General features: G+C 39.1%; 45 protein-coding genes and 1 pseudogene (1 of these 46 running past the window's edge). 28 read left to right on the top strand and 18 right to left on the bottom strand.

The genetic code is table 11. The features are described 5' to 3' along the window. The 4 genes from MMU07_RS17700 to MMU07_RS17685 all read left to right on the top strand — a co-directional run. A protein-coding gene (locus MMU07_RS17700) for a GNAT family N-acetyltransferase (RefSeq protein ID WP_241127885.1) crosses the window boundary here: on the top strand, positions 1-1,017 show its 3' portion. It extends 492 nt beyond the left edge of the window; 1,017 of the gene's 1,509 nt are visible here — the last part of the coding sequence; its start codon lies beyond the left edge, outside the window; its stop codon occupies positions 1,015-1,017. A gap of 263 nt (positions 1,018-1,280) precedes the next feature. Beyond that, the gene (locus MMU07_RS17695; RefSeq protein ID WP_241127883.1) at positions 1,281-2,129 is read left to right on the top strand and encodes a polysaccharide deacetylase family protein; all 849 of its coding nucleotides are present in this window, start codon (positions 1,281-1,283) and stop codon (positions 2,127-2,129) included. Positions 2,130-2,537: 408 nt separating this feature from the next. After that, positions 2,538-4,223 carry a GNAT family N-acetyltransferase gene (locus tag MMU07_RS17690; RefSeq protein ID WP_241127881.1) on the top strand — a complete coding sequence of 562 codons (1,686 nt, stop codon included), beginning with the start codon at positions 2,538-2,540 and terminating at the stop codon, positions 4,221-4,223. Between the two features lie 108 nt (positions 4,224-4,331). Next, positions 4,332-5,540 carry an ATP-grasp domain-containing protein gene (locus MMU07_RS17685; RefSeq protein WP_241127878.1) on the top strand — a complete coding sequence of 403 codons (1,209 nt, stop codon included), beginning with the start codon at positions 4,332-4,334 and terminating at the stop codon, positions 5,538-5,540. A gap of 560 nt (positions 5,541-6,100) precedes the next feature. On the opposite strand, the gene MMU07_RS17680 is transcribed toward MMU07_RS17685, so the two are convergent. After that, positions 6,101-7,495, bottom strand: a complete 1,395-nt coding sequence (locus MMU07_RS17680; protein WP_241127876.1) for an exopolysaccharide biosynthesis polyprenyl glycosylphosphotransferase — start codon at positions 7,493-7,495, stop codon at positions 6,101-6,103. 1,219 nt (positions 7,496-8,714) lie between these two features. Between MMU07_RS17680 and MMU07_RS17675 the strand changes: the two genes are divergently transcribed. Both MMU07_RS17675 and MMU07_RS17670 read left to right on the top strand, forming a co-directional pair. After that, positions 8,715-10,058 (top strand): MptA/MptB family glycosyltransferase, encoded by a 1,344-nt coding sequence (locus MMU07_RS17675; RefSeq protein ID WP_472843681.1) that lies wholly within the window; start codon positions 8,715-8,717, stop codon positions 10,056-10,058. 405 nt (positions 10,059-10,463) lie between these two features. Then, positions 10,464-12,104 carry an Ig-like domain-containing protein gene (locus MMU07_RS17670; RefSeq protein WP_241127863.1) on the top strand — a complete coding sequence of 547 codons (1,641 nt, stop codon included), beginning with the start codon at positions 10,464-10,466 and terminating at the stop codon, positions 12,102-12,104. Between the two features lie 361 nt (positions 12,105-12,465). On the opposite strand, the gene MMU07_RS17665 is transcribed toward MMU07_RS17670, so the two are convergent. Beyond that, complete coding sequence (locus MMU07_RS17665) at positions 12,466-12,843, bottom strand: LytR/AlgR family response regulator transcription factor (protein ID WP_241127861.1); 378 nt, start codon at positions 12,841-12,843, stop codon at positions 12,466-12,468. A gap of 917 nt (positions 12,844-13,760) precedes the next feature. On the opposite strand from MMU07_RS17665, the gene MMU07_RS17660 reads away from it, so the two are divergent. Together MMU07_RS17660 and MMU07_RS17655 are read left to right on the top strand one after the other, a co-directional pair. Then, the gene (locus MMU07_RS17660) at positions 13,761-15,314 is read left to right on the top strand and encodes an Ig-like domain-containing protein (protein WP_241127898.1); all 1,554 of its coding nucleotides are present in this window, start codon (positions 13,761-13,763) and stop codon (positions 15,312-15,314) included. A gap of 118 nt (positions 15,315-15,432) precedes the next feature. Beyond that, the gene (locus MMU07_RS17655) at positions 15,433-16,170 is read left to right on the top strand and encodes a hypothetical protein (protein WP_241127859.1); all 738 of its coding nucleotides are present in this window, start codon (positions 15,433-15,435) and stop codon (positions 16,168-16,170) included. A 3-nt stretch (positions 16,171-16,173) separates the two neighbouring features. On the opposite strand, the gene MMU07_RS17650 is transcribed toward MMU07_RS17655, so the two are convergent. From MMU07_RS17650 to MMU07_RS17640, 3 genes are all read right to left on the bottom strand, one after another. Then, on the bottom strand, positions 16,174-17,388 hold the full coding sequence (locus tag MMU07_RS17650) for an arginine deiminase (protein WP_241127858.1): 1,215 nt from the start codon (positions 17,386-17,388) through the stop codon (positions 16,174-16,176). 197 nt (positions 17,389-17,585) lie between these two features. Next, positions 17,586-19,304, bottom strand: coding sequence for a lysine--tRNA ligase (lysS, locus tag MMU07_RS17645; RefSeq protein ID WP_241127856.1), 1,719 nt, complete (start codon positions 19,302-19,304; stop codon positions 17,586-17,588). Between the two features lie 42 nt (positions 19,305-19,346). After that, positions 19,347-20,534: a proline dehydrogenase family protein gene (locus MMU07_RS17640; protein WP_241127854.1), complete on the bottom strand. Its 1,188-nt coding sequence runs from the start codon at positions 20,532-20,534 to the stop codon at positions 19,347-19,349. A 481-nt stretch (positions 20,535-21,015) separates the two neighbouring features. Between MMU07_RS17640 and MMU07_RS17635 the strand changes: the two genes are divergently transcribed. The 13 genes from MMU07_RS17635 (at position 21,016) to MMU07_RS17575 (ending at position 31,788) form a co-directional block, all read left to right on the top strand. Then, positions 21,016-22,113 carry a chorismate mutase gene (locus MMU07_RS17635; RefSeq protein ID WP_241127852.1) on the top strand — a complete coding sequence of 366 codons (1,098 nt, stop codon included), beginning with the start codon at positions 21,016-21,018 and terminating at the stop codon, positions 22,111-22,113. A 103-nt stretch (positions 22,114-22,216) separates the two neighbouring features. Next, complete coding sequence (gene aroB / locus MMU07_RS17630) at positions 22,217-23,275, top strand: 3-dehydroquinate synthase (protein WP_241127850.1); 1,059 nt, start codon at positions 22,217-22,219, stop codon at positions 23,273-23,275. Beyond that, positions 23,272-24,519, top strand: coding sequence for a 3-phosphoshikimate 1-carboxyvinyltransferase (locus MMU07_RS17625; protein ID WP_241127848.1), 1,248 nt, complete (start codon positions 23,272-23,274; stop codon positions 24,517-24,519). Before aroB ends, MMU07_RS17625 begins: the two co-directional genes overlap by 4 nt. A 64-nt stretch (positions 24,520-24,583) precedes the next feature. Continuing rightward, complete coding sequence (locus tag MMU07_RS17620) at positions 24,584-24,952, top strand: DMT family protein (RefSeq protein WP_241127846.1); 369 nt, start codon at positions 24,584-24,586, stop codon at positions 24,950-24,952. A 12-nt stretch (positions 24,953-24,964) separates the two neighbouring features. Next, the gene (locus MMU07_RS17615; RefSeq protein WP_241127845.1) at positions 24,965-25,204 is read left to right on the top strand and encodes a hypothetical protein; all 240 of its coding nucleotides are present in this window, start codon (positions 24,965-24,967) and stop codon (positions 25,202-25,204) included. Next, positions 25,189-25,596: a type II toxin-antitoxin system VapC family toxin gene (locus MMU07_RS17610; RefSeq protein ID WP_241127843.1), complete on the top strand. Its 408-nt coding sequence runs from the start codon at positions 25,189-25,191 to the stop codon at positions 25,594-25,596. The genes MMU07_RS17615 and MMU07_RS17610 overlap by 16 nt, the downstream gene beginning before the upstream one ends. A 9-nt stretch (positions 25,597-25,605) precedes the next feature. Further along, positions 25,606-26,421, top strand: coding sequence for a prephenate dehydratase (locus tag MMU07_RS17605; protein ID WP_241127841.1), 816 nt, complete (start codon positions 25,606-25,608; stop codon positions 26,419-26,421). A 1-nt stretch (position 26,422) separates the two neighbouring features. Beyond that, the gene (locus MMU07_RS17600) at positions 26,423-27,568 is read left to right on the top strand and encodes a pyridoxal phosphate-dependent aminotransferase (protein ID WP_241127839.1); all 1,146 of its coding nucleotides are present in this window, start codon (positions 26,423-26,425) and stop codon (positions 27,566-27,568) included. Between the two features lie 28 nt (positions 27,569-27,596). Continuing rightward, entirely contained in the window at positions 27,597-28,445 is an 849-nt protein-coding gene (locus MMU07_RS17595) for a prephenate dehydrogenase (protein ID WP_241127836.1), read from the top strand. Between the two features lie 90 nt (positions 28,446-28,535). Continuing rightward, positions 28,536-28,763, top strand: coding sequence for a hypothetical protein (locus tag MMU07_RS17590; RefSeq protein ID WP_241127834.1), 228 nt, complete (start codon positions 28,536-28,538; stop codon positions 28,761-28,763). Beyond that, positions 28,748-29,047 (top strand): type II toxin-antitoxin system RelE/ParE family toxin, encoded by a 300-nt coding sequence (locus tag MMU07_RS17585; RefSeq protein WP_241127833.1) that lies wholly within the window; start codon positions 28,748-28,750, stop codon positions 29,045-29,047. The genes MMU07_RS17590 and MMU07_RS17585 overlap by 16 nt, the downstream gene beginning before the upstream one ends. A 58-nt stretch (positions 29,048-29,105) precedes the next feature. After that, the gene (locus MMU07_RS17580) at positions 29,106-29,816 is read left to right on the top strand and encodes an SIMPL domain-containing protein (RefSeq protein ID WP_241127830.1); all 711 of its coding nucleotides are present in this window, start codon (positions 29,106-29,108) and stop codon (positions 29,814-29,816) included. A 157-nt stretch (positions 29,817-29,973) separates the two neighbouring features. Beyond that, positions 29,974-31,788, top strand: coding sequence for a purple acid phosphatase family protein (locus MMU07_RS17575; RefSeq protein ID WP_241127829.1), 1,815 nt, complete (start codon positions 29,974-29,976; stop codon positions 31,786-31,788). A gap of 138 nt (positions 31,789-31,926) precedes the next feature. Here the strand turns inward: MMU07_RS17575 and MMU07_RS17570 are convergent, their stop codons facing one another. From MMU07_RS17570 to MMU07_RS17555, 4 genes are all read right to left on the bottom strand, one after another. Then, positions 31,927-32,505 (bottom strand): helix-turn-helix domain-containing protein, encoded by a 579-nt coding sequence (locus MMU07_RS17570; RefSeq protein WP_241127827.1) that lies wholly within the window; start codon positions 32,503-32,505, stop codon positions 31,927-31,929. A 38-nt stretch (positions 32,506-32,543) separates the two neighbouring features. Beyond that, the gene (locus MMU07_RS17565; RefSeq protein ID WP_241127825.1) at positions 32,544-33,668 is read right to left on the bottom strand and encodes a TIGR03364 family FAD-dependent oxidoreductase; all 1,125 of its coding nucleotides are present in this window, start codon (positions 33,666-33,668) and stop codon (positions 32,544-32,546) included. A 3-nt stretch (positions 33,669-33,671) separates the two neighbouring features. Further along, positions 33,672-34,994 carry a DUF5690 family protein gene (locus MMU07_RS17560; protein WP_241127823.1) on the bottom strand — a complete coding sequence of 441 codons (1,323 nt, stop codon included), beginning with the start codon at positions 34,992-34,994 and terminating at the stop codon, positions 33,672-33,674. A 77-nt stretch (positions 34,995-35,071) separates the two neighbouring features. Continuing rightward, positions 35,072-35,767, bottom strand: a complete 696-nt coding sequence (locus MMU07_RS17555; RefSeq protein ID WP_241127820.1) for an HAD hydrolase-like protein — start codon at positions 35,765-35,767, stop codon at positions 35,072-35,074. 430 nt (positions 35,768-36,197) lie between these two features. Between MMU07_RS17555 and MMU07_RS17550 the strand changes: the two genes are divergently transcribed. Continuing rightward, the gene (locus MMU07_RS17550) at positions 36,198-36,767 is read left to right on the top strand and encodes an HD domain-containing protein (protein WP_241127818.1); all 570 of its coding nucleotides are present in this window, start codon (positions 36,198-36,200) and stop codon (positions 36,765-36,767) included. 1 nt (position 36,768) lies between these two features. On the opposite strand, the gene MMU07_RS17545 is transcribed toward MMU07_RS17550, so the two are convergent. The 6 genes from MMU07_RS17545 to MMU07_RS17520 form a co-directional block, all read right to left on the bottom strand. Further along, a complete protein-coding gene (locus tag MMU07_RS17545; protein ID WP_241127816.1) occupies positions 36,769-38,421 on the bottom strand; it encodes a metallophosphoesterase family protein in 1,653 nt (550 codons plus the stop codon). Beyond that, positions 38,418-39,509 (bottom strand): phosphoglyceromutase, encoded by a 1,092-nt coding sequence (locus MMU07_RS17540; RefSeq protein ID WP_241127814.1) that lies wholly within the window; start codon positions 39,507-39,509, stop codon positions 38,418-38,420. Before MMU07_RS17540 ends, MMU07_RS17545 begins: the two co-directional genes overlap by 4 nt. Continuing rightward, entirely contained in the window at positions 39,506-42,055 is a 2,550-nt protein-coding gene (locus tag MMU07_RS17535; RefSeq protein ID WP_241127812.1) for a phosphocholine-specific phospholipase C, read from the bottom strand. Before MMU07_RS17535 ends, MMU07_RS17540 begins: the two co-directional genes overlap by 4 nt. Before the next feature lie 69 nt (positions 42,056-42,124). Next, entirely contained in the window at positions 42,125-43,681 is a 1,557-nt protein-coding gene (locus MMU07_RS17530; RefSeq protein ID WP_241127810.1) for a SusD/RagB family nutrient-binding outer membrane lipoprotein, read from the bottom strand. A 28-nt stretch (positions 43,682-43,709) separates the two neighbouring features. After that, a complete protein-coding gene (locus tag MMU07_RS17525; RefSeq protein WP_241127808.1) occupies positions 43,710-46,928 on the bottom strand; it encodes a SusC/RagA family TonB-linked outer membrane protein in 3,219 nt (1,072 codons plus the stop codon). 655 nt (positions 46,929-47,583) lie between these two features. Continuing rightward, entirely contained in the window at positions 47,584-48,912 is a 1,329-nt protein-coding gene (locus tag MMU07_RS17520; RefSeq protein ID WP_241127806.1) for a DEAD/DEAH box helicase, read from the bottom strand. Between the two features lie 277 nt (positions 48,913-49,189). On the opposite strand from MMU07_RS17520, the gene MMU07_RS17515 reads away from it, so the two are divergent. The 5 genes and pseudogenes from MMU07_RS17515 (at position 49,190) to MMU07_RS17495 (ending at position 52,916) form a co-directional block, all read left to right on the top strand. Then, complete coding sequence (locus tag MMU07_RS17515) at positions 49,190-49,726, top strand: dihydrofolate reductase family protein (RefSeq protein WP_241127803.1); 537 nt, start codon at positions 49,190-49,192, stop codon at positions 49,724-49,726. A 150-nt stretch (positions 49,727-49,876) separates the two neighbouring features. After that, the gene (locus tag MMU07_RS17510; protein ID WP_241127801.1) at positions 49,877-50,986 is read left to right on the top strand and encodes a Gfo/Idh/MocA family protein; all 1,110 of its coding nucleotides are present in this window, start codon (positions 49,877-49,879) and stop codon (positions 50,984-50,986) included. Between the two features lie 149 nt (positions 50,987-51,135). Beyond that, complete coding sequence (locus MMU07_RS17505; protein ID WP_241127800.1) at positions 51,136-51,858, top strand: hypothetical protein; 723 nt, start codon at positions 51,136-51,138, stop codon at positions 51,856-51,858. 430 nt (positions 51,859-52,288) lie between these two features. Continuing rightward, positions 52,289-52,588 (top strand): nucleotidyltransferase family protein, encoded by a 300-nt coding sequence (locus tag MMU07_RS17500; protein WP_241127798.1) that lies wholly within the window; start codon positions 52,289-52,291, stop codon positions 52,586-52,588. Further along, a pseudogene (locus MMU07_RS17495) lies at positions 52,581-52,916 on the top strand (HepT-like ribonuclease domain-containing protein). The gene MMU07_RS17500 and the pseudogene MMU07_RS17495 overlap by 8 nt, the downstream one beginning before the upstream one ends. Before the next feature lie 35 nt (positions 52,917-52,951). On the opposite strand, the gene MMU07_RS17490 reads toward MMU07_RS17495, so the two are convergent. After that, positions 52,952-53,215, bottom strand: coding sequence for a hypothetical protein (locus tag MMU07_RS17490; RefSeq protein WP_241127796.1), 264 nt, complete (start codon positions 53,213-53,215; stop codon positions 52,952-52,954). A 220-nt stretch (positions 53,216-53,435) separates the two neighbouring features. On the opposite strand from MMU07_RS17490, the gene MMU07_RS17485 reads away from it, so the two are divergent. Then, the gene (locus tag MMU07_RS17485) at positions 53,436-56,381 is read left to right on the top strand and encodes an FAD-binding and (Fe-S)-binding domain-containing protein (RefSeq protein ID WP_241127794.1); all 2,946 of its coding nucleotides are present in this window, start codon (positions 53,436-53,438) and stop codon (positions 56,379-56,381) included. Between the two features lie 136 nt (positions 56,382-56,517). Here the strand turns inward: MMU07_RS17485 and MMU07_RS17480 are convergent, their stop codons facing one another. Both MMU07_RS17480 and MMU07_RS17475 read right to left on the bottom strand, forming a co-directional pair. Further along, the gene (locus MMU07_RS17480) at positions 56,518-56,844 is read right to left on the bottom strand and encodes a hypothetical protein (protein WP_241127792.1); all 327 of its coding nucleotides are present in this window, start codon (positions 56,842-56,844) and stop codon (positions 56,518-56,520) included. Next, the gene (locus MMU07_RS17475) at positions 56,834-57,148 is read right to left on the bottom strand and encodes a hypothetical protein (protein WP_241127790.1); all 315 of its coding nucleotides are present in this window, start codon (positions 57,146-57,148) and stop codon (positions 56,834-56,836) included. The genes MMU07_RS17480 and MMU07_RS17475 overlap by 11 nt, the downstream gene beginning before the upstream one ends. Positions 57,149-57,671: the final 523 nt, after the last annotated feature.

Genomic DNA, 57,671 nt, shown 5'->3' with positions numbered 1-57,671 from the left:
GTTTTAGAGAAATTCCAAAATCCTGTTTTAGATTTCAAAGTAGAGGGCTATGAAAAAATATTTGGAAAAAGACATTTCAAATCAAAAATAAACCGGCTCAACCGTGCAGGAAATGTAAAGTTTGAGAAGATAACGGATTTCAGGGTTTTGGAGAAGATTTTCCCTCAAATCGCCCAATATTACAGCATTCGACAAGGTGCTGCTTTCAACAAAATCCCATTTTCTTCCGGAATTCAAGATTGGAAAGTGTTTTTGGAATGGCTCAAAAATGACACCTTACACGTTACCGGACTATGGTTGGACGAGGTTTTGATAGGTGCCGTCATGATCATAAATGATTTTGGAAAGACTGCGCATTTGGCAGGATTGATCACCTATTCTCCGCGCCATGCCAAATTATCCCCCGGCTTGGTTCATTTATATTTGGTTTCTCAATTATTAAAGGAAGAATCCTATCATCATTTGAAATTATCTCCGGGATATGATGCGTACAAAGACCGTTTTTCAAACAGGCAAGAAGAAATTTATGAACTTTTAATTAGTAGAAACCAATTCCAAATCATCAAAAGGAAATTGAGAGGTTGGTTTAGAAAAATTCTATTGAATAGAGGAATAAGACCCAATGATTTTGAGGTTTTGTTAAGTAAAACAAAATCTAAATGGATAAATCGTTTTTGGGCTTTTCCCAAAAAATTCAAAAAAAGAAAAACAGGTGACCTTCTTTCAAGGTTAGATTCTTTGTCAGCAAAAACAGAAGATTCCTGTATTGATTTTAACAATGAGGCTCTAGATGCCTTATTATTAGTAGATGATAAGACTTTTGATGTAAGCCGGTGGGAGTTTTTGGATGATGCGCTTAAAAGATTGGAAGAAAATGAAAAATTTATATCCCATATAGTGAAAGGTAAACTACAAGTTTGTATTTGGTACAAGGATGGGGAATTAACAAGTCAAGACCTCACTATAAAGAATTTAGAAAAAAAGATAACAAAAATTTTCCTGTCCCCTAACTTTTAATTTGGTTCAAGTTAAAGTTGGTTAGTTGGTTTGAGAATAATTATTTTGCTCCTGTTCACCCTTTAAAGGATCAATTTTCAGTTTTTGACTGAAATTGTCAATTGAATAAATAATTTTTTAGGAATAATAAAAATTATTTTAGATTTGAGGGTTAGTTGTCTTTTTTATTCAAAAGTTTTTCATCTTTTTTGTCAACCCAATCAAAGATTATGAAATTGCCCAATACCGTAATCAATTTCCATGTCATTCAAAACACAGAATGGATGGAGGATATCCTGAAAATGTTAACTCGTCATTATACAATGGTGAGTGTCGAACAGTTGGAAAATTATTATTTCAATGGTTTAGAGCTCAAAAATGCCTGCCATATAACAGTTGATGATGGTGATATTAGTGTATACACGCATCTATTTCCTTTGGTAAAGAAATATAAGATCCCAATTTCCATCTATGTTTCTCCAACTGCTGTAATCTCAGGTAAAAATTTTTGGTTTCAGGAAATAATGGGCTATGACCTAGAATTGTTCCTGAAATATTATAATTTACTTTACCAAACCAACCACGTATTTATAAATAAACATCAGGTTTTTGGTCTGATTAAATCCTTGTCATTAAAAGAGATTCAAACCTTGATAGATGGTTTTAAAAAGGAAAACAAAATCAAAGACAAGCCTAGAAGATGCCTTGACGTCAATCAGTTATTGGAATTACATGAGTCAGGACTTGTAGCTATTGGCGCTCATACAATCAATCACCCGATTCTCAGGAATGAATCCTACGAAACTGTCAAAGATGAAGTTTTACGGTCGGTGATTGAACTTGAAAATTTGTTGAAATCAAAAGTTAAATTTTTTGCTTACCCAAATGGATTTCCTGGAATAGATTTTGGCGAAAGGGAGATGCGTATATTGGAGGAGTGTAATATAAGACTTGCATTCTCTACACAAAGCAAAAACTTTTCTAACCAGGATCATCCTTTAAGTGTCCCACGTAGGGGAATTACAAAGGGAGGTCCAATTTTTGTCTTGACTAAACTTGTATTAGGTGATTATTGGGATAGACTTAGAAGAATTTTAAAAGGAAGGCAAGAGCCTGATTTTAGGGTAAAATAATCTTGTTTAATCATTGTGTAAATGATGTCTTTTATCATTAGATTTCCAAAGGTTATAAAAGATAGTCTTATCGGGAATAATCGATTGATTTCAAATTGATTTTACTAAATTGCATTAAAGACCGCTGCTTGCACAGTTTTAAAAAGTAAAGCCATTGAAGTTTAGCCCGTCTAGTTCATATGGTACTATTTCCAAGATTCATTAAAATTGAAAAAGACAAATGTTAGTATGGGCACGCAGCCTATTATGATTATCCCATTAAACTATCTTAAAAGCACTAAAATCAGCGAATTAATTGAACTCAACTGTTTTTTTTAAAGGCTTCAATTCTATTGGATGTTTGTATTATCTAAAAGAGCAAAATAGAACAGGACTAATAAATGGGATCTCTCTTAATTTTTAAAATAGATGTTAGAAAATAAAATCGCTGTTCTTCGGGGAAATAGAGCGACATCATTATTTGATAACCCACAATTTTCTGAATCTTGGGACAAACTTTTTGAATCCTGTCCTTGGGCTACAGTTTTCCAAAGCAGAGATTTTGTTACTTCTTGGTTATATCATTTTCAAAATTATACACCCTATTTCATTACTGATTGGGATGGCGCCTCACTTACGGGGTTGTTGCCACTTGTGGAGTTTAAGGGTGAATTTACCGCCCCGGGCATTGATTTAGCTGAATACCAAGTTTGGCTAGCCTTCCCAGAAGACAACGAAAAGTTTATCAAGGCTGCATTAAGCCTGTTTAACAAAACCTTTCCAAAGGGAATTTTGTACCTAAAATACATTCCTGATACCAAACAAATTGAATTAGTAGGTAAAGACAGTTATTTGGCACCTCGCAGTGTCTGGAAGGCCTATCAAAGGCCAATGATGGAGGCTGACAAGGATTGGTTGCAACAAGAACTCAAGAAAAAAAACAGAAAAGAAAAAATCAACAGACTCAAAAGACTGGGGGAGTTCGAGTTTGTTCACCTCACTGATTTTGATGATTTCAATTCGGCTATAGAAGGTATGGCGTTGCAGAGTGATTTTAGAAAAGCTGCTTTATATAACAATTCATCTTTCCATGATGAACCAAAAAGAAAGGAATTTTTACTAAGCTTATTCCGGATGGGATTATTGCATGTTAGTATCCTGCGTGTAGGTGAATTTACTATCGCTGCAAATGCCGGAATCATGAGTAAAGGTATGGTTCACCTTCAGGGGATCAATTCTCATTCACCATTTCATTCTAAGCATTCTCCCGGCATCCTTCATTTTTTAATGCTTGGGGTCGAATTGGCTGATTCCAATATTCCCTTTTTTGATTTGACTCCAGGTGGTGCCGAGGGATACAAAAGTTTGTTGGCCAATAGGCATGATTTGGCCTATGAATTTTGGTATGGTCCAAGGTTCTATATCCTTGTTAAGAAAAACAAGCTAAAGATAAAGGCGTTTCTTAAGTCAAAACTCCAAGGGAAGAAAATTTTAGAAATGGATTTGTCCGATCCTAATGTATTGATACAACAATTGAAGAATAATATTTCTTTTTGGGTCCGTACTTGTTTAAAATTTTTAAAAAAAGACAGAATCAATTTGGTAAAAAACCAAACCAAACAGCTTTATTTTTCTTGGAAGAAAGAATCCGGTTCGATTGAAGTTATTCAAGATTCTAAACCAGATTTCAACACGGGCGAAATTTCTAAAAACAAGATTTCTGACCTTTTTTTATGGGAGAATAATGGATCCATAATTTCAAGAATGGAGCTTTTCCAAGACTGCTTGGCCCGGATTGAAAATGGTCAGGAGATGTTTACGATTGTAAGTGATAATGTTCTAAACGGAATTTGTTGGTGTATTCCTGCAACCTCCATTAAAGGGAATGTGGCAAAAAGCCAAGAACAACCAGATCAAATGCCTCTCCGCTTGTCTTGTTCTTATTATGTTATTGGAAAAGAAAGTCTGGTGATAAATTGCGTAGGTAAAATAATTGCAAATACCAAATCCCAACAAGTGCCTTTCTCAGGTTTTACACTTGAGTTGGCAAAGGACCAAAAAGAGTTGGTTCAAAGAATTTTTAGTTTAAGTACGTGGATATTGGATAAGAATTGATTTTTTTCACCATCCTCAGATGGGATAGTATAGGCCTAAAAGCTTATTTAAAATTGCCGCATTGATAAGGTTGATCACAAATAATTATCCTATTTTTAGCAAACAATATTGCCTAAGTTAAGAAATTTCGGAATGGAAGTGCCAAATAAAACCTATTCTGTCCTGATTCCTGATGGGGAAGGGGATTTTGTTATTTTAGACAACATCTTAAACTGTGTTTCTCAAATAAAAAACATTCGACTTTATGTCATGTCTAGGAAAAAGGTTTTCCCAATAGGGACTTTTCGTTATTCGAAATACGTATATCGATTTTTTGATTTCCCCGAGACCAATAATGACTTAGACTGGATAGCTAACATAAATAAAATAACAGAGAACCATGCAATAGATGTAATAATGCCAATTTGGGAAATAGGTATCAAAGCTATTCTTGAAAACAAAAACCTGTTGCAACATCCTGAAAAATTGGTTCCATTGCCCTCGAGGCATGATTTTGCAATTGCTAGTAGTAAGGCTTTATTGGCAGATCATTTAAATCGTTTTGGTATTCCTGGACCAAAAACAGTCCCTATGTCCTTAAATCTCCTTGAAGACAAGGATAGTTTTATGCTAAGATTTCCTGTTTTGGCCAAACCTCTGAAATCTGGAGGAGGCAAAGGAATTGTCAAGTTTAAGGATTATGAATCATTAGCCACGTACTTTAAGATAAATGGGCTGAATGAAGCTTACATATTACAAGAGTATATCAAAGGAGAAGATTACGGATGCAATTTGCTCTGTCATAATGGAGAAATTTTAGCTTATACCATTCAGAAAGGTAACTTATGGGACCCTGCGAAGCCTTATTCTTTTCAAATAGGACTGGATTTTATTTACAATGAAAAATTGTATCAGAATGTTAAAAAACTGATGAAATCACTCAATTGGAGTGGGATTGCGGATTTAGATTTGCTATATGATGAGGAAAATGATGTGTTTAATATTGTGGAGATTAATCCTCGGTTTTGGGGTACTTTGACTGCTGCCCTTTTGGCAGGAATAAATTATCCCCATCTCTTGATTCTCATGACAATGAAGCAAAAAATTGAACCCCAAGTTTATCAACACATACCTTATGTTAATCTTAGAGGCCTTAAAATTCTCTGTAAGAAAAATCTCGCGTTTATCTTTAAAACTAGATTTATTTGGAATAATAGTCCTTTAAAATATAGGTTGTATGATCCAGTACCATTTATTTATGGTTATTATATAAAGACTAAGGATAATATTGTCGGTAAAATTCAGGTACTTTTATGGAAAAATAAAAAATATAGTTAATTATTCTTTATGTATGTACGCAATGATGCAAGTAGATTTGATATCTATTTAAATTCTGCGCTATGGACTTAAATTCACGCTTAATCGGTCTTCCGACTTCGTTCCGATAGCGGAATTCCGTCCCGATTGTATAAGAATATAGGGTTACTGGCAAAGTAGCATAGAACCATATTTTTTTTTATAAAATCCCAATTATATACACGTGTATCCGCATTTTTGCAGGTCACCGACAGATTTCGGAATCTTCTTATTTAAAACTGGACTCCATATGTTCGAGATGGGGAGGGATGACGACGAACCTGTACAGGCCCTGGGCTAAGATAATTGATTAAATGGATGGCTTTAATATTTGTATTGTAGGTCATCTCGGCTTTTGGCTAAGAAAAAAATAGCTGTAAAATTGATTAACCGATTTCTTTGAGCCGCAAAAAATCTTTATAATTTATCTCTATAGGTGCTTTCACGCGAATACTCATCATAGTTTGTTCGAAAATCTTCAAAACCAAAAAGGTTACCTATTACTAGATAACCTTTGGTAATTTTTGTATGCGCTTAGTGCATTAGAAAGCCTCTTCGTGTGTCTTTTTTCCAAAAACTGTCAGCCAAATAATTTTGATATCCAAAAATAAAGTCCATTTCTTCAGATATTCTAGGTCATGGGAAGTTCTTTGTTTCTTTTGTTCTTCAGTTTCCATAGGGCCTCTCCATCCATTTACTTGTGCCCAACCTGTAATTCCTGGCTTGTAGTAATGTCTGACCATGTATTTGTCTTCGGTTTCCTGCATTACCTGATTCAAAAATGTTCTGTGGGGACGTGGCCCCACCACACTCATCTCACCTGTCAGGACATTGATGAACTGTGGCAACTCATCAAGACTGTACTTTCTAAGGAATTTACCGATTTTGGTTATTCTAGGGTCATCTTTTACAGTAGATTGTGTACCGCCAACAACACTGTCGTTGCTCTTCATGGACCTGAATTTGTAAACTTTGAATGGCTTACCGCCTTTCCCTATCCTCACCGGAGTGTAGAATACTGCTCCCGGGGAATCAAGTTTGATTAATAATCCGATAAGAACGAATATGGGGGAAAGGAAAAGCAATACAGTGGAAGCAAATATAATATCAAATATGTTTTTCAAGAGGTTTGGAAACCAATTGTCCAAAGGTAACTGACGGATATTTACCAATTGAAGATCGCCAAATTGATAAGTCTTGAAGTTTTCACCAAAAATCCCTTGATAATCCGGTACAAATCGAATCCTTGTACCATGATAATCTGCGATTTCAATGATTGATTTTATTTTATCAAGCTCACTGTATGGCAAAGCAATGATGATTTCATCTGCAAAGTTATATTTCAGGTATTCCTTCAAGCTGTCTAAAGTGGCGACTACCCTCCCATTTTTTGAGTTTTTGGATACTTCCGGACTGCAATCAATAAAACCCTGAACGGCAAACCTCGCATAAGAGCTTGATTCTAAAAATCCCGCAACCTTATTTGCCAACTGACCTGAGCCCGCAATTAGGGTGGTACTCATTTTGGTTCTTCGTTCTTTGATAGGGGCTGAAAGCCTTATGACCAAAGAATTGGTTATGATCCCTAATGAAGGGATTCCTGCCAATATAGCGATCAATAAATTCCTTACGTCTTTTGGAAATGAAAATACCAAATATAAGATTCCGATTATGCCTGCCAGTATGAAATAAGTTTTGAGGTACTTACTTATTCTTGATTTCATAAAAGAATTTCCGGCCCAATCCACATAAAGCTTGTTTGAATAACCAATAATGAGCCATAGTGAAATTAACCCAAGCAAAAAGACAAGCTCCATTTTCTGGAAGGTCAGGTCATTTATTCTGTAAAAGTACAAGGAAACAAAGAACGCGACTGTCAAGCTGATTATGTCCCAAAAGACAAGAATGGGGATGTTTGATTTTTGATGATTTGTCATAGCCTTTAAAAATTTAATTATAAGATAGATATCGAGCGGTTTACTATTTTAAATAATTAACAGAGTGTTGTAATGTTATTTTAGGCTTTAGAACGGCAACAAATATACACAAAATTGTATTTCAATTCCGCAAATAACCTTTTAAATAAATATGTCCCTCAGGTTAATTTTTTTATATGATGAGCCAAATATAGAACCATAAAATTAAAAAAAAAACAAAATGCATAAAAAATTATTCGAAAAGCAAAAAAATGCATTGAAAAAATATTTTTTGAAGCTTAAGATTTTAAATGATTCGAAAAAAAATTTATAATGTTTTTTAAAATTTTGAATTTGGTAGGTGAAAATGTAATAAAATTTAATATTTCCATAATTAGTTACATTTTTTTGATACTTGAATTATGTAATAATTACCTGAAATGTGATTTTTAATTTTTCGGGTATTTCAAAGATTTTGATAAAAAGATAATGACCCTGTTTATGAATATTTAAGACCATAAGTTTACAATTCCATATTTTTGAGATGAATAGGGTGAAGCTCACAAAAAAGATTAATGAATATGTAAATCCGCAATTCTGCCACTAGGAAAATTTTGTTTCAATTCACTTAGACTTGGTTCGACAGGCTCACCAACCGCCGATCGGTGTCCGTAAGTTTTATTTCTAAAGGAGGTGGAAGGAAATTCGGTGCAGCCACATTTACTTCCACCTCCTCACAATAGCAGCAGATCCGGTGGCCGAGCGAAGTCGAGGCCGTTTTGTCTAAAAGAAATAGAGGCAAGAATGCGGATAATCAGATTAATGAATATTTCGGTTCTTTAAAATGAAATATAGGATTCTGAAAATTTCATTAATTGGGCGCTGAATTAGATTTAGTATACCTGGTACTTCAGAAATAACTTCCTAAAGCGACAAAAATTTTACCCGATCCCATTAAATCCTGTAAAACAGGAATAACAGTTCAATTTAATTGACTTTCCTCGTTGATTTTAATTGGCTTGTCATCTAAAAATGCATTTTGGAATTTTTAACCGTCCGTCTTATCTATATTCGTGAAGAAAGCATTCATTCATTAGGTTGAAAATAGGTTCTATATCCCACAGATAATTAACCAAATCCAAACAGGATTTTTGGGGATATCGGTGTAAAAGCCATCTTCAATAAGGCCCACAGGTTCATTGTGTATTTTACGGAGAATGATAACTTTACCTGGACTTCATTGAATATTCAAAATCCAATTCTATTGAAATTCCTTATTTCATTTTCTTCATATTTCATTATAATTTTCTTTTTGGGATATTTAATACCCAGAGAAGAATTCTGGTTAACTCTTGCCTTATTTGGCTTATGTTTTTTAGCTTATTGGATTATTTATTCAGAAAGTAAGGGAATGAATTTTTCCTTTAGAAAAGGAGTAATTCTTGCATTTGCTTTGAGGTTGGTTTTAATCCTTTCGGTCCCTGCCCTTTCTGATGATTTTTACAGGTACATTTTTGATGGGCATTTAATTGGTTTGGGTATAAACCCTTATTTAATGTATCCTTCTGAAACCTTGACAATATTAAAAAACCCTTCTGATTCCTACATGCATTTTCTTTTTGAAAAAATGAATTCCCCCAATTACTTTTCTATATACCCTCCCTTACATCAATTCTTCTTCTATGTCGCGTCCCTCAGCGGTGAAAAATTACTGAACAATATTCTTGTCCTTCGGGTATGCATTATCTTTTTTGACTTTTTGAATATGTACTTGTTATATAGAATACTTAAATTATGGGGACAGCCTATTTCAAAGTTATGGCTCTATGCTTTTAACCCTCTAGTGGTAATTGAACTTACCGGGAATCTACATTTTGAAGGTTTGGTACTGACAGGGATTTTATCTTTACTTTATTTCTGGATCAAAAATGAGACGGGATTGGCTAGTTTAGGTTGGTCATTTGCCATAGGAATTAAATTGACACCTTTGATGCTCGGACCATTATTGCTCAGGGCATGGAAAAAAGATAAAGCAATTCTATTTTTGTTTTTGTCTTGCACAGCCATAACACTCTTTTTATTTCCTCTATATTTTTCAGATGGATTTCAAAAATTCTGGCAAAGTTTTCGGCTTTTTCAAAGCAGTTTTGAATTCAATGCCTCGGTATATTATATGATAATCTGGCTTTCGGGATTTTTCATAGATTACAATCCCATTGCCTACGTCGGACCTGCCCTTAGTTTACTAGCATTAATCTCCATCGTTTTTTTCAGTCTAAGGTTTAAAGTAGAGAGTTTTGAGAAATTTGCCTTAGGAATAGTGTTTGTGTACCTCATTTACCTACTTTTCCAAAATGTGGTCCACCCTTGGTATATCATTCCTGCATTTGGTGTTAGCATTCTCACTAGGAGCAATGTTTTTTTGGTCTGGACAGGATTGGTTTTTTTATCTTATTATACCTATTCCAATAAAGACTTCGAAGAATGCATCGCTTTCCTGCTCGTAGAATATGGGATATTATTTATGTTTATTTCAAAAGAAATATATTTTGGAGCTTTGTCACATAAAATTAAAATGGAGTAAAAATTATATTTCAAAGCGTCTTTCTTAGAAAACTATGTTTCCCCTTGATTTTTAATCTTTTAAAGGAAGATGTTGTTGGTTTTTTTCTTGAATGAAAAAGCTGTCAAAATCCGTCCCTGTAAAAATTGATAAAAACTTCCCTGTTTTTTTAAAAGTCAATTGTAAATTATAATTTTTATTTTGTTATTTGTTTGAATATAAGAGCTTAAGTAAATCATACCTTGAATTTTACTTTAAGTGTTTTGGTCAAAAAACGACTTGTCTCATTTTGTTTTTTGGTTTCCTTTAGTTGAAAATTGTAGCCCTGTAATTTATTCGTTCAGCCCTTTACAATTACACTAACCCTTCGTCATTTTCATTTTGAAATGGGGATCAAAGGTGGAGATCAAAAAAATATTATCCTCTATGAGAATATCGACCGACAAAATTGTTTTATTTAATTTTTTAGAAAAAAAGATAGGGAAGGGGATAGTATTTGTTTTTTTAATTTTGCTGTCTTCTTGTGCCGGGAATCTTTTTGATGACGAGGATTTTAACAATGACATCAACATTTTATACCAAACTCTTTCTTCTAAGTATGGTAAAATAGGTGTTTCTGATGCAGCAAACAATGGGATTGAAGAATTCTATTTCCTTTTCCCTACTGTAGACAGGCAACCAAGGTTTAGTGGAAAGTTCAATGCTGATTTGTCGCCAATAGTAGAGATCAGCGATGACTTTGATTTCAAAACAGTTCACCAAAAATTTTCTTTGGAGGGAAGTGGGGAGAACAAAGTCAAAATTAATAAGCAAGGTGAATTTTATTTTGTTAATTGGATTACCCAGGAATCAAGACCCACCAAAGGGAAAATCTACAGAATCAGAATAAGAATAAATGACAAAATATTGGGGTTTGTAGATGTAGCTATCGTTTCAAACAATACTCAAATAGCGAACAGAGAGCTCCAAACCCTCAGAGTTAACGAGACTTTGCAGGTTGCCTTCAGGATTGAAGAAAAAGTATGTCCTGCAAAAATAGAGCTGACTCCAAAGGAAGCAACTGTAATGGTCTCAGGAAAACAACAATATTCGGCTGTGGTCTACAATTACTATGGAGAGATTCTTGAAAATCAAAAAATTAACTGGTCTATTTCAGATGGTGCCATTGCCTCCATTGACCAAAAAGGCCTGGTGATTGGAAAGAAATTTGGATTTTCGGAAGTCATAGCCACATCCAATGACGTATCGGCCACTGCATATATTTTCGTCCAAGAAAACGGGGACTCACCCCGGCCCGGTAAGGATATTGTTGTGTTCAATGATGTCAATCCCTTTTTTGATGAAGGGATCAAAAATCCCAACAACCAATTGATGGTTAAAAATCTAATCAATTTTACCACGCCGGGAATTAGGAATTTCAGTAAAAAAATCTGGTTTGATTGTGGCAGGTCTTCTGCCCATGAAAAAGAAAACCCCACCCCTTGTGGTTCATCTGTCAGGTACAATCCATTAAGAAATTTAATTTTAAACGAAGGGTTTGAATTGGAGGATGTTTCATCTGCTTCAGGCACGCTTATCGATATTCCTTCCGATGTCAAAGTTATATTTCTATGGCTTCCCACGGTGCATTTTCAACTTGCTGAAATCAATGCCCTCAAGAAATTTGCTGAAGAAGGAGGGAGGATCATTTTTATTGGAGAATGGGATGCTTTCTATGGAAAAGCAGGATTGGATGTAGAAAATAGTTTTTTGATAAATATGGGAGCTTTCATGCGAAATATAGGGAAGGCTGTTGATTGTGGATACAATACACTCCCCAAAACCTCTTTGAGAGCCCATCCGATTACCAGAGGGCTTGAAAACCTCACCATTGCCTGTGCATCAGTCATAGAACTGGGACCCAATGATTTTGCATTATTTTATGACAAATCCAACCGCTTAGTACTGGCAGGGGTAGCCCAAATTGAAACTCAACCAATTTCTAAATTGGCCTCTGAGACAAGCTTTGATGGGCAAAACTTGAAAATATATCCGAATACTAGCTCAAATAAATCTTCAGGTTTTTGAGTATTAGGGGGGTATTATTTTCTTGGATATAAAATTCTTTGTATTTAAGCAAATTCTCCTTCAGTCGGGAACCCTGCTTATGGAAGGCAATAAAGACCCCAACTTATCATCTGGCATGGATGTATTGTGCATTTCAGTCCGCAGACTAGGGGCAAAAAGAATAGCCACTCTATATGCAATTTTGGATAGAAACATTGTTTTTAAAACAAAAAATAAATAGAAAAACAAACGATTAGAAGGTATTCCAATGTCTTGATGAATCCTCTCTTTATTCTACAATCCTTTGAACCCATCACTTATTAATTTGAAAAATACATCTTTGGATTCCATTTTATTGATGGTTCATAAAAAGTTGACTGATTTAAATTTTGGGAACGTAATCAAATATTTCATGTAAAACATTCTCTCTATTTTGGGTAATCCTGATTTTCATCCCGTCAACCATTTCAATAATACCTCCATCGGTTTTCAAAACTTTTTTAATATAAATAGGATTGATTAAATGAGAGTGATGTATCCTTAGGAAGCCTTTTTTTAATAGGTTATCACAGATTTCTTTAAGGTTTCTCGATACGATATGTGTTTCGGTTTGTTTGGGATCCTTGTTATCAGGACAAATGATTTTGGAATAATTGCCATCGGCTTCACACCTTATAATCTCATGTATATTCAATATTTCGAACCCGTTTAAAATAGGAATGGCAATTTTCGAGGTCAAATTGTTTTTTATAGGATCCATGATTTGAATGGGATAAATAATTCTCAGAAAATCATTAAAATTTATTGTTTACTGATTCAAGTCTATATGTAAAAACATTGGAATTGCTAGGTTATGATTTTTATTTTGTATGTATGCTTTGATGGTACAATCCATATTAAAACTTGGATTGAAGTTCCATTGTAGTGGCTCTGCACGGCGGACAAGTGTGGGCTTTTGACCGTGGACTGATTATCTACAACTCAAAACTATAATATAAAGCAAGTGGCATAGTAGCTGATAATCATTATTTTAATTATGTATGTCTGCAATGATGCCTGTAGAAAGTATATCCATTTTTATTCTTGTCTGCGTCCTTAATTTCCCGATACATCCCTGCTCGAAGATGGGAGGAGGGCTTCCGACTTCGTCCCGATCTATAGTGATCCCTGCCTACAGGAAGGCGTCCCAATTAAAGAATATAGGGTTACTCGCAAAGAAGCGGATATCAATTATTTTTTATTACTATTTCCAAACAGAAGGCATTCAATTCTTTAAATTTTCATTAAAACAATTTATGATCTATATCATTTTTATAAATATATAAAATTGAAATGCTAAAAAAACTATTTGGAAAACATTTTTTTACTTTTAAATGATTGCTTTGAGTCAAATAATCTATAATTTCTTTTTTTAATTATATACTCAGAAGGGTTATTGGTACTCAAAAACAGGTCAACTGCACATCGAACCCTTGTCATAGAACTTGGGCGTAATAATTTTGAGTTGATATGTCTAATTTTAAAAACCTTTTTCAGTCTACGACCAAATTCTGTTAGGGTAAAGAAATTCAATTTTAACCTCTAATTTTTAATCAAATGGAAATCTATTTTAAAAACTTAAAATCAAATCAAGGGTGGACTCTCTTCAAAATTCAACTCTGGTTGTTTTTGTCTATCATGTTCGTGGCAGGGTCATGTTCGGAGGGCATGTTTACCGATGAGGATATCAATGACGACATCGCCATTTTATCCCAATCATTGTCTTCTACTTTTGGAAAAATTGGAATTTCGGATGCTGCCAATGGTGGTAATGTTGATGAGTTTTATTTTTTGGCACCTACAATCGGCCAAGACCCAAAATTCAATGGAAAGTTTAACCCAAATCTATCGCCAATAGTTGAAATCAGTGATGATTTTGAATTTAAGACTGTACTTCATGCATTTTCAAGGGAAGGATCAGGGTCAAATAAAATCATTTTAAATACTGTAGAAGAGTATTATGCAGCTGAATGGGATACATCAAAATCAAGGGCAGAAAAAGGAAAAATTTACCGGGTTAGGGTTCGAATAGGGGAAAAAGTTTTGGGTTTTGTTGATGTGGCGATAGTTTCCAAGGAAACCAAAAAATTGGATAACAATATCGTGCCATTGGTCGAAAAACAAACCTTAAGAGTTGTGTATATGCTTGAAGATAAAACATGCCCTGCCAGAATTGAAATTACACCAAAAGAAGCAACTATTTTGGTGGAAGGAGAGCAAAAATTTGAGGCAAAAGTGTATAATTTTTATGGCGAATTGCTGGAAAATTTAAAAGTTGAGTGGTTTGTTACAGAAGATGATGTGGCTTCAGTGGACGAGAATGGATTGGCAAAGGGTAAGAAATTTGGGTTGACTAAAGTCAGTGCAAAATCATTTGATGTGACAGGTTCTGCTGATTTGTTTGTGCAGGAATCTGTTGCCCCTAGACCTGGTAGAGATGTGGTTGTATTTAATGATGTAAATCATATCGATAATAATTCTTTAAATAACCCCAATAATATTCTACTTGTAAGAAACCTTATTAACTATACCACTATTGGAGAAAGGGCAAATGGTACAAGGGTTCTCTTTGATTGCGGTAGAAATTCAGGCTATCCACAGTCCTGTGATCAATCAGGAACGCATTCAAGGCTTCATGATGAAATCAGAAATTATGGGTTTGATCTTGACTTTATCAATTCTTCCAGCACTCCACTCACCGATATTCCAGCAGATGTAAAGATACTATTCTTGTGGCTCCCTAAAATTCAATTTTCTGTTGCCGAGATCAACTCCATGAAAGCTTTTGCTGAGGAAGGTGGAAGAATAATATTTATCGGAGAGTGGGACGGATTTTATACAAATGTGGGTTTGGCCGTAGAGAATCAATTTTTAATCAACATGGGAGCATTTATGAGAAATGTCGGTAATGCGGTGGACTGTGGATACAATATCCTACCAGCATCCTCATTAAGGCCACATCCGATTATGAGAGATATGACAAATGTGACGATCGCCTGTGCCTCTGTTATCGAACTTGGGCCAAATGATTTTGCACTTTATTATGATTCAGGAAATAGCCGTGTTTTGGCCGGTGTCGCACAAATTGATACTGCACCAATCACTGAATTGAAAACAAGTAGATTAGATCCTGGATTCTTAAATGCAAGAACAAACGCGGAACTAGATCCAAAAAAATCAACAGGTTATTAAAATTCTTGTTGCAAAAATTCAAGAGGGGGGCACAGTCCCCCTCTTTTTTTATGTTTAGTTTATTTATTTTTCCTCCGATGTTAATTTTTACCTTTGCAAAAAAAATGACAATAATCCCATGAAATTCAGTCTCTCAAATTTCTTTATCTATTCCTCAATTCTATTCGTATGCTGCTCTTCTTGTAATGAGAATAGAGCGGTCACGATAATCAAAAAATCAATAGCTACTCATGGAGGTGCTGATACATGGAATTCCTTGGAGTCTTTTTCATTAGAGAAAGAAACATGGCTTTTTTTTGAGGATGGCACCTTGGAAACCCATTCGATCCAAAACATCGAATTTAGAAAGCAGCCTTTTTTTGAAGCCTATATGTCTTGGGTTAAAGACAGTATTACCCATAAAATTATTTTTGACGGAGCTAGAACAAGATATTGGATGGGTGAGAATGAAATTCAAAATGAGGGTTTTTTGGCCAATAAAAAGAAGGATGTAGATGCTGCCTATTATGTATTGACAAAGCCATTTGATTTATTGCAACAAGGTAAAAACCTGAAATACCTAGGGATCACCAAATTGGCCGATGGGAGTGAAGTGGAGACTATCCAAGTCATAGACGGTGATCCTAAAGATCCTTCAGTAGATATTTGGTGGTATTTTTTTGACAGGGAATCCTTCAGGATTATAGGGTACAGGGTCAAGACAAATGACCATTTCAGCATGGTATACAATCAGGACTGGGATAATTCTACAGGGATTCTTTTCCCTCAAAAAAGAGAAAGCTACCGGGTGGATAGCCTAGGTAATCATTTGTACCTAAGAGCAAAATATGACTTTAGGGAATATTCTAAAGAATAAGTCTTATATTTTAGCCCTGCTCAATGGCATGGTCATACACCTTGGACCACCCAATCCTCTCGAAAGTTCTGAAGAAGGGATTTCTAAAACTTCAACCCCCATATTTCTAAGGGCCCGGTTTGTGTGGATATTTCTATTGTAAGAAATAACCCTTCTAGGACCTATCGCAAATACATTGGCACCGTCAAACCATTGTTCCCTCATCGAATAATCAGGTTTTCCGTCAGCTGTTGAAAGTATTTCAAGATGTGGAATCTCCTTTTCTAAAACAGTCAGTAGGGATTCGTTCAACACTTGTCTTTTGATGTGGATCTTATCATCTTTTATTTCTTTCAATGTATAAAGAGATGTTTGGAGGACAGCATTCAGGGCATCAGGATAAGTTAAGACCAGGTTTTCATCCAAAATGGTAAAAACAGTATCGAGATGCATATACTGACGTTTTTTGGGTAGATGAACTTCATAAACCCTCTCAACGCTTCCTTCTGCCAAAAGGGCCTTGGCCACATGGTAGATGGCTTTTTCATCAGTTCTTTCAGAATTCCCGATGGCTACTGCATGTTTGGAGAGTACGATCACATCCCCGCCTTCAATGCTTGGAGGCATATCATGGCCATTGATAGGATAAAGGCGGTTGACATGGTCTTTGAAATCCACGTGGTTTTCGAATATTGCCCGGAGGATATTGGCTTCCCTTTGTCTTCCCTCTTTTTTCATGCTTGAAAAAATAATTCCTCCAGGTGTGATGGCCATTGGATCTCTTTGGAAATACAGGTTGGGGCTTGGAGGAATCACAAAGGCGTAATCCAACAGTTCACCCACTGGCAAGTTGGGGATTTTCCGCTTGAGTTCATGGACTTTTATCCCAGCTGACAAAGCTGTGGCACATTCAGCAGTCGACAATCTATCTAAAATATGTTCTTTAAAATGCGTCAGGCCGGATTTGGTAAGGGCATCATGCATTAGATTTTCGAGGATAGGTCTATTGGAAAGAACCTGGATGAGTAATTCATGGAGCCTAAAAACCTGTGCTCCTGTAGTCTGTTTGATGAGGTCAGTAAAAAAATCATGCTCTTTCTGCATCGCTTCCAGATAAGGAACATCCTCGAATAAGAGCAAATCTTTATTATATGGAGTCAAGCGATCTATTTCCTTGCCCGGACGGTGCATTAAAACCGCTTTTAATGTTCCAAATTCTGAGTTGAGGCGTAAATTCATAATTTTAAATAAAAAGCTATTTCATTAATCATCTGTTAACAATTATATTTATTAAATAAATATAAATCAAAAAATACATTAATTATTTGATAATATAAAAATAGGGTATAGGGATATTTTTCACTTTCATTGATTTAGGAATAAGCTAAAAAAAATCCGGAATTTTTATCCGGATTTTGGTAAATCATCAAGTTAACTTAAGAAAGCCATTTTTCAACCTCTTCCTTTGAAGGATTTGGAACTTCAAGTTTCAATTTCTTCCTTCTGCCACAGACATCATTGAACAGTTTGTTAGCATCCATTTCCTTAAGCTGTTCAAGGGTCTGGATGTTCATGTCTCTGATTACAGGTAGTAACCCGATTGGGATTCCCAATTCCATAAAATCCTCGTCCGAAGCGATTTTCATTTTCTTTTCAGGCCTCATCTGAGGGAAGAAAAGGACTTCCTGAATGGTAGTCTTATTAGTCAATAACATTGTGAGTCTGTCGATTCCGATTCCCAATCCAGAGGTTGGAGGCATGCCATATTCCAATGCCCTGAGAAAATCCTCATCCATGGCCATGGCTTCATCGTCACCTCTTGCTGCCAATTTTAATTGATCCTCAAACCTTTCTCTTTGTACGATAGGATCGTTCAATTCCGAATAGGCATTGGCGATTTCTTTCCCATTGACAAAAAGCTCAAATCTTTCTACCAATCCTTCTTTGGATCTGTGTTTTTTTGCTAATGGGGTCATTTCGACTGGATAGTCTGTAATATAGGTGGGTTGGATCAAATTGGCTTCAACCTTTTCACCGAAGATTTCATCTATCAGCTTCCCTTTGCCCATACTGTTGTCTACCTGTATGCCAAGATCTAAGCAAACCAGTCTAAGGCCTGCTTCATCCATTTCGCTCACATCAATTCCTGCATATTCTTTGATTGAATCAAACATCGTCAACCTTCTGTAAGGCCTTGCAAAATCAATTTCCCTGTCCGCAACTTTCACTACAGTATTTCCATGGATAGAAAGGGTGACTTTTTCGATCAGGTCTTCAACCATTTCCATCATCCAGATATAGTCTTTGTATGCTACATAAATTTCCATGCTTGTAAATTCAGGGTTGTGGGTACGGTCCATCCCTTCATTTCTGAACATTTTACCAAATTCATATACACCATCAAACCCACCGACAATCAATCTTTTCAGGTACAATTCATTGGCAATCCTCAGGTAAAGAGGCATATCCAAGGTATTGTGGTAGGTATTGAAGGGGCGTGCTGCTGCTCCTCCATGAACCTGCTGCAAGATGGGGGTTTCCACTTCTAGCCAACCATGGTCATCAAAATAGCGGCGCATATTGGTGATTACCTTTGACCTTGTGACAAAAACTTCTTTTACTTCCGGATTGACGGTAAGGTCTACATACCGCTGACGGTATCTCATTTCCGGATCGGTAAATCCATCATAGATATTCCCTTCTTCGTCTCTTTTTACTACCGGCAAAGGTTTAATGGATTTTGAAAGGATTTTTAAGTCAGTGACATGAAGAGAGATTTCACCTGTTTGGGTGGTGAAAATATATCCTTTCAGGCCGATAAAATCACCTATCCCCAAAAGCTTTTTAAATACAGTATTGTAGAAAGTCTTGTCTTCATCAGGGCACAAATCATCTCTTCTAAGGTAGACCTGAAGTCTTCCTGTAGCATCCTGGATTTCGGCAAAGGAAGCTGAACCCATAATTCTTTTGGTCATCAACCTTCCTGCTATGGAAATGTCTTTGTAGTCGGTTTTTCTATTTTCGTAATTTTTATGGATATCCTCCGCTGTTACATTGACAAAGAATGACTCGGCAGGATAGGGGTTTATGCCCAATTTCATCAATTCTTCCCTGTCTTTTCTTCTTTCTAATTCCTGTTCGCTTAATAACTGCATTTCTCTATATTGTTCAGTTCAAATTATAAAAACCAATAACCATTATTTCTTAGCCGCTTTCCGTCTTGCAATTTCCCTTTTGACAAGTTCAAATTCCCTGCTGCTTTGACCAGCTACCGAGGTATTTTCTTCGGCCCTTCGGGAAAGGTAGGGCATAACTTTTTCCACTGGACCATAAGGAACATATTTCACCACATTGTAACCGGCTTTTGCAAGGTTAAACGAAATGTTATCGCTCATTCCGTAAAGTTGGGCAAAGTAGATACTTTCATCCGTTGAATTGATCCCATATTTTGAAATCAATTCGGTCAAAAGTAGATTGCTTTTTTCATTGTGGGACCCTGATACCAAGCCCATGGTTTTGATGTTTTCAACACAAAACTCCAAAGCGGCATTATAGTCCTTGTCAGAAGATTCTTTGGTTGGTTGAATAGGGCTTGGATATCCCTTTTCTACAGCACGGTCTCTTTCTTTTTCCATGTAAGCACCACGAACCAATTTTGCTCCGTGGAAATATCCTTTCTCAAGCGCCACAGCATGTGCTTTTTTGAGTCTGTCAAGCATGTCATGACGGTACATCTGATAAGTATTGTATACGATGCAAGATTGCTTGTTATATTTTGCCATGGCCTCGTAAGCCATCTCATCTATCACATCCTGAAACCAAGACTCCTCCGCATCGATCAATATTTTTGTGTTGGCCTCATAAGCCGCCCTGCAAAGTTCGTCTATCCTGTTTTTGAGCTTGTCAAATGAAGTTTTCTCCTTTTCATTTAAAGTTTTTTCTTCTTGGATTTTGGTCATGATTTCAAAATCACCGAGACCTGTGACTTTAAAAACCGCAAAAGGAATATTTTCATCACCTGCAGATCTTTCTATGGTTCTTAAAATCTCATTTTTGGTTGCATCATAGCTTGCTTCATCTCCTTCCCCTTCTACGGAATAATCAAGAATAGTCCTGATATGGTATTTGGCAAGTTCATTAAGGGCGAGTTGACAATCATCGATATCTTCTCCTCCACAGAAATGCCCAAACATGGTTTTTTTCATAATACCCTTGATGGGCAGTCCAAGTGCAAAAGACCAGTTGGCTAGTTTTGTGCCTACACTCACTGCAAGGTTATTGTTTACCGTGGCAAAAATGAGGTACATTTTTTTTAGCTCAGCATCTGACTTGGATGCAAATGCTACTTCAAGATTTTCAAAAGAAATATTGGGTTTGACAGGCATAGGACTCAAATTACGGGGCAAATATATTAAAAAAACCTCATGGGGTAGGGGAATGTTTTGTTATTTGATGTGATATGTAGGGGAGTAAACAATAAAAACATGATTATGAATCACGGGATAAAACAATACATCAGAGTTGGCAAAAAGTTAAATAGATTTCATCTTGATCAAACTATGATGCAAAATTATATTTTGAAATTTGCTTGATTTATGATGGTACTTATTGAATCCCTAATGGTTGATCGGATTTTTGAATAAAAAGCAAGAAATTATTTATTAATTAATTTGTTTTTAAAAAAGAGGCTCTTACTTTTGAAACATGTTAATCGCAGCATTCGCCTTCTTTAGCTTTTATTACTTTTACTTTCGTCTTCAAAGCCGAATCGGAGCTGCTTATTGTCTAGAAAAAATCTAAAAAATCATAAAGCAAAAAAAGCCCGGTTCGAAAGAGTCGGGCTTTTTTTATTAAACCTATCAAATCATGAAAGACCATTTACAAATCAAAGACTGGGGATTCGGAATAGAAGACCATGTTATCATTGCAGGACCATGTAGTGCAGAGACACCTGAGCAGATCGAAAAAGTCTGCTTGGACATGAAAAAAGAAAACATGGTCCCGGATATGTTCCGTGCAGGAATCTGGAAGCCAAGAACAAGGCCTGGAAGTTTTGAAGGTATTGGAGAAGAAGGTTTGAAATGGATGGAAATTGTGAGACACCATCTCAACATCCCCATCACAACTGAAGTCGGAAACGCAGCCCACGTAGAATTGGCCTTGAAACATAAGGTAGATGTATTGTGGGTAGGGGCAAGAACTACTGTCAACCCATTTGCAGTGCAGGAAATCGCCGACGCACTCAAAGGTGTGGATATTCCTGTGATGATCAAAAATCCGATGAACCCGGATTTACAGCTTTGGATCGGAGCTTTGGAAAGAATGCATTCTGTAGGAATCAATAAATTGGCAGCAATCCACCGCGGATTTTCTGATTCTTACGACAAAAGATTCAGAAACAAGCCAAATTGGTCCATGCCCATTCACTTGAAAAGAGAGTGGAAAGGAATGGAAGTGATCAATGACCCAAGCCATATTGTTGGAAACAGGGAAGGAATTCTTGAAACTTCTCAAAGAGCCATCAATTTTGGATTAGACGGTTTGATGATCGAAACACACCATGATCCAGATAATGCCTGGTCTGATGCCAAGCAACAGGTCACGCCTAAGAGGTTGAAAGAAATCCTTTCTTTGATAGATTTCAAGGATACATTGGGTAGTGAAAATCCGGGAGAAAGATTGAATGACCTCAGAACTGCAATTGACCATCTGGATGACCAATTACTGGATATCCTTCAGGAAAGGTTTTCTCTGATTGATCAAGTTGGGGCATACAAAAGGGAAAATCACCTGACTGTCTTCCAATCCGATCGATGGAAATTCGTCATGGAATCTCGTACCCAAAAGGGCGTTCAAAAAAACCTCTCAGAAAAGTTCATGAAGGAATTGCTTTACTGTATACACGAAGAATCAGTAAAAAGACAGGAAAAGCAATTGAGAGAAGCTGATCCTGTGAAAAAATGAAGGTAAGAAGTAAAAGGTAAGAGGTATCCGTCCTCACCTCTTACCTCTCACTTCTTACCTATCAAAATAGATTTTCTATTTATACCTTAAAATCCCCAATGTTTTGGAGTCAGTAATATTTTCTAACAATATCTCTTTTGATTTGAGCAAATACCTGAACCAATTGGGCTATTCTCAGTTGGGAGTCATCTCAGATTCAAATACTTCAAAATTCTGCTATCCAATTATCGATAAGATGTTGCCGGAAGGCCATAAACATTTTTCTTTTCCTGCCGGCGAAATCAATAAAAACCTCAATACCTGTACCCATATCTGGCAATGGATGACTGATGAAGGCTTCGACAGAAAAGCTTTGATCATCAATCTTGGTGGAGGGGTAACCGGGGACATGGGAGGTTTTTGTGCGGCAACTTACAAAAGAGGAATCCGATTCATCAATATTCCGACAACTTTGCTCTCGCAGGTGGATGCCAGTGTGGGTGGAAAATTGGGGATTGATTTCAATGGTTTCAAAAACCACATAGGCGTATTTACCCAACCAGAACTGGTTTTGATTTCAGAAATTTTCCTCCAAACTCTTCCCCATGAAGAACTCCGGTCTGGCTACGCAGAGGTCTTGAAGCACGGCTTGATCCAAAATGCCAACTACTTTTCTTGCCTTAAAATCGCAGATTGGGAAAAGCAGAATTGGCGTGAGATCATTGAAAAGTCAGTTCAAATCAAAAAAGAAGTCGTCGAAAAGGACCCCAAAGAGGTAGGTTTGCGAAAGATCCTGAATTTTGGACATACTATCGGCCATGCTTTCGAGTCTTTTTACCTCAATACCGATAAACATTTGCTGCATGGTGAAGCCATTGCAGTAGGGATGGTTTGCGAGGCCTTTCTTTCCCATAAAAAATCAGGATTGCCAAAAGAAGATCTCCAAGACATTACTGATGCCTTGACTGAAATATACGGGGTTATTCAGTTTCCCGAAGCTGATATCGATGACATCATCAAATTGTGCAGTCAGGATAAAAAGAATGAAGGTTCAACGGTGAATTTTTCACTTTTGAGAAGGATAGGCAATTGTGATTACAACATCAAAGGGTCAGCTGAAGAAATCAAAGAAGCCATCTCATTTTACCAATCATTAACTTCCCAAGTTCCATTAAACCAATGAATCCAACCTTGGAAACTTTATTTCTAAGCCAGATTAGTGCTTTTCCACCTGCAGTCATCCCGCTTCCATCTTCCAAAAGTGAAAGCAACAGGGCATTGGTCATTGATGCGCTTACAGAAGGCGAGAACAGACTGAGCAACCTTGCCGAAGCGCGTGATACACAGACCATGATCAGGTTGCTTGGAGAAAATCCCGCAATCTTTGATGTTTTGGATGCCGGTACGACCATGCGGTTTTTGACTGCTTTTGCCGCAGCCACCAATCAAAATAAGGTCATGACCGGAACACCCCGTATGTGTGAAAGGCCAATCGGTATTTTGGTGGATGCGTTGAGAGAAATAGGTGCTGAAATCCATTACATGAATAAGGAAGGTTTTCCACCTTTGGCCATTCATGGCCTGAAAGAACAAAAAACAAATAAAATCACGATCCGGGGAGATGTGAGTTCCCAATATATTTCAGCACTGTTGATGGTTGCGCCGGTGCTTCCTATGGGACTCGAATTGGAACTGACAGGAAAAATCGGATCGAGGACATATATCGAAATGACCCTTGAACTCATGGCTGCTTTTAGTATAAAGTATACTTGGGAAGGAAATTTCATCAAAGTTTCCCATCAAGCTTATCAACCTACCCAATTCAATGTCGAAAGCGATTGGTCGGGAGCAAGTTATTGGTTCAGTTTATTGGCTTGTGCCGATGAAGGGGAGCTCTTTTTGGAAGGCCTGAAAGAAAATAGCCTGCAGGGAGATTCCAAAATCGTGGACATCATGGACAGGCTTGGTGTCAAAAGTGAATTTCAAAATGGTGGGGTCAAACTCACCAAACAACCTGTCAAAGGACTTGATTCCTGGAATTTTACACATTGCCCGGATCTGGCACAGACAGTAGCTGTGACTTGTGCGATCATTGGTCAAAAGACAAAATTTACAGGATTGGAAAGTTTGAGGATCAAGGAAACTGACAGGATTTATGCTTTGCAGCAAGAATTGGGGAAGTTCAATGCCCAACTCAAAGAAGGAGAAAATGAAGTTTTTACCTTGATTCCTTCCGTGACAATGCCTCATGAGGTCCTTATCCACACCTATGATGACCACAGGATGGCCATGGCATTTATGCCACTGATGACCAAAACGAAGGTGATTGTCGAAGATCCTTCAGTGGTCAATAAATCGTATCCGAGTTTTTGGAAACACGTTTCTTTGATAGATGCAAGACACAAGGCACAACACACAAGACTTTGATCTTCCATCTCCAATCTCAGGTCTCACGTCTCAAATCTCCTGTCTCACATCTCTTGTCTAAATCATGAAAGGCACCTATACAATCCTTCTTTTGATCCTTTCCAATACCTTTATGACCATGGCTTGGTATGGACACCTGAAGTTCAAAGACTTGAAGTGGTTTGAAAATCTTGGGTTGATATCGATCGTTTTGATCAGTTGGGGAATCGCTTTCTTTGAATACATTTTCCAGGTTCCTGCCAATAGGATAGGGTTCAAAGAAAACGGAGGTCCTTTTTCTTTGGTAGAATTGAAAGTGCTTCAGGAAGTTATCACTTTGGTGGTATTTATGATTTTCACTTTGGTATTTTTCAAGAATGAAACCATCAAACTAAACCATATCATCGGATTTGGGTTTTTGGTGCTTGCGGTTTATTTTATTTTCAAAAAATAGATAGATTTAAGGATGGGAACTTTATTTGGAGAAAAAATAGAAAAATTTAGAGGGTTGCTTGAGCAATTATCCTCAGAGGAACTTCTAGAGGTGAAAAAACTCTTGGATGAATATGCTGATAAATCTGAATCTTTGTCTTCAAAACAGGAAAGTTTAAGAAATTTACTATTAAAAGGGCCAACGCTTACAACAGACGAGTTAGAAAAAATTCAAGAAGCAAGAAAAAAAATTGACCAATGGAGAATGCAATAATCTGTTTGGACACTTCTGTACTTTTTGAATATTTCAGAAAAAAGAAAAAAGAAGATACATTTTTTATAGGCCTGATTGGTAAATATGCAAAATTTGAAATCACATCAATTACTGAATTTGAAATCAAATATGGCATAAATCCGGGGCAGTCTGATTTTTGGAACTCACTACTAAGAGAGGTTAATATTTTACCGTTTGATGGAGAGTCAGCAAATATTGCTGTGGAAATTCATAAAAAGTTGAAAAAATCAAATCAGCAGTTAGCACTTCCTGATCTATTTATTGCTGCAACAGCTAAGAAATTTAACAGGCCTTTAGCGACTATGAATGTGAAGCATTTTGAACGAATAGAGGGTTTAGATTTGGTATTTCCACATTCAATAAATAAATAATCAAACAAAATGAAAGTCGCCATTCAAGGTATTCCCGGTTCTTTTCACCATCAGGTTGCGCTCAATTATTTTGGGGCGGATACTGAAATCGAGGGTTTTAGGACTTTTGAGGAAGTGGCCAAGGCGGTGCAAAGAGGAGATGTTCCTTACGGTGTCATGGCGATCGAGAACTCCATTGCAGGTGCCATTCTCCCAAATTATGACCTGATCGACAGGCACGAATTACATATTTTTGAAGAATACTACCTACCGATTTCCCACAACCTCATGGTGTTACCGGGGCAAAAAATTACTGATATCAAAGAAGTAAAATCCCATCCTATGGCTTTACTTCAGTGCAAGCGCTTTTTTGAGGATTATCCTGACATCAAATTGATCGATGATGTGGATACGGCTACTGTTGCAAAGCGGATTTCTGATGAAAAAATCAAAGGCTTGGGTGCAATTGCAAGCTCGACAGCAGCAGAAATCTATTGTTTGGAAATCTTAGCCGATGACATTCAGACTATTAAGAACAATTTTACACGTTTCATTCTCCTGCAAAAAGACAAACCGCAGCAAACTGAAAAACCCAATAAAGCCTCATTCAAAATCACGATCAGAAATGAAAAGGGAAGTCTTGCCAAGCTCCTGACTTTGCTCAGTGACAATGACCTTGACTTGAGTAAAATCCAATCCATTCCGGTTATAGAAAATCCCTGGCACTATGCGTTTTTCATTGATGCACAATTTGACGATTATGCCAAGTACCTGAAGGCCATAGACGCAGTCAATCAAAATGGGGGAGAAGTGAAGATTTTTGGTGAATATGTAAGCAGGAAATAAGATGAAGGGATTTTCCAAACGGACAGATAGCATTCAGGAATATTATTTTTCCCAAAAACTCAAAGAGGTCAACCGACTGCGGGAAGAAGGAAAGCCGATCATCAATATGGGTATCGGAAGTCCGGACTTGCCCCCGCACCCATCGGTCATAGAGGCTTTGTACCAATCTTCATTGTTGCCTACGAGTCACGGCTACCAAGGCTATCAAGGAATTCCTGCTTTGAGAGCCGCATACGCTGATTTTTACCTAAGTCATTATGGGGTGGTTCTCAATCTCGAAACTGAAGTTTTGCCGCTTTTGGGTTCAAAGGAAGGAATCATGCATATTTCCATGACTTTTTTGGACGAGGGAGATCAGGTTTTGGTACCAAATCCCGGTTACCCAACTTACACTTCTGTAACCAAATTGCTTTTGGCTAATCCGGTTTATTATGACTTAAAATCAGAAAATGGTTGGTATCCTGATTTTGATGAACTCGAAAAAATGGACCTCAGCAAAGTCAAACTGATGTGGGTCAATTATCCGCATATGCCTACAGGCGCAAAAGCTGATTTGAAGGTTTTTGAAAAGCTGATTGCATTTGGGAGAAAGCATCACATCGTCATAGTTAATGACAATCCCTACAGCTTTGTTTTGGAGGATAATCCAAAAAGTATTTTCCAGATTGAAGGAGCCAAAGAAGTAGCTTTGGAACTCAATTCCCTCAGCAAAACATCTAATATGGCTGGTTGGCGAGTTGGTTTTGTGGCGGGAAAACCCGAATGGATATCTGCCATCACCAAAGTCAAAAGCAATATGGATTCAGGAATGTTTCTCGGAATTCAACAAGGAGCCATTGCTGCCATGTCCTTGGGAAGGGATTGGTATAAAGGACTGAATGAAATTTATTCCAAAAGGAGAAAATTGATTTGGGAATTGGCAGAAAAATTGGGGTTGGAATTTGAAAGGGACACGGCGGGCATGTTTGTATGGGCTAAATTGCCTCAGGGAAAAACATCAGATGAATTGGTCGATAACCTACTTTACAACAAATCTATTTTTGTTACACCCGGACATATTTTCGGAACACAAGGGGAAGGTTTCATAAGATTTTCACTTTGTGTCAAAGAGGAATCCATCAAAGAAGCAATAAAACGATTATCATAAACAAATCACCCACATACATTATCAACAAATGAAAAAAATTCACATCATCGGTTTGGGACTTTTGGGAGGGTCATTTTCCCTGGCATTGAAGCAGTTAAAGCCCGAAATCCATTTTACAGGATTTGATTCCAATCCACAAAATCTTCAGGATGCCCTGACTTTGGGGATCATTGATGAAGTCAAAGAAAAACCCGATGCCGACACAGATATCATCGTTTTGGCAACGCCTGCAAATACCTTATCAGAATTGCTGGTCAAAATTCTTGATGAAATTGGTTCCGAAACTTTGGTGATGGATTTTGGATCTACCAAAGAATTGCTTTGTCAGGCGGTATCAGAACATCCCAAAAGAGAACATTACCTCGCCGGCCACCCGATCGCAGGAACAGAATATTCAGGTCCAAAAGCTGCCAAAGCAGATTTGTTGGACAGAAAAGTTTTTATCATTTGCGAAATGGAAAAGACCGACATCCACCTGAAAGCCAAGGCTTATGAGGTATTGGAAGCGCTGAATATGAAACTGCGGTTTATGGATCCTGAAGAGCATGATAAACATCTCGCTTTCGTTTCCCACCTTTCGCATATCACTTCCTTTATGTTGGGCAAAACTGTCTTGGACAAAATGGAAGATGAGAAAAACATCTTTGACATGGCAGGAAGTGGATTTGCGTCTACTGTCAGGTTAGCCAAAAGTTCGCCAGGAATGTGGGCTCCTATTATGCAGGAAAACAAGAAAAATATCCTTGAGGCCATGAGCTTGTACATTTCCAACCTTTCCAAGTTCCGTGATAAAATCATTGCAGATGACTACGAAGGATTGTACCACGAAATGGAAAAAACCAACAAAATCAAGGATATCCTGGATTTGGGAAAATAAGATTTTGATTCATTTGTATAAGCTTTTTTAGGTGCATTATTATATGAAACTCCATTTTAATTTCATTAAATTGTCATAAAATCTCTTTGTATGGATACACTTAAGGAAAAAATCATCAACATCATCAACCATACCGAAGATGATGATTTGCTCGACAAAATCTATAGATTTTTAGAAGATGAAGTCCTTGATCAAGACCATTCATTTTCTGAAAAACAAATCGATTCGATCCTAAAATCTAAAGCTCAATTTGAAAATGGTAGAGTAAAAAGCCAAGAGGAAATCGAAAATAGGTTTAAGGAATGGGTCAGAAAGTAATCTGGACAGAAGAGGCAGAGGAACAGTTTTTTGGAATATTAGAATACTGGAAAAACAGGACACAAAGTTTCTCTTATTCAATAAAAATCAAAAATGATTTGGATCAAAAACTGGAGTTGATTTTACAAAACCCTTTTATCGGAAAAGAATCCGAGCTTCCTGGAATAAGGAGTTTAAATTTTTTAACATATTTTAAAGTTGTCTACGGAATGTATGATAATCAATTGGTTGTGTTGAACCTCTTTGATATGAGGCAGAATTCTGACAAAAATCCTTTTTGGTAATAGATAAAAAACTGGCCTAAGTTTTGAATCATCCGTACAAGACTTAAAAACCAATATTATGAAAAAGCTACTATTTGCATTGCCGTTTTTATTCCTGTTGGAATCTGCTTTCGCTCAAGAAAATAATATCCCTTTGATTGAAGTTGAAGGTACAAGTGAATTGGGAATCATGCCTGACGAAGCATTGATTTACCTCACCTTATCAGAGAAAGCATTGAAAGTGGCTGATGCGACAAATGCCTTGAACAAGAAAACAAAATCCATCGAGGATGCGCTGAAAAAGACTAGGATCGATGGATATACCTTTACTGTTGACAATTATTATGTGAATATAAACCGAATTTACCGTAATAATTCCTCTAAAGACAGCGGGTACGTAGCTTCGCAGACCATCAAAGTAAAAGTGAAAGTTGCCGATCAAAATCTGATCAAAATCACCGAAGCCCTCCATCAGACCACAGACATGACCTACAACATGCAATTCAACATATCTGATGCGTTGAGAAAATCATCATCTTCCAAGTTGCTTGAATTGGCGATAGCAGATGCCAAAACAAAAGCTGAAGTAATCGCCAAGTCCTTGGGCTTGTCCAAACTCCAAGTTCATAGGGTTTCTTATTCTTCAGGAAACGTCATTATGCCGGTCATGAGAAATGCAAGAGCGATGATGGCCATGGACATGTCTGAATCCTATCAGGAACCCACTTTTAGTCCCGAAGAACAAAAACTTTCTGACAGGGTAATGGTCTCGTTTACTTTTTCTAGATAGTAAACAAGTAAAACAAATATTGATAGCCATAACTGAAAGTTGGAAAATTTTCAGTTATGGCTTTTCCTATTGATGATTATTTATCAGTTTCTTAACACCCTCTTCATCTCTTTCATTTTTCTTCTGTTTAGTATTGGTAAACAAAAATTCGATTCCAATGCTGACTTTTCTTATCCTTTTTTCATTGCTCTTTCCAAAGGCTTCACTTCAATCCACTGATTCAGTCCCCATACCTGCCAAAGAATTCTGGTTTTGGAATCAGTATGATCTTCCAAGAAATGCGGCCACAAAGTCCTCTGATGAAACCGTTTTTTTGAAAGATTTTCAAAAGTTTGGTGCTGGTTATTCTGACTCCCCATACAGCCTTAATCAACCTATTTCGGCCATTTATAAGCCGTTTGAAAGCCAAAATGTCGATTTTTCCAAATCATTTGCCTTGGAGTTTCTATTGCTCAACCATGTGAATAATCCGGCTGGGATTTCCTGGGAATTTTGGCAGGAGGAGGACTTAAAGATGGCTATTTCGGTATTTGATAAAAAAGTGATTAATGGCTTGATGGAAAAAGGGATTTGGCAAAAATCAGAATTCAATTCCAAAACCTGGAAAAAATACTGGAACCATTACTTGCTAAACTTTGATGGGAAAAACGTTACACTTTTTGAACAAGGCGAAATGGTTTGGCAAAAGGAATTGGACAAAACTTTGGAAGGAAGTCAGTTGATCTTAAAATCCTTTTTGGATATGGAGCCTTACATGGAAGCCCATGATATCCTAAAGAAAACAGCGATATACCAACAAGCCCTCACAGAACAGGAGATAGCCGATATTTTTCCGAAAGTAGAAAAACAAATCAGTGCTGGAAAGCTCTATTCTGACAAGTTCCATCTCATAGCAGGACCGTATCTCAATGATATCAGCGAAAATTCTGCCCAATTGGTTTGGGAAACGGACCGGGCCACAAAAGCTATTTTGACCTTTGGAGAAAAAATCCCTTTGGAAATGACAATGAATTTCGATGCTTCAACAAATCCTATAAGTACAGCCATTTTTGAAAACTTGAAACCTGAGACTACCTATTTTTACCAAATTGAATTTGAAACTGAAAGCGGAGAAAAATTATCCACTCCGGTTCTTTCTTTCCAAACCGCGAAGCCCATAGGCAATCCTTTTCTTTTTGGAATAATCAGCGATACGGAAAGCAGGCCGCAGGTCAACAACCAAGTTGCCCAAGGACTTTGGGAGGAAAGGCCGGATTTTTTGATTCATTTGGGAGATTTGACGGATGGTGGTTTCAAAGATTCCAAGTTTGAGTGGACTATGGAATATTTTCAGGGAGTTGGTGCCTTAACCTCTAGGGTACCCGTCGCAACGGTTCCGGGAAATGGTGACGGCGATCTTAATTGGTACAAACAATACCATCCGCATACTGGGGAAAAAGGCTTTTACCGTTTCGATTTTGGAGACGCTTCCTTTTTTATGCTCAACAGTAATCCCCGAAAAGACCTTCAGAAAGGAGGAGAACAGTATGTTTGGCTAGAAAATGAACTTACCAAAAGTGAAGCAAAATGGAGTTTTGTCGTGCTGCATCATGCTCCTTATTCTGCAGATGAGGATGATTATGGAAATACATGGAGGGAACCCGGAAACCAAGGCGATCCACAGCTGAAAGACTTGATTTCACTGGTGGAAGCCAATGAAGTAAAAATGGTTTTCTTCGGCCATCTGCATACTTACATGCGGTCGCATCCTTTGAAAGGGGGCAAAGTCGATTCTGAAAATGGGACAGTCTATGTGCAGGCAGGAGGAGCGGGAGGTAACTTGGAGGACAATGCCCCAACCCGTGCTTGGTTTACTGCCAAGAACTTCCGAGGCCATCATTATTGTACTGTTCAGGTGATTGGAGATTCCTTGGAATTAAGGACTTACAATTTGGAGGGTGAGATTATTGATGTTGTTACAATAAAAAAATAAAAAGTTAATCAATGCAATCAAGCCATAAAAACTAAATTCACGGTACTTCGGTCTTCCGACTTCCGTCCTGACTGTAGTGGAATATCTGTTATCAGGCAAAGACAGGGATAACCATAAAAATAAATCTGGATTTCACCCTTACTCCATATTTTCAAAGAAATACACCACAAGCATCCTCACAGTATCCTTTCCTTCATTGACAGGATTGTGCTCCAATCGTCCATCAAAAAGCATGGAATCTCCTTCAAAAAGTTCGACGGTCTGATCACGGAAAATGTATTTGACGGTGCCCTGAAGGATATATTTGAATTCAAACGCATCGGTGGTCACAAAATTCCTGACCGAACCAGGCATGATTTCCAGCAGGACAAAATCGACTGCTCCGGATTTGATTTTTCTTGTAAATATCCGCTCATACTGATAGCCTGAGGCTGGTTCTTTTTCGAATTTGCTGTATTCTTCTTTTCTGAGGACCAAAATCGGAGCTTCCCTACCATCGAGACTAAGGTCATTGAAAAAGAAATTTAGGTCAACTTCAAGTGCCCTGATAATCTGCATCAGGACAAGTAAAGAGGGTAGCGTTCTTGAATTTTCGATTTGGGATATCAAGCCCTTTGTGACGCCCGCTCTTTCGGCGATTTCCTGAATGGTAAGGTTCTTATCTTTTCTGATGCTTTTGATCTTTTGGCTGATCTGAACCAAGATTTCGTTTTCCATGATGAAAAATAACAGGATATCTAAATATACCCTAGTCCTTAGCTGATTTTCTCCACCACTTCTTCACCGAGTCCGAATGACAAAGTCATCCCTGCCCCACCCATGCCATTGACTATCCAGACTTGAGGATTGACCTTATGGATAAATTCAGTTGCTCCATCGGTCATTTTGGGATAAATCCCATGCCAGGAAGATTCCATAGTCCAGTCCTTGAATGCCGCAAAAGTCTTCAAAAAATCAGTGATTTTTTTGTTGATATCCTCCCTGTCAAACGGATCCAAATGCCTTCCATACTCGTGGCTGTCACCGATGGTCAGTTGCCCATTTCCATTTTGGGAAACCATCACATGGATTCCCAAATCCAATAAATCCGGATATTGTTCCTCATAAACCTTCTTGAGCTTGGCCAATGAAGGTGCCACATGAAAACCTTTGTAATGGATAAAGCTCAGACCTGCACAAAGAGGCGGTCCGATGCGCCAATTCTCCGGTTGCTTGGCAAGACGCATCATCTGAAGTTTACATTTGGTGATGGGTGTGGCATCAAAAATTTCGGGATACAAAGTTTCAAAATCTGCGCCGCTACATACAAAAACCTGATCTGCTTCCCAGGTTTGGTTTCCTGAACTGACTTTGTTTCCGTTGATTTCAGTGACTGCCTTATTCCATTCGAAGATTACATTTTCTAAAGATTCCAAGTAAGCAGCAGTTTGCCAGATGGCTTCCCTGGGATCTACTATCACTTCTTCTTCTGTCCAAAGTGCACCTTTGAGCCCATTTAAGATTGCCGCCTGACTTTTCTCTGCGGTCTGTGTGGGATTTAAATGAAAGGCTGATTTGATGCCCTGCATCGCAGCCACATATTCTTCGACCACCTGATTTTCCAAGTCGGTATATGCAAGGTGTAATGACCCGGTTTCTTCCGCCCAGAATTTCGCTTTTTTGCTCATCTCAAGCCAAATCGATCTTGACCGCATCGCCCTGTTAAAGGTTTCACCTTGAGCCTGTCCCACAGGCCATACCATTCCAAAATTCCGGATGGATGCACCAACCGGTTTGGGATTTCTTTCGATGACGGTGACTTTCCAACCTTTGTTTGAAAGTGCTCTTGTGACTGCCAATCCGACGATTCCTGAGCCAATGACGATTGCTGATGGTTGCATGGTTTATATTTTTGAAGCCAAAGAAATGTTTTCAACGATTCCCGACTCGAAGGTTTTTGTTTTTCTTTTAAAATACCACAGTGTAAAAAGCATCATTCCTATCCCGATACTCAGCATGACCAAGATACCTTGGGTATAGAAAAGGTGCCAACTCATGTTCTGCAAAATCCCAAACTGTTTGACTGTAACGATTGCCACCGAACCCAAATACCCGAAGCTGTCTGCCAGGTACATCAGGAATCCAACATTCCCTGCAGATTTGAAAGAAGCGATCAACCTGTCAAACAACAGACAGTTGAATGGAATGTAGCCCATGTAAATCCCTGTGCCGGTCAATACCACCCAAAGGAAGGGAGGAATAAGGCCCACCTGCAGCATTACGGTAGCACCGACGGTCAAGACAAGTCCGGCAATGATGATCCAATGATACAGAAACAGCGCCTTTTGGTTGTTTTTGACCAAAACCAACATCGCCATCATTACCAAAAGAATTAGGGTAATTGGAATTTCTGTTTGCGTAAGTAGCTCAGGATTGACGTTGATTCCCATTGTTGCCCATATTTCCACTGCAAAATTATCGCGGATATCACGGAGCGCGGTAAGCACCACATAGACCAAGACAAGAATGACGATTCCCGGCTTGAAAGCATTGAAGAAATCCATTCTTTCTTTCATGGACATTGGCGTCCGGACAGATCGAAGTGCCACATCATTTTGATTAGGTGGAGGAGTCTGATTGAGCAAAATAACCGAAATCACAAGCAAAGGCATGAATATCCCACCTGTCCAAAATGGCATCCAAAGCTCGGAAATATGCCATTCGTCCATGATGTACTTGCCGATTGTTTTGACCAATCCGGAGGAAAATACAAAACTGACAGCCAAGATACTCCCCATCATTTCGGTAAATTTTCTCCCTTCCAGGTAATGGAAAACCAGTCCCCAAATCAATCCCAAAGGAAAACCATTGACCAAAAAACAAAGGATATTGAAAGGTGCAGGTAGTACCGCAAAGCCCAACAATCCCATCCATGAAATGCCGATCAAAGTTAAGATCAAAACCGCCCGTTTTTCGGGTTTGAGTTCTGAGATGATTTTGATGCCATAGAATTTACTCGCCATGTAACCAAATGTCTGCGCCAATATCAACCAGACTTTCAGGTCCATTCCCATAAATAACTCCCCCTCAAAAGTCGCCGCAGCAAAAGGTTTTCTGAAAGCATACATGCTGCTGTAGGTCAAAAAAGCCATTACCGCAGCAAACAAACTCATGCTGAAATTGCTGCTTTGGGCAAGTTTATTTGAGACAAAAGGAAGCTGCAGCATGGGAGAAAAAAGAAGTCTTAGTGGTTTTCTAGGAAGCCCTCCAAAGGTTCTGAACCCTTGGAGGGTTTTTGTCTAGATTATTGATCGATCAAGTCCAGGATTTCTGTCAATGAATTCACGATGTGGGTAGGGTGATGCTTCAAAAGTTCTTCTTCCGAAAAAGCTCCTGTGGTAACGGCAATACTCATCAAACAACCCGCATTGTGACCCTCATTGACATCCACTTCGGTATCCCCAATTTTGATGACTTCCTTGGGGTCTGTAATCCCGAATCTATCCATCATCACTTGGATCATATCAGGATAGGGTCTGCCTCTTTCCACTTCATCGCTGCATATAGTGATGTCGATTAGAGTAGATTTTTGCCATCCTACTCTTTCCAAAATCACATCTGTGATGTCCCTACTAAAACCCGTGTCCAACCCGACTTTTATCCCCAAGTCCTGAAGTGATTCGAAAACAGACTCCGCATCATCCATCGGTGCAATCCCTGTAGTGGTGCGGTAATAGTCGATCATGTTTTGGACAAAATCCTCGTGTATGGCACCGATGAGGTCTGCAGTAATATGCGCTTTGTCGCTTATATGATTGGAAAGAATTGCCTGTATAGCCAAAGGTTTTGGGTATCCCATTTTTTCATTCGCTTCTGCAAGAGTTACATTTTCAAATCCATGATTGAGAAAAGCATGCTGGAATGAACCTGCAACGTTGCTGTTGTCCTTGATGGTAGTTCCGGCAATGTCAAAAACAGCGAGTTTGATGGATTTTTTCATGAGAAATATTGTTGGACTTGAAATATAAAGTGAGAAAAAGGGAGTTATCCTTCCTTATTTTTTATGGTTACAAACAAACATAAGTTTAGCAAAAATAAACCTTGTGCCTTTATTTGTCAAAAAATATGCAGTTACTATTGTGTTATCATTCAAATTTCTGTTGGTGATTTAGCCTTAATCAATCATTTAATTATGTTTTTTCGCTTTCATGCCACTCTCAAAATAAAACTTGGGATGAAGTCTTTTGGTAGCAGCTGTGGACTGTCGTCTATCGACTGTGGTCGATTATCCACACATCTTTGACCCTTTTGGAATATATTAACCTAATAGCGGATAATCATTTATTTTTTTATTTAACCTTTTCTTAATTTGACTTTCGTCTGGAATCAAAATAGATAGATTAATTTAGTATTTATAAACATTCAACAAAATGAAGGATTCCCTTTCCAAGGAAGAAAGAGTCAATAGGGTTTTTGACTTGTATGTTAAATTTGGTCATGCAGATTATATAGGTGAACCCGTTTCCCAGATTGAACATATGTGCCAATCCGCCCAACTTGCCCAAAAAGAAGGTTATGAAAACGAAGTAGTTTTGGCAGCTTTTTTCCATGATTTGGGACATTTATTTGCTATGGACCGAAAGCTTGAAAATATGGGAGGTTTTGGTGTCAAGCGGCATGAAGAGATCGGTGCGGACTTTTTGAGAGAGGTTGGTTTCCCTGAGAAAGTAGCCAAACTAGTCGAAAACCATGTGCAGGCAAAGCGCTACCTGACGTTCAAATACCCTGAATACCTTCAAAAACTTTCTGAGGCAAGTATGATGACTTTGGGTTACCAAGGTGGTGTCATGACTTCCGTGGAGGCCGAAAATTTTGAAAAGGACCCTTTGTTTGATCTTTCCCTCAAAATGAGAACATGGGATGAATTGGCCAAAGAGGAACAAATCCCGGTTCCAGATTTGGAATATTTGAAAGAATTGGCGCTGAAGGTGATCCATTGACTTATTTCTCTAACGAAAAAGAGTCGATCACTTTTCCGGATTGGTTGAGGGCTTTGAATTCAAGTCTTTTGTTTGTAGCCTCAATCCAACCAAAATGATGCTCACGAATGAGCTTGTCCATCATCGGATGATCTTCTTTTTTGTCTTCAGGTTCTAAGCCACCGCCCGCGCCGCCAATGATCAAAAAAGCAGTTTTTCCTTTTTGATGATCCAAGATCAACCTTTCGTAATCATGGGTATGGCCTGAAACCACCAAATCGGCCAAGCCGGATTCCCACACAGGCCTTAATAGATTCTCCATACTTTTCTCCCCATGATACCCCATCCAACCTTGACTGAATGGGGGCTGATGAACCAATATGATTTTCCAGGCAGCATCATTCCATTTTTTAGATTTGATTTCTTGATGAAACCATTCGTATTGCTCCGTATTGGCTGGAATCCCGACAGGAAAGTTTTCGTTTGGGTCCAATGCAATAAAAGCGCAGGGTCCATCTTGCCATGAAAAGTAGTTTTTTTGGCTTTCGGTTTTGAGCACTTTTCGGAAGGATCCGGGAATCCATGTTTGGTATGAACCGTCATAATCATGGTTTCCAGGCAGCAAATAATGGGGAACTGCAATAGGGGAGAGGTATTGAAGCAATTTTTGGTATTCACTTTCCAGTCTTCCATTTCCCACCAAATCCCCGATTCCTATGGTAAAATCAGGATTTTTTCCCCTTACCTGCTGAAGAATACTTTCAAATTCTGCCCATCCGCCTTGACTGTCAGCCCAAAGGGCAAAGTTTATTTGGGATTTTGATTCCTTTGTAGGAGCAGCGAAAACAGGAGATTGGGTTTTGGACATTTCAAACCTGAAAAACTGGGCTTTCTTTTTGGGTAGAAAAGCAGAATAAGTACCCTTTGTTACTGTTGCTATAGTTGAAAAATGCATGTCTGTGGAGTCAGGACCAAAATACAGCCATGATTCGTGTCCTTTTTCCCCAGTCCATCGGATCAGATAATCGTCTTTGCCAAATGGTAAAATGACCGGATCTGAAAACCAAATAGGGAATTCTTTGAAATTATTGGAAGCAAAATCAACCATTTTTAGTTGGGATTTCGCTTCAAATAATTTTCGCTGCATTTCCTCTGTAAAATCCATTTTGGCTTTTTCCCAAACTACAATAGGAATCCAATTAACTTCTTTCAGACCGCCGGCCACGGCATTGTTTATTACCCTGATGGTAATCTGTCCTTTGGTTTTTGGGATTTGGTAGACGTGGTCTTGGTCGGGAAAGATAGGATTTCCTTCTACCCAAACCTGCTGACCATCATCCGCTTTCACGGCCAAAATCCCATTTTCAAGTTCAAATTCTCCCGAATACCAGATGTTGGTATTGGGATTAGGTATGCGGTGAGGTAGATTTACTTCAGTACCCAATTCCAAATCAGGGAAAATAGCCACTGTTCCCCTCAAAGTATCCCAACCATGGTATTCCCAACCAAAGGACAATTCATGGATTTCTTCTTTTGGTACAAAATCCCAAATAGAACCCATCTGCTTGTCTTTCCGATAGGACATGAAAGAGGAAGAAAAAGTCGGTTTTATTTCCTGCTCTTTTGGATGGCATCCACTCAAAACAAGGAAGACGATGAAAACCTTAAGTGTCATTTCCCCATAATTGCAGGAATGACATTGCCTGCTTTTGCCACAGGATATTGGAATCCCAATAATTCAACCATTGTTCGAGCCACTTGCATGGCATAGGTTTGGTCTTCTTTTTTCACTTCACCCAAAGCCGGGGTATCAGGTCCAATGGCTGCAATCCAGATTTCGTCCGAATTAGGGGTATTGACAGAATGGCTTTTCCAATTGACTTTTGGATATACCCCGCGCCCATGATCAGTCATGATAACCATAGTGGTTTTACCTTTGTATTGTGGATCATTTTGGACAAAATCCCAGATCTCACGGATGTACGCATCTGTCTGTCTTGCGGAGAGCAAGTATTGGTCGTACCTGTCGTCGTGACTGTAGTCGTCTGTCTCGCCATATCCGATATAAAGGACTTTTGGCTTTCTGGTTTTCAATTCCTCCATCGCAAAGTGGTGGGTGAAAAAGTCCAATCTAACGCCGCCCCAAGGACCACGTATCTCGTCTTGTGCACGGTTTAGGAATGTCTCAATTTCAGTCAAACCTTCACCTTGGGCTTTTTCAAATCCCGCATTCAGTTTCAATCCATTTCTGTCTCTATTGAGGATAGCAGGAAAAACATCCCAAGATGCAAAAGCTGCAATACTGTTTTCAAAACCTTGCTGCTTCTGAAGGAATTCCAAGAAATTTGGATTTGGGTTATTCTCTTGACTGTTGCTGTTGATGCGCTCATCGTCAGGATATCCGGCAAAAATCTCATTGTAGCAGGGTTTGGAAAAAACCATCCTGTTTTTGTCATTCACTTTGCTGCCATATTTTCTGTTGCCATGTAGTTGACCTTCTTTTGCGATGACATCCCAAAAGAACGGCATCAACAACTCCCTTCGGAGTTTTGGGTCAAGGTGCCAAAAGGCTTTTGTGAGTTTTTCAGGATCCTGTGCATATTTAGTATCTACTACCAAAAGAGAGTCTGCGCCTGAAAATACCTCCTGCCATCTCAGACCATCAAGGGTAATAAAGATCAGGTTTTCCGTTTTGAAGTTTTGTGCGGAAATGTTAAAAGCCAGGGCAAAGAAAAAAAGTCCGGTTAGATATATCTTTTTCATACGTTAAAGGAATTGCTTTCAAGTGTAAGGTTTCCCATCTGCGGGTCTGTTTTGGAAGGCAATCCTGTTTCTATTCTTCCGGCAAGTCTTCTTTCAAAAAACTCATTGCCTCTGATAGTCAAGGAATAATCATACCAACCAAAACTTTTATTGGTTTCTAAGGTGATAGTTTTTTCAGCGTTCGGGTTGATTGAAATTTCCGTCTGAGCTTTTCCATAGGCTTGGTCTTCCAAGACCAAGTCCAAATTTTTGACCTTGTCGTGGTTATTGATAGTGAGAACCAACTTGGGATTTTTTGGCTCTTTGAGGTCGTATGTTGCACTGACTTCCACCAAGGGTTCGTTTCTCAAGCCTTTGAAACTTCTGTAAAATCCATTAGGACCATAAGCATCCAAGTGGTAATGCCCGTTTTCAAAATTGACCAATGGCCATAGGTAATCAAGGTCTGTTCCGGGTTCCAAAGCAAAAGACCAGACTTTCATCGGCATCCACTTTCCGTTTTCCAAATATTTGGCAGGGGCATAGACTTGGAATGGTATACCGGCTGTATTTTTCCCAAATACTTTATCAGAATTTTGAAAAACTAACCTGAATGATTGCTGAAAGTCATCCATTGCCCCATCAAGGTATAATTCGTAAGGAAGGGCATTGGAATTTCTTGTTCCGGCTTCCTGCCTGGGCAGGACTTTGGATTTTCTCCCGGTTTTTTTGACAGCTTGGATTTCTTCTGATTTCAAAGGGCCGAAGTTGTCAGGCAGGTTTTTGAAACTTGCTTGGTGGATCATTTTCATAAATTCTTGCTGTACTACGGGTTTTGGAAAATCTATTTTCTCGCCATCATAAGGTCTGAAAGCAGAAGTGAGGTCACCGCAAACGGTCCTTCGCCAACTGCTGATATTGTCTTCTGTGATGTCTTTTCCGGTTTTGTGTTTGAGAAATTTCTCCAAAAACATCAGGGGAGAAGTCAGGTCACAGACTTCTGAGTTGACCCAACCGCCGCGCGTCCAAGGGGAGGCGATGATCAGCGGAACCCTATAACCCAAACCAATCGGACTTTGGCGGGCATTTTCAGGCTTCATTCCGGGTTTGGAGAGTTCTTCCTCCATGGTGACAAATTCGTCTTTTGTCTGAATGCCTTCAGTTACTTTTCCGGAATTTGGATCTGAAGGATGTGGGGCGACAAAAGGAGGGATATGGTCAAAATAACCATCGTTCTCGTCGTAGTTGAGTATAAAAATGGTCTTCTTCCAGACTTCAGGATTTTCAGTCAGGATATTCATGGCCTCAGAGACATACCATGCGCCGTACCAAGGGGCGGAAGGGTGATCGGAGAATTTTTGTGGAGCGACTAGCCAAGATACGGTCGGAAGTTTTCCTTCTTTGACATCTTTTCGGAATTCGTGGAGGATATCGCCCTTAGGGATTCTTGTTTTGAAAGTTTCCCCGTCTTTTTCATATTCCATCCATTCGGTTTGATGGAAATCAGGGTCTTCAGCATTGATTGTAAATGCTTTATTGTGGAGATTTTTCTCTGTTTCAGAAAGCTTGTCAAAGTTGTCCGGATGATATTTGTCTAAGGTTTCTTGGACATACGCCAACTTCGTTTTGTTTTTTCCCAATGCTATTTCCATTCCATTGACCGGATTGGATTTCATCGAAGTTTCCAAATCAGCGATAGATTTCAGCAGTTCTTTTTCAGCTTTCTGTAAAAATGGGTAGTGGCTTTTGGCAAAGCGCACGTGGTATTGCTTGAACCACTCTAGGTTATTGTCTGTGAAGTTTGCTAAAAGTGATTCGTCTTCACCCTCTAAGCCTGATGACAAGCTTATTTCATTTTGGTAAATTCGCCATGATACTCCGTTTTCTTCCAGTCTTTCAGGATAAGTTTTCCAATCTACTTCTTTGGAATAAGTGGCTTCGGAGTTCCGGACAACCGAAAATCCGTCTTTGGGATTTCTGCTTTTCCCAGTCCAAAAATACATCCTGTTGGTAGTGGTACCGGTCAATGCCGAGCAAAAATGCTGGTCGCAGACTGTAAAGGCATCTGCCAAAGCATAATAAAATGGGATGTCTTCTCTTTTGTAATAGCCCATGGTCAAGGGTACATGACTGAATTCTTTGTTTCCGGGTCTTTTGGATTCTACCCATCCGTCATATTTTCCTTCATTCCTTGCGTCTACTTGATTTTCCCAAGAATGAGGAATATCCCCCATCCAAGTAGCTTTGGTGTTTAGGATATCAAGGTGGAAGGGCTTGTAGTTATTTCCTGATTTGTCAGGCTGCAGCCATACGGGCAAGCCATTGGTAAGCTTGATAGCTCTTGGGTCATTGAAGCCACGGACTCCCTGAAGAGAACCCAATGCATGGTCAAAAGACCTGTTTTCCTGCATCAGAAACACGATATGCTCCGCATCAAGGAATGTCGTACCTGTCTCGGGGCTGATGGCCATCGCTTTTTGGATGGCTTGGGGGATTCCTCCCCATAGTGCCATACTTCCTGAAAAAATTGCTGCCTGTTTAAGGAAATCTCTTCTGTTATTTTTCATGGGGTATTGTTAAAAATCCTGCCTGTTCTGATACCGGAACAGGCAGGAATTTATTGTTTTTCCATTAAATTATCTAGCCACATCCCACCAAACTCTGGTAGAGATTCTGTCTTCACCTTGCCTTGCAAGTGCTGCCCTGTAATTGTCTTCGTTCAATGCCTGCACAGATGAAGGATACATAAACCTTCTAGGTACATTTGGTTCAAATGCAGCCGGCCCCGGAACAATGTTTGGAATGCCGGTTCTTCTCCAATCGTACCAGTTTTCCAAACCGGAGAAATAAAGCGCTATCCATTTTTGTGTCCCGATTTTTGCAAGTTTCTCAGCTTGTGTTCCTGTGTAGGAAACACTTGGCTGGGAAAAATACTCATTTCCGATGTTTAGTCTATCCGCGATTTGGGGAAGATTGACGACCCTGTATCTGGCTTCATAATAGTCGAATGAAGCATTGATGCCATTGAGGTAATATTCTTCTGCTGAACCCGAGGTGATATAGTCCCTTTCTCTTGCTTCTGCGAGCAAAAACTGCAATTCAGAATAATTCATGAGGATAGATTGATAGCCTATCGGGTTGGCACGTGGGGTACAAGCTGCGCAAGTCCAAAGGAAACCTACCCTTGAGATGAAATTTGAACCACCTTTTGTAGGATCCCCGGAAGGCGAATATTGAAGTGCTTCCTCATCCGAAAGACCGTTTGGTACGCCACTGTAATCAGCTGGATTTCCCACTATGCCGGCAGCAGAAGCATTGGTAGGTTGGGCATAGGCGAAAAGTCTTGCATCGTTCAAACCTTTTAAGGTAAGCTCCATGTTTTTGCTCAACCTGTATTCGTCAAAAGAACCTGACCGGGTGGTGTAGAGGTTGTGCTGATTAGGTACATCAGGCAAATGCTGCAATACCGCATGGTCACCGTTTCCGGTAAAAATCGGGAACTGAGTGGGATTAGCTAGGATTTGCTGCAATTCTGTGGATGGATTCTTTCTCAAAGAAATTCTCATCAAAACCCTGATCCTAAGTGAATTGGCAAATTTTTTCCAATTAAGAATATTTCCTCCGAAAAGAATATCACCACGCACAGCCTCCGTACTTGTACCCAAAAGCTCATTTGCTTCTCTCAAATCTTTCAAGATACCTTCGTAAATCGCTTCCTGAGAATCAAAAACCGGATAGTTGATACCGTCTTTTGCTTGAATAGACTCTGAATATGGCAATTCCCCATAAGCGTCTGTCATGAATGCATATTGAACAGCACGGACAACTTTGGCTATGCCCACATAATTGTTTTGGCCAAGGGGCTCAGAGATTTTGATGATGTTGGCAATGTCCCTTTGGGCATTGAAGAAGCTGCCATACGGATCACCGAAAGGACCCCAATTGTAGCGGTCTTCATTGGTAAACTGGATTTTGGCGGTGTATTGCATGACCACATTGCCAATCCCCCATGCCTGACCGGCATGTTGGTTGGCGGTTGTTCTCAGTATGGTCGGCAGCAATAGGGAGGAAGGGACAGTTTCCGGTGAATTGGGATTACTGTTGATTTCCTCAAAATCACTTGTACAAGCTGCGAACCAACCCAATTGAAGGGCTAGGAGGGCAGTGAATAGTTTTTTGATATTGGTTTTCATAACAATGTATGTTCAGAAATTTTGCTTATTAAAACTTAAGGTTGATATTAAACCCAAGACTTCTGGTAGATGGAAAAGCCATATTTTCGACTCCAGGCTGCAATGTTCCGCCGGACATAGCCAATGTTTCGGGGTCAAAATGTGGATTTTCGGTCCAAAGCGCTAGGTTTCTGGCAACAAGGGAAATTTTGATATCCTCAAAAGGTAACTTTCTGATCAACTCTCTAGGGACATTATATCCAAGAGTTACCTCTCTCAGTTTTACATAAGATGCATCGTATTTTGCTGCTTCCACATTATTTCGCTCATAATACCTGTTGTGCCAGTTTCTAGAGGTGATTTTGATGGTGTTTGGGGTAAATGAACCATCAGCATTTTGAATGACCCCAGGGCTTATGATGCCGTTACCTTCTACAGTTAGGTCATATCCGTTTTCCCTTCCAAAAAGTGTTTCTTCCAATTGTCCTGAAGTACTACCAATTGTTTTGGTCCTCGATACCACAATACCTCCATAACGGATATCGAATAAGAATCCGAGGTTGAAATTTTTGTAGCTAAAGTTATTTTGGATACCAAGCATCCAATCAGGATTGTAATTTCCCTGAAGTTTCAATTCTGAATCTCTTAAGGGCGTTCCGGTGCTGTTGTGTATGATCTGTCCAAAATATGGGCTGTTTTGGTCTTCCACTCTTGCAAAGCCGACACCGTATATGTTGCCCATTCTTTCTCCGATTCTAGCTTGGATAAATGCACCATTAGTCGCAGTCAAAGTATAGGTATCTAAACCTTCAGTCAGTTCCAAAACCCTTCCTCTGTTGCTGGTAAAGTTGGCAATGACATCCCAGCGAAAGCCATTTTGTCTTTTAATTGGGTTGGCCAGTGCTACGATTTCTATACCGCGGTTCTGGATTTTGCCGGCGTTGATGATCCGGCTGTTGTATCCTGTAGCAATATCCAAAGTGATCGGAATGATTTGGTCACGGGTGACATTGTCATAATAGGTAACGTCCAAACCGAGTCTTCCTTCAAAGAACCTGAGGTCAAAACCGAACTCGGTAGAGGCTGTTCTTTCGGGTCTCAGATCCGCATTTGATAGAACCGAAGATTCAGTTTTGGCCTGGTCAGAACCCCAAGCGATCTGGTTGTTAAACACATTGGTCAAGCTGTAAGGGCTCGTGTCATTTCCCACTTCAGCATATGCAGCCCTCACTTTTACCAAACTGACATTTCTTGGCATTTGGATCATATCCGAAAGGATGGCACTCAATGTAGCCGAGGGGTAGAAATAGGAATTGTTATTGACCGGCAAAGTGGATGACCAGTCATTTCGGCCTGTGATATCCAAAAACAATATGTTTTTGAAACCGATCTGCCCAAATCCATAAAGTGAATTGATTTTCTTCTTGGAATTGAATTGGTCAATTTGAAGTGCTACTGCGGTATTTGTCAGGTTATATATCCCCGGGATCAACAATTCAGGTGCAATCACTTGTTGGAACCTATTTTCCTGAGACATCAGGTTACCACCAAGAGCGACATTGTAAGTCCAAGTTCCTCTGCCATTTTCTGAATAGGAAAGCAAGAAATCTGAGTTTCTTTCATTGAAATAGATGTTGTCTTCCCTATAATGTCCTCTTGGAAAACGCTGTGTAGAAAATGCCCTTTTCCTGTCTCTTAATTCATTGTAAGTGTCAAGACCTGTCCTGACCATCAGATTGAGTTTGTCTGTGATTTTGTAATTCAAAGACACATTGCCGAAGACCCTGCCTTTTTGTTGCCCGTTGGTATTTTCATAGACAGTAAAGTAAGGGTTGTCGTGGTAGTTATAATTGTAATTAAACTGCTGTACACCTTCCAAACCCGGCATCCAATAATCCCTGAGATTGTCAGTATTCACTTGACGTCCATACCAAATCCAGAGGTACATCAAGCTTTCAGTGCCGTAGCTGATGTTTGGTCTGTTTCCTGAAGTGGTATTTTGGTAATTGACCGTGGTATTCAAGGTCAGTTTCTCAGGGACGATGTTGATGCCTGAATTCAGAGCCAAGGTATTTCTTTTCAAATCTGTGTTGGGCACGATTCCTTTTTGGTCCAGGTTGGTCCAAGAGAAGCGGACATTGGCTTTTTCATTGTCACCTGCTATGGAGACGTTGTTTGCTAAAGTGACACCGGTTTGGAAAAAGTTGTTGATGTTGTCTTTTTGGGAAACCCATGGCGTTGCATTGATGGTACTTCCGGCAGGTGCATTCAAGTCACCTCCCCTGAATCCGGGAATGTTTCTAGGAGAATCAAATTGGGGAATATTCAAACCTTGGTCCATTTCAGGGCCCCAACTTTCATCGACTCCATCCGCATTTCCTGCACCGGCACCATTGACAAATGTAAATTGGCCGTTGTTACCTTGTCCATATTTGTCCTGCCACTGCGGCATAACCAACGGACTGTCAAAGGTAGTATTGGAATTGATTGTTACTCCCAATCCCTTTTTGCCTTTTCCGGATTTGGTAGTAATCAGAATCGCGCCGTTGGCAGCTCTTGAACCGTAAAGTGCTGCCGCTGCAGGACCTTTCAAAACTGTCATCGATGCAATGTCATCGGGATTGATCTCTCCGGCGGAATTACCATAATCGACTTCCAGGCCACCACGTCCGGATGAACCCACAATATTGTTACTGATAGGAATTCCGTCCACCACGAATAGCGGTTGGTTGGCGTTGATGTTCAAAGAAGATTCTCCCCGGATGGTTACCCTTGTGGAACCTCCCAAAGTACTCGATCCATTCGTGATTTGTACTCCGGCCACACGGCCGCTTAGGGAATTTAAAACATTTGTCTCCCTAGCCTCAGTAAACCTGTCTCCCCCTACGGTCTGAACCGCATAGCCCAAAGCTTTGGCATCTCTTTCCATTCCGAGTGCAGTCACAACCACTTCACCGATTTCAATACCCTCCATCAAAGTAATATTGATGATAGAGGAATTTCCGACTAGCCTGTCTATTTTCTCAAACCCAATAAAGGAGAAAGTCAAAGTGTCGTTTGGACTTGCCATAATGTTGTACAAACCACCCAGGTCGGCAACCGTGCCCCTGTTGGTTCCTTTGACCAATATACTGGTTCCTGGAAGCGGTTGCCCTGCCGGGTCAGTTACTTTTCCATCCACCCTTTTTTCCTGGGCGATGGCTGATAGCGTCAATCCAAAAAAGAGGACCAACATCCATCCGACGCGCTGTAATCTTGCCGTTTTCATGTTTTTTTGGTAGAAATTTTTGATAGCTTTAAGTTTAAAAGTTTTACCAAAGCTAAACTTTTGAAAATTTTTGGCAGTTAAGAAAAAGTTAACTTAAGGTGAATTAATTTTATGTTAAATGTTAAAAAAATGCCTTTATTGAATCAAAAATCAATATTTAGGAGATAATATAGGAGGGTAAAAAAGGTGCAGTGTTTAGTAAAGGTTAGGTTTTTGTTAATTAAAAAAGTATATAAATAGTAAACAATTGGATTGACGCTAGTATAGAGAGACGAGAGACGAGATGCGAGATGCGAGAAACAAGAATCAAGTAGAGAAAAAATAAAGAAACCTATCCTTGTCTTTTCGGAGGAGGAACAGCCTGTCCCGTTTTTTTGGGAACTGAGAAATCTTTACTCAAAAAATCTCTAAAACATAAGGTATTAGACCTCTCCTCCATCGAGGTGACAAGGCAAAGTTTTTATACCAATTTAAACGTTAAACCAATTATGAACCCTAAATAAGAATAGAGCTTAAAAAAATTTAGCTTAGCTGTTAAAAAACCAATCAGTTAACCAAATAACCCTTTAACCTAAATTCCAGACAACCATTACAACCACTAAAACAATTACACCTATTTACAAAGAGACCCTTCGTTTCTCAGTGTGACGGCAGTTTATCTAGCCACCTCAATCTTCACTTTGCTCTTCTTCAGTTTCTCATTCCTGATTTTGTCAAGGGTTTTTGCGACTTTTGATCTTTTGACAGCCACATAAGATGAAAAATCCAAAACTGTAATCAACCCGATATCTGAAGTTGTCAGTCCTCCCTTTTGCGTCAGCAAGCCCACGATGTCGCCTTTGGAGATTTTGTCTTTTTTGCCGGCACTGAAATACAGGCATTCGAAGGATGACGGTTGCACCGGCTGAAGTTCATCGGTAACGGTGATTTCCTCGACAGATTTGTCTATATAATCAGGCAAAACCTCATCGTTGGCTAAGACTAGGTAGCTGTTTCCCTCGGCATGCATCCTTGCAGTTCTTCCATTTCGGTGTATGAAGGCATCTTTCCTGATCGGCAATTGGTAATGGACCACATGCATGATTTCTGGAATATCAAGTCCTCGTGAAGCCAAGTCCGTTGCTATCAGTAGGTTATATACACCACTTCTAAACTTGATGAGATTCTTTTCCCTATCAGGTTGCTCTAAACCTCCATGCAGGACACCATGTTCAAATCCATTTCCTGTAAGCAACATGCTGATTCTATCCACTGCATCCCGATGGTTGCAAAAAACAAGGCAGGGTTTATTCTGGAATCCTGCTACCAAGCGCATCAGTACCTGCACTTTTTCCTTACTGGAAGTATGGATAAGCTTAAGCTCTAGCTTGGAATCGTCCACTTCTTTGAGGTAGTTGACAGTATATGGTTTTTGGAAAGGAATAAAATCGGGCAAGCGCTCCAATACCGTTGCGGATGTGAGCAAATGTCTCTGGGTCTGGGTTTTGAGTCCTCGGAATATCACGCGCAACTGTTCGTGGAAACCCATTTGAAGCGACTTGTCAAATTCATCCAAGATGATCATTTTGATTCCATGGGTGTCAAAAGATTCTTTTTGGACATGGTCGGAAAGCCGTCCTGGCGTTCCTATCACCACTGCAGGCGCTTCGCTGAGGCTGTTTTGTTCGATCTTCATGGCATGTCCGCCGTAGACGGTACTTACCTTGAAATTGGTTTTCATCCCCTTAAAAACCTGCTCGATCTGGATAGCCAACTCTCGGGACGGGACAATGATCAAGGCCTGCACTTCCTTTAGGTCTTCCTGCAGGGAATCCACCAAAGGGATCAGGTAAGCCAAGGTCTTTCCCGAACCTGTCGGCGCCAAAAGCATGATATTGTCGTTTTTGGCAGCGGATTCTATAAAGTCCGATTGCATTTCATTGAATGCATCGATGGAAAGGTTCTTTAAATATCTGGTGTGGGAGGAAGCGGTATTTTCTGACATGGGGCAAAGGTACGGAAATAAAGTTTGGAGGAGGAGGGAGTAATTAGGTATGGATGGAAATTACAATCTTTTACTTCCGGGGAATTTCTTTTTGGAACACAGGTGGGGAGGAAGAAATTTTACCGGGCCGGCGAGGCAAAGTGTGGGGGAGGATTAAAATTTCTTGAACTTTTTGGTTACTTTTTGTTTCAAAACAAAAAGTGACACATGAAGAGAACTTCAAAAATTTGATTTAATGATTATTTTATCTTTTTTAAATAACGAACATCCGATACTTATGGACCGAAAACTCATCTTATATATCGCCATGAGCCTGGATGGCTATATTGCTAAGAAGGACGATAACATTGATTTTTTGAATATTGTCGAAGTTCCGAATGAGGATTATGGCTATGCAGATTTTTTGCAAGGGATTGATACAGTTATTTGGGGAAGGAAGACATTTGACAAAGTAGTCTCCTTTGGTCAGGGTGTCCCACATCAGGACAAAGCGGTTTATGTAATTTCCCGGACAAAAGAAGGAAAGCAAGAACACGCCACTTTTCACCACGATGTGGTTGATTTAGTTCGAACACTCAAAACTCAATCGGGAAAGTCGATTTATTGTGACGGTGGAGCAGAGATTGTTAACGAACTGCTACTACACCGGTTGTTTGATACTGTCATTGTCAGCGTACTTCCACACTTGCTAGGAGATGGTATCCGTTTATTCAAGGAAGGAAATACCGAACAAAACCTCCTTTTCAAACGAGCCATCAGCTATCCTTCAGGCTTGGTTCAGTTGTGGTATGAGGTGAAAAAGGAAAATGCCTGAAAAGCGTAAAGGATTAGCATTTAATTAATTTACTTCAATTGGTGGAAGGGTGGTCTAAACAGGAATTACTTTGTCTGCTAGCCTTTTTTCTACATTAGATAAATGAAAATTCTCATCTTGCATTTTCTATTCTCCAACCCAAGCCAAACCATGAAAAACCTTCTCCTTTTTCTTTTCATCTGTTTCTCTTTTTTTCAATACTCATTTTCGCAGCACGGCAGTCAGCAACCTGTTCGCATGGCGATGATGGGACTTTCTCACGGACATTCGCCCTGGATTTTTAACAGAAAAGACAAAACAGATGTGGACTTGGTGGGGATCTATGAACCCAATACAGAACTTGCAGCCAGCTATGCCAAGCGATACAACTTGGATGAAAAACTGTTTTTCACCGATGCCAAAGCCATGCTTGATGCTGTGAAGCCGGAAGCTGTTTTGGCCTTTGGTTCCATTTATGCACATTTGGAAGCCGTGGAACTCGCTGCTCCGCGTGGTATTCATGTCATGGTGGAAAAGCCCCTGACATACTCTCTCGACCAAGCCAAGAAAATGGAAGCTTTGGCCAAAAAACATGGAATCCATCTCCTCACCAACTTTGAGACTTCCTGGTATGCAAGTACCGAAAAGACCTATCAATTGCTTCAGGACAAGGAGGCTTTTGGGCCGATCCGCAAAGCTGTTTTCCATCACGGACACAGAGGTCCCAAAGAAATCGGGGTGGGGAAGGAGTTTCTGGATTGGCTGACGGACCCGGTTCAAAATGGCGGTGGAGCGCTGGTTGATTTCGGTTGCTATGGTGCCAATATCATGACTTACCTGATGGAAGGGCGAAAGCCGATTTCCGTCACAGCCATCACCAATACCTACAAACCGGACATTTATCCCAAAGTGGATGATGAGGCGACGATTATTTTGGATTATGTAGATGCGCAGGCGATTATCCAAGCCTCTTGGAATTGGCCTTTTGACAGGAAGGACATGGAGGTCTACGGAAAGACCGGTCAGGTAATCAGTGAAAATAAGTCCAAGATGCGGACACGAACTTGGGACAATCCTGAGGAAAAAACCTTCGAAGTTCGGCCGGATGAAGTCGGCGTCTATGTAGATCCGTTTTCCTATTTCGCAGATGTAATCCGGGGCAAAATCAAAGTGGAGGACTACAGCCTTTATTCTCTGAACAACAACATGATTGTCGCCGAAATCCTCGATGCCGCCAGAAAATCGGCGGAGAAAGGGGAGACTGTATTTTTGGGGAGGTAGGGGTTTTGAAAGGTTAGATTGAAAAAATTCTTTTAGTTTTATAGGGGATTTTCCGCAATTTTAAGGGAAACATCCTGAATTGGAATGCTTTCTCCTATCAATAAAGGAAAACGTTATCTTCAATGCGACCCCGCTGCTAACTTGAAACTATGGAACAACTCGAAGATATAACAGCAAAGGACTGGTTGACGAATCACATCAATTGGAAAAACGCAACACGACCATTCACACTTGGCAATTTTTTACCCAATAAATTTGACAATTATATTTCTATTCTTTGGACACCTGGAGTGATTGATAACTTTCCATTTGATAAAATAAACCAACCACCAGACTCAATTGAGCAAACAAACGCAAATGTGGAAGTTTGGCGACAGTTCAAAATATTTCTCAATGAGAAAAATTATGAGGCATATCGACCAACAACATTTGCAGAACTTTCTAATTTCTTCAACCAACCTTATGACAGAGGAATAATCAATACTCTTCCTTGGAAGACACAAGGAATTGCAACTCTTTATAAACAGACACGACAGCGATTTGAAAAAATAGTAAATGTACTTACAGACGGAACTGAGCTGAATATTTATATAGAAGATAGTTGGCGTTGGGCATCAGTTTATAATTTGCTACCATCAGCTGAAGATGTTGCTTACAAAATTTCTTCCGTTGAGTTTTTTGATTTAATGGACATAACATTTTATGATGCGAACCTTTATCTTTATCCTGTAACTAATAGTTGGTGCTTGATTAATATGGAAGATTTAGGATATAATATTCTAGCTTACAATAACAGCTTTGCAGACAAACTCAATCAGTTGAATTTATCGGACACTTTTGCTATGAGCTATGATGATATCATTTTCAAATGACTGATTTGCAAAACTTATAAAAGTAGACCCCCTCAGGGTCTGTATTAACGTTTGATGGTAGGGCTAGGTGAATTTGTAATTACACCTTTATATTTTTTGGAATTTGTAATTCCAATTTTCCCCAAAAGCAGTTTTTTTTGAATCTTATTTTTCGACCGAAAACCAAGGAATTTTTCGTATCATAACCAAATCAAATCGTATCAAATCGTATCATTTTATACTTGTGCTTTCGGATCGTAATCGTCCTTAAAAGGAATTGATAGAAAAACAAGGAAGTGGTCGTGGTGTAAGTTATTCCGTCAGGTAAGTTAGGGATTGTAAACTAGCCTTTGTTCCAAAAGAGCAGAGGTTTTTTGACCATCTGCCCTTAGTAGCAAATGCCAAAACTGAAATCAATAAAAATGATAACTTTGGAGTAAACTTTACAAGAATGAAAATCACTGAGAAAAACATAGAACATATAAAGCAACTTTGCAAAGAATATAAGGTTAAGAACTTTTCTGTTTTTGGTTCAGTGCTCAATGACAGTTTTTCTTCTGATTCTGACATTGACTTCATTGTTGATTTTGACGAAAATGACCCAATAAAATATACAGATTTATACTTCGGACTAAAAGATAAATTAGAAAAAACTTTAAAGCGACAAATTGACCTCATAGAGGAGCGGGGAATTAAAAACCCATTTTTTAGGAAAGAAATTGAGGCGTCCAAAGTTGTGATTTATGGATAACAAAATAAATACTTGGCTGGAGGATATTTTAAGGTCAATTGATGAGATTTTTGACTTTTTGCCTGAAAAAAGTGGTTTTCAGGAATTCCAAAAAGACATCAAAACAAAAAAGGCAGTTGAAAGAAATATTGAAATTATTGGAGAAGCAGTAAATAGATTAACTAGTTACTAAAACGTCTCTATTAAAATTCAGAATGCAAGACAGATTATTGGGACAAGAAACAGATTAGCCCACGAATATGACAATATTTCTGATGAGGTGATTTGGACAATAATTGTTAGAGAACTCCCAAAATTAAAAGAGGAAATATTAAGCCTTAGAGAATGAAGCACAACATTCTTTCTCCTGCGATCATTTTTCCGTTAATTGCTAAGCAAAAAATAAATAAAAAAAACTAAAATCAGCAATCCTAAACCCACATAAACCCACTTGGTCAGTTTGTTTGCAAAGTCCTTTCTTTCAAGTCGGTGAGCAATTAGTTCTTTGGTTTGGGTAGAATTTCGCTTGTCAGCATCGATGGATTTCGAACTGTAAGGATTATCTCCTAATTTGTTTCTTCCGGACTTGATGTTCCGGTTGTTTTTCAAAGAGGAGAGCATGTTGAAAACAGATGTTCCGCCTGACATGTAAATTGTTTTTTGGTTCTAATTTCAATTAAAGAAAAAAAACAGTTAAAAATGAAGGATGAAGGAGTGATTTTTTAGGTCAACAGTCCACTGTCGACTGTCCACCGAGAGGTAGTATCATTTAATATCAATGAAATATCCATTCCATTTCAAAGATTCTATTTCACCTTAATTTCAAAATCAATATCGCGAAGTATTTTCTTTTAATTATTTTTGAACCATGACTTTGACCAAACCTAACCTATTGCCTTTATTGGAGAATTTGGCTACCCAATTAGAAGGGGAACTCAAATTTGACGCACTTACCAAAACCCTCTATGCCACCGACGCTTCCGTATATCGGGTGATTCCTTTGGCTGTCGCCTTTCCAAAATCAGAATCCGACATCCAAAAACTGATCCTTTTCGCAGGTAAAAATAAAACTTCCCTGATCCCAAGGACAGCGGGAACCTCACTCGCAGGACAGTGTGTTGGTAACGGTATCGTGGTGGATGTGGCAAGAAACTTCACCAAAATCCTGGAATTCAACAAAGAAGAAAAATGGGTTCGCGTGCAACCGGGAGTAGTCAGGGACGAACTCAACCAATTTTTGAAACCACACGGATTGTTTTTCAGTCCGATCACTTCTACCGCCAACCGTGCCATGATCGGTGGAATGGTGGGGAACAATTCCTGCGGAACGACTTCGATCGTCTATGGCACGACGAGGGACAAGGTCATGGAGTTGAAAGTTTTTTTGAGTGATGGCTCGCAGGTGGTTTTTGGCGAATTGACCCAAGCTGAATTTGAAGAGAAATGCCATTATGAAACTTTGGAGGGGCAGCTTTACCGTCAGGTCAGACAGGAACTTTCCAATCCGGAAAACCAAAAAAACATTGAAGAACAATTCCCCAAGAAAACCATTCACCGACGCAATACAGGCTATGCAGTAGATGTTCTTTTGGAGTCCGAAATATTTACCGAAGGTGGAGGAAAGTTCAATTTCTGCAAGCTGTTGGCTGGTTCGGAGGGAACATTGGCCTTCACAACAGAAATCAAAATCCTCTTGGACCCTGTTCCTGATCCATTGGAAATCGTGGTGGCTGCGCATTTTGAGTCAATCCACCAAAGCATGAAAGCCGCCCAGGTGGCGATGAAGCATCCTGCCACGGCTGTGGAGTTGATGGACAAAATCATTTTGGATTGTACCAAAGAAAGCATCGAGTACAGCAAAAACCGCTATTTCGTTGAGGGCGATCCGATGGCATTGCTGATGATTGAATTCACCGGAAAGACTGAATCTGAAGCTAGAGAAAAAGGAGACAAACTGATCACTGACCTGAAAGCAGCCGGATTGGGATATGCCTATCCTGTGATAGGACCTGACCTGACCAAGTCCGCTTGGGCGTTGCGTAGTGCAGGTTTGGGACTTTTGGCGAACATTCCCGGCGACCCAAAAGCCGTGGCATGTATTGAAGATACCGCTGTGGACATCGATGATTTGGCGGATTATATTGATGAATTGGATGAAATCCTGAAGGGATTCAACCAAAACCCAGTGCACTATGCCCATGCCGGTGCAGGCGAAATCCACATGCGCCCGATTTTGGATTTGAAGAAAAAAGCAGATCAGGAGGAGTTTTACAGGATTTCGGAGGCTTCTGCCAAGTTGGTCAAAAAATACAATGGTTCACTCAGCGGTGAACATGGAGACGGCCGTGTCCGTGCGCCGTTTATCCCCATGATGGTGGGAGAGGATAATTACCAATTGCTCCGCCGGGTCAAATACACTTGGGATCCTGATAATATCTTCAATCCCGGCAAGATTGTAGATACCGCACCGATGAATACCTCTTTGAGGTATGAAGCCGAAATGGTTACTCCCGAACAGAATACCTTGTTGGATTTCAGTGCTTCAGGCGGCATATTGAGGTTGGCGGAGAAATGTAACGGTTCAGGAGATTGCCGCAAGTTGCCGGCTTCCGGTGGTACGATGTGCCCCAGTTACCAGGCTACCAGAAATGAGAAAGATACTACTCGCGGAAGGGCCAATACTTTGAGGGAGTTTTTGACTTTGGACAAAAAAGAAAATGCCTTTGACCATCCGGAGATCAAAGAGGCCTTGGACCTGTGTCTTTCCTGCAAAGGATGTACTGCCGAATGTCCATCCAATGTCGACATGGCTTCGATGAAAGCGGAATTTCTCTATCAATACCAGAAAACCCATGGGGTTCCGTTGCGGTCCAAAGCCTTTGCCCATATCAATGAACTGAATGGATTGGCGGCAATCGTTCCGGGTCTAGCCAATTTTACCTTGGCAAATGGAATTACAGGAGGATTGATGAAATCGGTTTTGGGAGTGGCTCCAAAAAGGAATCTGCCGGAAATCAGCAAGGTGAGTTTGAGAAAATGGTATAAAAATAATTACAGAAAACTTCCCGGGAAAACTCCCCTGATCAAATCGCTGTACTTGTTTATAGATGAATTTACCAACCATAACGATACCCAAATCGGAATTACAGCAATCAAATTGCTCAAGAAATTGGGTTATGAGGTGAACGTAGTGGACCACGAGGAAAGCGGACGTTCTGCTTTGTCCAAGGGATTGCTCGAAAAAGCTAAAAAACACGCTGAAGCCAATGTGAGGATATTTCAGGATATCATTGATGGAAACACACCTTTGGTGGGGATCGAACCTTCTGCTATTTTGAGTTTCAGGGATGAATATCCAAGGTTGGTGGGAAAGGAATTGGTCGAAGGAGCGAAGAAACTGAAATTTCATACCCAAACCATAGAGGAATTTATAGGGAAGGAAATTGCTGCAGGAAACATCAAATCAGATTCCTTTACTGAGGAAACCAAAAAAATCAAGCTGCACGGACATTGCCATCAAAAAGCCTTGTCTTCCATGACCTGGACGCAGAAGATGCTTTCCTTGCCAAAAAACTACAGTGTAGAAACCATTCCTTCAGGTTGCTGCGGCATGGCAGGGTCATTTGGCTATGAAGCAGAGCATTATGACATCAGCATGCAGATAGGAGAGATGGTATTGTTTCCGGCTGTACGCAAGGCAGAAGAGACAACCCTAATTGCAGCACCGGGAACATCCTGCCGTCATCAGATCGCAGACGGGACAGGCAAGAAAGCCAAGCACCCTGTTGAGATTTTGTGGGAGGCTTTAAAATGAAATTATTTTGTAAGGTCCGGAAATGAATAGGGAGCAAGAAGGAATTACTCCTTTGCTCCCTATTTTTTCATTTCGCCGAAAAGGTGTAATTTATTTAAGTGGCAAAATTTTAATTTGAAAAAATATATCTGGATTTTTATTTGATGGATTTCAATGTATCCTGAAGATCTTTTTCAGGGAACACAACAGACCCATTTTTATTGTGAGCAGCTATAAGGTATACATTGTTTTGTCTGATGCAAAAATATACCTGAAGATTCGGCTTTTCCCTACTTTGTCTTCCCATTGACCTATAGGCCAGTTTTGTTTTGAAAAATTGATTTCCAAGTGGGGTTCCTGTATCAGGGTTATCCTCTAATCTTTCTAATAATAATTTGAAGTCGTGGTTGAAGGAAGGATGTTCTTTAATTAAGTTTTTGAGTTCTTTTTTAAAGTTATCCGTGCAAAGGATGTTAAAGTTCATTTAATAAGTCTTTAGCAGGTTTAAGTTTGATTTTGCCATCTAAATGCTGTTTTATTTGTGTGACAGCCTCAGAAAGATTTGCCGGGAGTACTATGACTTTTGGTGCTTTTACTGGAATAGGTTCTCGTAGTGATCTCACTCTTTCGTAGCGATAGAGTTTTTGCTCCTCATCAGGGCTCATTTCACCCCATATTTTTTTTGGCGGAGGAGTTTTGGGATTTAGGATTTTTACATATTTGAAGTTGCTAAGTACCTCAAGAAAAAAATCCGCTTTTTCGTCTTTAATACTGATTTCAATTTTCATAGATTTTTATTGAATTAACTTTTTTCAATTTTGACACTAAGAATAATAAAAAATTAATGTTTATAAAATAAATATTATTATTTATTTCAATTGATAGACTAATTTTTCCTAATTTTTTATGCTTTAGAATATTTTCATTGTTACAGCCTCACTGATTTGTAATTATTAGTTTTTAGAAATTTCTAATCCGATCTTTCAAAAAAATACGACGATCTTTATATGGTGCGATTCTCTATATCCAAATATTGACTTTTCTTTTGAAACTTATGGGAGTAAACTCTTTCCAAAACAATGTTTTTGATTCATGTATATCAGTTTTGATGAACGTCCTCTACAAATACAGAAATTTTCTATTTCAAACTGAACTCAATAATTTTTGATGAGGAAAGTAATGATTCTGAAACTTCGCGAGGCCGGCATAGGCTTTATAGGCGGTTGAGGGGTTAAACCGTGATTATGCAATAGGATTTCGCAATTAGTTGAAAAGTGTTAAATTTTGGTTTAAAGTCTGTTTTTGAAGTAT

It is taken from the genome of Cognataquiflexum nitidum, assembly GCF_022538055.1.
GTDB classification, from domain to species: Bacteria; Bacteroidota; Bacteroidia; order Cytophagales; family Cyclobacteriaceae; genus Cognataquiflexum; species Cognataquiflexum nitidum.
The sequence above is the reverse complement of the archived record's forward strand: the minus strand, read 5'-3'. Positions and strand labels throughout refer to the sequence as shown.

Bases quoted from the DNA above. Each gene is read 5' to 3' on its own strand.
- MMU07_RS17540 (WP_241127814.1), bottom strand. From the start codon at position 39,509: ATGAAAAAGATATATCTAACCGGACTTTTTTTCTTTGCCCTGGCTTTT.
- MMU07_RS17600 (WP_241127839.1), top strand. From the start codon at position 26,423: ATGAAGGGATTTTCCAAACGGACAGATAGCATTCAGGAATATTATTTT.
- MMU07_RS17670 (WP_241127863.1), top strand. From the start codon at position 10,464: ATGAGAATATCGACCGACAAAATTGTTTTATTTAATTTTTTAGAAAAA.
- MMU07_RS17590 (WP_241127834.1), top strand. From the start codon at position 28,536: ATGGATACACTTAAGGAAAAAATCATCAACATCATCAACCATACCGAA.
- MMU07_RS17575 (WP_241127829.1), top strand. From the start codon at position 29,974: ATGCTGACTTTTCTTATCCTTTTTTCATTGCTCTTTCCAAAGGCTTCA.
- MMU07_RS17680 (WP_241127876.1), bottom strand. From the start codon at position 7,495: ATGACAAATCATCAAAAATCAAACATCCCCATTCTTGTCTTTTGGGAC.
- MMU07_RS17605 (WP_241127841.1), top strand. From the start codon at position 25,606: ATGAAAGTCGCCATTCAAGGTATTCCCGGTTCTTTTCACCATCAGGTT.
- MMU07_RS17480 (WP_241127792.1), bottom strand. From the start codon at position 56,844: ATGAACTTTAACATCCTTTGCACGGATAACTTTAAAAAAGAACTCAAA.
- MMU07_RS17615 (WP_241127845.1), top strand. From the start codon at position 24,965: ATGGGAACTTTATTTGGAGAAAAAATAGAAAAATTTAGAGGGTTGCTT.
- MMU07_RS17500 (WP_241127798.1), top strand. From the start codon at position 52,289: ATGAAAATCACTGAGAAAAACATAGAACATATAAAGCAACTTTGCAAA.
- MMU07_RS17585 (WP_241127833.1), top strand. From the start codon at position 28,748: ATGGGTCAGAAAGTAATCTGGACAGAAGAGGCAGAGGAACAGTTTTTT.
- MMU07_RS17595 (WP_241127836.1), top strand. From the start codon at position 27,597: ATGAAAAAAATTCACATCATCGGTTTGGGACTTTTGGGAGGGTCATTT.
- MMU07_RS17695 (WP_241127883.1), top strand. From the start codon at position 1,281: ATGGAGGATATCCTGAAAATGTTAACTCGTCATTATACAATGGTGAGT.
- MMU07_RS17545 (WP_241127816.1), bottom strand. From the start codon at position 38,421: ATGACACTTAAGGTTTTCATCGTCTTCCTTGTTTTGAGTGGATGCCAT.
- MMU07_RS17485 (WP_241127794.1), top strand. From the start codon at position 53,436: ATGACTTTGACCAAACCTAACCTATTGCCTTTATTGGAGAATTTGGCT.
- MMU07_RS17510 (WP_241127801.1), top strand. From the start codon at position 49,877: ATGAAAAACCTTCTCCTTTTTCTTTTCATCTGTTTCTCTTTTTTTCAA.
- MMU07_RS17660 (WP_241127898.1), top strand. From the start codon at position 13,761: ATGTTCGTGGCAGGGTCATGTTCGGAGGGCATGTTTACCGATGAGGAT.
- MMU07_RS17570 (WP_241127827.1), bottom strand. From the start codon at position 32,505: ATGGAAAACGAAATCTTGGTTCAGATCAGCCAAAAGATCAAAAGCATC.
- MMU07_RS17555 (WP_241127820.1), bottom strand. From the start codon at position 35,767: ATGAAAAAATCCATCAAACTCGCTGTTTTTGACATTGCCGGAACTACC.
- MMU07_RS17665 (WP_241127861.1), bottom strand. From the start codon at position 12,843: ATGGATCCTATAAAAAACAATTTGACCTCGAAAATTGCCATTCCTATT.
- MMU07_RS17535 (WP_241127812.1), bottom strand. From the start codon at position 42,055: ATGAAAAATAACAGAAGAGATTTCCTTAAACAGGCAGCAATTTTTTCA.
- lysS (WP_241127856.1), bottom strand. From the start codon at position 19,304: ATGCAGTTATTAAGCGAACAGGAATTAGAAAGAAGAAAAGACAGGGAA.
- MMU07_RS17565 (WP_241127825.1), bottom strand. From the start codon at position 33,668: ATGCAACCATCAGCAATCGTCATTGGCTCAGGAATCGTCGGATTGGCA.
- MMU07_RS17490 (WP_241127796.1), bottom strand. From the start codon at position 53,215: ATGTCAGGCGGAACATCTGTTTTCAACATGCTCTCCTCTTTGAAAAAC.
- MMU07_RS17650 (WP_241127858.1), bottom strand. From the start codon at position 17,388: ATGAATTTACGCCTCAACTCAGAATTTGGAACATTAAAAGCGGTTTTA.
- MMU07_RS17505 (WP_241127800.1), top strand. From the start codon at position 51,136: ATGGAACAACTCGAAGATATAACAGCAAAGGACTGGTTGACGAATCAC.
- MMU07_RS17550 (WP_241127818.1), top strand. From the start codon at position 36,198: ATGAAGGATTCCCTTTCCAAGGAAGAAAGAGTCAATAGGGTTTTTGAC.
- MMU07_RS17475 (WP_241127790.1), bottom strand. From the start codon at position 57,148: ATGAAAATTGAAATCAGTATTAAAGACGAAAAAGCGGATTTTTTTCTT.
- MMU07_RS17530 (WP_241127810.1), bottom strand. From the start codon at position 43,681: ATGAAAACCAATATCAAAAAACTATTCACTGCCCTCCTAGCCCTTCAA.
- MMU07_RS17525 (WP_241127808.1), bottom strand. From the start codon at position 46,928: ATGAAAACGGCAAGATTACAGCGCGTCGGATGGATGTTGGTCCTCTTT.
- MMU07_RS17515 (WP_241127803.1), top strand. From the start codon at position 49,190: ATGGACCGAAAACTCATCTTATATATCGCCATGAGCCTGGATGGCTAT.
- MMU07_RS17625 (WP_241127848.1), top strand. From the start codon at position 23,272: ATGAATCCAACCTTGGAAACTTTATTTCTAAGCCAGATTAGTGCTTTT.
- MMU07_RS17560 (WP_241127823.1), bottom strand. From the start codon at position 34,994: ATGCTGCAGCTTCCTTTTGTCTCAAATAAACTTGCCCAAAGCAGCAAT.
- MMU07_RS17640 (WP_241127854.1), bottom strand. From the start codon at position 20,534: ATGCCTGTCAAACCCAATATTTCTTTTGAAAATCTTGAAGTAGCATTT.
- MMU07_RS17520 (WP_241127806.1), bottom strand. From the start codon at position 48,912: ATGTCAGAAAATACCGCTTCCTCCCACACCAGATATTTAAAGAACCTT.
- MMU07_RS17610 (WP_241127843.1), top strand. From the start codon at position 25,189: ATGGAGAATGCAATAATCTGTTTGGACACTTCTGTACTTTTTGAATAT.
- MMU07_RS17580 (WP_241127830.1), top strand. From the start codon at position 29,106: ATGAAAAAGCTACTATTTGCATTGCCGTTTTTATTCCTGTTGGAATCT.
- MMU07_RS17620 (WP_241127846.1), top strand. From the start codon at position 24,584: ATGAAAGGCACCTATACAATCCTTCTTTTGATCCTTTCCAATACCTTT.
- MMU07_RS17655 (WP_241127859.1), top strand. From the start codon at position 15,433: ATGAAATTCAGTCTCTCAAATTTCTTTATCTATTCCTCAATTCTATTC.
- MMU07_RS17690 (WP_241127881.1), top strand. From the start codon at position 2,538: ATGTTAGAAAATAAAATCGCTGTTCTTCGGGGAAATAGAGCGACATCA.
- MMU07_RS17635 (WP_241127852.1), top strand. From the start codon at position 21,016: ATGAAAGACCATTTACAAATCAAAGACTGGGGATTCGGAATAGAAGAC.